The organism is Oceanibaculum sp. (assembly GCF_022449305.1).
Lineage (GTDB): Bacteria > Pseudomonadota > Alphaproteobacteria > Oceanibaculales > Oceanibaculaceae > Oceanibaculum > Oceanibaculum indicum.
In genome coordinates, this window is the sequence record NZ_JAKUSO010000002.1 from 179794 (window position 1) to 226075 (window position 46282).

Sequence of the window (46282 nt, forward strand, 5' to 3'; positions counted from 1 at the left end):
CAGGGAGAGCATCTGCGAGCCATATTCGGCGGTCGTCACATGGCCCACCGCCTCGCCCTCATGGCGCACGGCGGCCTGTTCCGGCCCCAGATAGCGGTCGGTATCGATCTTCAGCTTCACGCCGCAATAGCTGAAGATGCCCTCGGTCACCACGGTCACCGTATCGACGCCGCGATGCTGCGTGGAGACGATGAAGGGGGCCGGCTTGTAGTCAGGATAGGTGGTGCCGGAGCCGATGCCGGTCAGGAAGGTCGGCGCGCCGGCGACCAGCGATCCGTCCCAATCCTCCTTCAGGAAGGGCACGACAGCCCCCTGGCTTGCCGCCACCTGCTGGGTGACCACCAGCGGGTCGAGCCGCACCAGCTCGCCATCGACATTGCCATAGCGGTCGCAGGCACCACTGCGCCCCTTGCGGATGCGGCAGATCACCGGGCAGGCGTCGCAGCGGACGATCTCGCCCTCATCCTGTTCCGGCGTCTTCGGCGTGGCGTCGTTCATCGCGCGGCCTCCGCTTCCCGGATTGCCTTCAGCACCCGGTGCGGCAGTGCCGGCACCTTGGCGACCACCGCCCCCGTGGCGTCGCGGATCGCCCCCAGGATGGCCGGCGCGGTCGGCACCAGCGCCGGCTCGCCGATGCCCTTGGCGCCATAGGGGCCGAGCGGCTCGGCATCCTCGATCAGGTGCATCTCGATATCCGGCACATCGCCGAAGGTGGGGATCAGGTAATCGTGCAGATTCTCGGTGCGGCCGGGGATGAACTCCTCCATCAGCGCGAGGCCGAGGCCCTGCGCGATGCCACCCTGGATCTGCCCTTCCACCAGCATCGGGTTAATCGACCGGCCGACATCATGCGCGGCGGCGATCAGCAGCGGCTTCACCGTGCCCAGCTCGATATCCACCTCGACCTCGGCGATCTGCGCGGCGAAGGCATAGGTGGCGTAGGGCACGCCCTGGCCATTCTCGTCCAGCGGGCTGGTCGGCGGATCGAAAGTGCCCTCGCCGGTCAGCACATCGCCTTCCAGCCCTTCCACCGGGATTTCCCGCAGGTCGATGCGGCGCACCACGACCCCTTCCGCCACCGTCAGGATCGGACCGTCCAGCGACAGCACCGATTCAGGACCGGCATTGGCGAGGCGCAATATGGTCGCGCGCAGGTCGAGGCCCGCCAGCTCCGCCGCCTTGCCGGACACGAAGGTCTGGCGCGAGGCCGAGGTCTTGCCGGCATCCGCCGTGCGGTCGGTATCGGCATGCACCTGCTCCACCAGACCGACCGGCAGGCCCAGCGCATCGGCGGCGATCTGCGCCATGATGGTGTAGCTGCCCTGGCCGATATCATGCGCGCCGTTATAGAGCGTCAGCCGCCCGTCGGCTTTCAGGCCGATGCGCATGGTGGACGGGTTCGACATCGAGGTGTTGCCGCAGCCATACCACATGCACCCCACGCCGACGCCACGCCGCAGCGGCCCGCCTTCCGCCTTCTGGCTCGCGTTGAACGCCATGTTTTGACCGACCAACTCACGCCAGCGCGGACGCAGCGCCTCCAGGCAGGCGGCCATGCCGACCGACTGTTCGATAACCTGCCCGCAATGCGTCGCCTCGCCGGCGCGCAGCGCGTTCAGATGGCGGAATTCCAGCCGGTCGATGCCCAGCGCCAGCGCCAGATCATCCATCGCCGCCTCATGCGCGATGGCGGCCTGCGGCACACCAAAGCCCCGGAAGGCACCGGACGGGGTGCCGTTGGTATAGACAGCCCGGCTGGTGCACAAAGCCGCACCGACCTTGTAGGGGCCGGTGGCATGGACCGGCACGCGGTTCGCCACAGTCGGCCCCCAGGAGGCATAGGCGCCGGTGTCGAAATCGCCATGGAAGCGGAAGGCGGTGATCTTTCCTTCAGCATCCGCCGCCGCCTCCACCGCGATGGTCGCCGGGTGGCGCTTGGTGGTGGAGGCCATGGATTCCGGCCGGTGGTAGATCATGCGGACGGGCCGCTCCAGCAGCCAGGCCGCCGTCGCCAGCAGCGGCTGCACCGACATGTCCAGCTTGCCGCCGAAGCCACCGCCGGTCGCCGTCGGGATGATCCGCACATCGGCCTTCGCGATGCCCAGCACATGCGCGACCTCGTCGCGGTCCATGTAGGGCGTCTGGGTGCAGGCCGTGATCTCCATGCGGCTGCCGACGCGCCGGGCGAAGCCGGCCTCCGGCTCGATATAGGCATGCTCGACATAGCTGGTCTCGAAGCGCCGTGCCGTGCGCGCCACAGCACTGGCGAAGCCGGCCTCCAGATCGCCGCGCGCGACATGGCCCCGGATCAGCACATTGCCGGCACTGGCGGCGTGCAGCTGCGGGGCACCCTCGGCCAAAGCGGCTTCAGTACCGATCAACGCCGGCAGTTCCTGCCAGTCGATGGGGATATCCGCCTCGGCCACCGCCTCCAGCGCCGCGCGCTCGCCGACCAGCGCCAGCACCGCCTCGCCCCGGAAGCGCACATAACCATCGGCCAGCACCGGCTGGTCCTTCAGGTCGGGATAGATGCCGAAACTGTTGCTGCCCGGCACGTCAGCGGCGGTAAAGATGTGCTCGATGCCCGGATGGCTTTTCCGGAAGCCATCCAGATCGCCCAGCGTGAAGCGCGCATGGGCATGGGGCGAGCGGATCGCACGCAGCCACAGCGCATCGGCGGGCGCCTCGTCGGCGCCGAATTTCTCCTCGCCGGTCAGCTTCGGAATCCCGTCCTTGCGGGGAATGCGCGCGCCAACGGCGGCACCGCTCTTTGCCCCCACAAAAGCCCCGGACGCGCCGGCATCCAGTACGGCATCGACGATCTTGCGGTAGCCGGTGCAACGGCACAGCACGCCGCCCAGCGCATCCTCGACCTGCTGGCGGGTGGGCGCAGCGGTAACAGCCAGCAGCTCGCTCGCCGCCATCAGCATGCCCGGCGTACAGATGCCGCACTGCGCCGCGCCATGGCGATGGAAGGCCTGCTGCAGGCCGTTCAGCCGGCCCTCCTCTGCCAGCCCCTCTACCGTGACAATATCCGTCCCGTTCGCCTGTGCGGCCGGCACCAGGCAGGCACAGACCTGCCGCCCGTCCATCAGTACGGTGCAGGCGCCGCAATCCCCGGCATCGCAGCCCACCTTGGTGCCGGTCAGCCCCAGATTGTCGCGCAGCACCCGCGTCAGCCGCCGGCCCGGCGGCACGGAGAGCGTCACCGGCTGGCCATTCACCGTCAGGCGGATGCGGCTGTCACTCGCCTGTGACATGGCGATGGGCGCGTTCATGCTGTTGCTCCAAGCTCGGCAAGGCAGCGTTTCACCAGCACCAGCGCCGCCTCAAGACGGTAGCCGGCATCGGCGCGGATATCGTCGATCGGCGACAGCGCGGCCAGATGCTCCGCCTTCGCCATCGCGGCAAGGCCGGGGATGGCAGGCTGTCCGACCAGTGCGGCTTCCAGCGCCGGCAAGCGCTGCGCCACGGCGGAGCAGGCACCAACCGCGATACGCACGGCGGCGACCCTGCCCTCCTTCACTTCCAGCAGGCCAGCGACCATGGTGATGGAGATGACCAGATATTTGCGCGCACCCAGCTTCAGGAAGTTGGCGCGGGCGGACTCCGCCGGCTTCGGCACCAGGATGGCGGTCGCCAGCTCATCCGGCCGGCGCGCTGTCCTGCGATTGCCGAGAATGAAATCACCCAGCGGCAGCACGCGCACCCCGTTGGCCGAGGCCAGTTCGACCGAGGCGTCCAGCGTCAGCAGCGGCGGCACGCCATCGGCGGCGGGCGAGGCGTTGCAGAGATTGCCGGCGATAGTGGCGCGGTTCTGAATCTGCGCGCCGCCAACCTCCCGCGCCGCGCGGCGCAGCCCGTCGAAGCAGGGCGGCAGGTCGCCTTCGGCAATATCAGACCAGCGCGTCAGCGCGCCGATGCGGAAATAATCGCCGGCATCGGCAATGCCACGCAGGCCGACAAGGCCGGTAATGTCGAGAATATCCTCAGGGCGCTGCGCGGTGACGCGCGCCGGGTAATGGTCGGTGCCGCCGGCAAGCAGGGTCCAGCGTCCCTCGCGCAAGGCGGAAACCGCGTCCTCGAGCCGCTCCGGGCGCAGATATTGGCCGTCGCTCACCCGCATTCTCCCAATCTGCTGGCCGCCCACCACCCTTAACAGTGCCGGGACGCTTGCTGCCAGGAAACCCTGTACCCTGTTCGCCGCCGGGTTGGTCCCAGTCAGCTATTCATTTGTGTACATATGTTTTCTTGCATAGTGAGACCGCTTAGCCCGGCCCGTCAAGAGTGGAAAATCGGACTATCCTTATACCGGTATGCGGTATATAGTTTCCGCATGATTGCATCCTTCGGCGATAAGGCGACGGAGCGGCTTTTTGCCGACGAGCGCGTGCCGGCCTTCGAGGCGATTGCCCGACGCGCCAAGCTGAAGCTGACCGCCCTGCATGCCGCCGCGCGGCTGGAGGATATGGCGGTTCCGCCCTCGAATCGGCTGGAAAGGCTGAAAGGCGATCTGAAGGAGTTTCATTCGGTCCGGATCAACGACCAGTAGCGGCTGATCTTCCGCTGGTCGGAAGGCAAGGCCTTCGATGTCCGGATCGTGGATTATCATTGAGGACAGTGCCATGACCGAGAAAGCCAGGGACAGTTTCGCCATCGTCACCCCCGGGGATGTGCTGAAGGAGGAGTTTCTCTCCGAATACGGCCTGTCGCAGAACGCGCTCGCGCGGGCCATCGGCATCTCGCCCAACCGCATCGCCGAGATCGTGAATGACCGCCGGCGCATCACCGCCGATACGGCGCTGCGGCTCGGCCTGTATTTCGGCAACAGCCCGGAATTCTGGCTGAACCTGCAGTCCCAGTACGATCTGAAACTGGCGCAGCGCGCGCTGGGCGAGGCGGAGGCCACCCGCATCAGGGCGCATCGGGCTGCCTGATCACCCCTGCCTGCATGCGGCCTTGCATCAGCAGCATGTTGTGCAGCGCCGTAATGCCCGCCATCATACACTTATGCGCACACTTGAAACCGACATCGCGATCATCGGTGCGGGCGGGGCCGGGATGGCCGCCGCCATCGCCGCCTCGGAAGCGGGCAGCCGCTCCATCCTTATCGACCGCAGCCTGATCGGCCGCGGCGGCGCCACGGTGATGGCGCAGATGACGGTGGCCGCCGCCGTCGGCGAGCAGACCGAGGATCACTGGACACACCATCTGAAGGACACGCTGGCCGCCGGGCGCGGGCTGTGCGACGAGCGGCTCGCCCGGCTGCTCTGCGAGGAGGGCGTTACCGCCATCCGCCGCCTGCAGGACTGGAAGGTCGGCTGGGCCGCCGAGGACGGGCATCTGAAGCAGGTGCAGGCGCCGGGCCATGACCGGCCGCGCTGCGTCTATGTCGATTTCCTGAATACCGGCCCCGCCGTGTCCAAGACGCTGCGCACGCAGGTCATCCGGCACGAACCGGTACGCCGGGTCGGCGATCTCTATGCGGTGGACATCGTGCAGCGCGACGGCGCGGCGGTCGGCGTGCTGTGCCTGCATCTCCACACCGGCGAGCCGGTGCTGGTCTCCGCCCCTGCCACCATCATCGCCACCGGCGGGCTGACCCGGCTGTACCGGCGCAACAGCGCCTCGCTGAACATGGGCGGCGATGGCTACGCGCTGGCGCTGCGCGCCGGGGCCAGCCTGATCGATATGGAATTCGTGCAGTTCTTCCCGATCGGCCATCTGGCGCCGCGCCTGATCGGCATGGACCCGATCATGTGGGACCCGTTCCGCTACAAGCTGGGCGGGCGGCTGCTGAACGGCAACCGCGAGGAGTTCACGCAGAAGTACGGCGTCGCCGATGGCGGCCGCTACCAGATCACACGCGACCAGGCGACCTATGCCATCACCAAGGAGGTCGAGGCCGGGCGCGGCAGCCCGGCCGGCGGCGCCTATCTCAGCTTCGAGCATGTGCCGGAATCGGAGCTGCGCCAGGCCTTCGGCCCGATCATCGACAAGCTGGCGAAGAATGGCATCGACCTGACCAGGACCGCCATCGAGGTCGCCCCCATCGCCCATTACCATATGGGCGGGGTACAGGTCGGCCCCGACATGGAGACCGAGGTGCCGAACCTCTATTGCGCGGGCGAGGCGGTCGGCGGCGCGAACGGCGCCAACCGGCTGTCCGGCAACGCCATCACCGAGGCGCTGGCCTTCGGCTTCGTCGCCGGGCGCAACGCCGCCAGCCGCGCCAAGGCCGCTGGCCCGGTCGGCGACATAGCGCGGGATGCGGCGGAAGGGCTGGCCCTGCTGCAGGCCGATGGGCCGAAGCAGGCACCGAACAGCGCCGCGCTGATCGCGGAGTTGCAGGACCTGATGCAGGATTATGTCGGCCCGTTCCGCACGGCGGAGAAGCTGGCCCATGCGCTGGCCGAGCTGCGCCGGATGAAGGCCGGTCTCGGCGATGTGCCGTTCGGCAGCGGTGCCGCCTACGACCCCGAGCGGCTGGACTGGCTCGACCTGCGCACCATGCTGACCGTCGCCGAGGCGGTCACGCTGTCCGCCCAGGCCCGCACCGAAAGCCGCGGCGCGCACCAGCGCGAGGATCACCCTGGCCTCGACCCGGCCTGGGAGCTGAACCAGATCATCCGGCTGAAGCAGGGCGCCCTCTCGCTGGAACGCCGCGCCGTCATCCGCCAGGAAATGGAGGCCGCCTCGTGAGCCAGACCGCCCGCCTCATCCTCCAGCGCGGCCGGCCCGGGGAAGCGCCCCGCGCCGAGACGCATGACGTACCATTCGAGCCCGGCCAGTCGGTGCTGGATGGGTTGCGCTGGATACGCGCGCACCGCGACCCGGCGTTGGCCTTCCGCTTCTCCTGCATCAACGCCAATGCCTGCAAGGAATGCATGATGCATCTGGACGGCAAGGTGATCTATGCCTGCACCGAGCGGCTGCGCGAGGGCGACATGACTCTGGCGCCGCTGCCCAACAAGGCGCTGATCCGCGACCTCGTCACCGAGATCGCCCCGCCCGACGAACGGCTGGAGTAGGGCGCGATTCTCATTCTTCGCCTTTCCAACTCACCGTCCGTCACCCCCGGCCTTGTGCCGGGGGTCCAGGCCTCCGCCTTCTGGATACCTGCCCGAGTAAGCTGAATCCTGGATTCCCGCAACAAGTGCGGGAATGACGGTTGGGAAAGCGGCGGCGTCCCGAAGCATAAGGCGGCTTGCGCCACCCCCCTCACCCGGACGCTGCGCGTCCACCCTCTCCCGCAAGGGGAGAGGGTCATAGAGCCATTTTCTTTCCCTCTCCCCTGGAGGGAGAGGGTTGCGCAGCCTTATGAGCGAAGCGAATTAGGCGAGGCTGGGTGAGGGGGACATCTATGCCGCGCCCTACCCCGCCAGTTCCTTAAGCTTCGCGAGGCAGGCGGCGCGGTCCGGGCGGAAATCCGCTTCCATCCACCAGCCCTCGACCTGCTTCAGCAGTTTCCCGACCGCCGGGCCGGTGGGAATGCCGAGCGCCATCGCATCCTTGCCATCGACCGGCAGCTTCGGGCGCACCCAGCCATAGGCAGCGGCAAGCTGCACGCGGTAGCCCGCCTCCACCCAGGCCGGCACCGCGCCCGGCTGGTCGGCCAGCCGCCGCGCCCAGTCCAGCAACACCAGATCGCGGTAGGTTTCATTCCCGATGGCGTAGAGCAGGCGGCGGCGGTCCTGTGGCCCGGCGGCGGGGTCGATATCGGCCGCCGGCTTCAGCATGGCGACCAGCCGGTCGCGCTCCGCATTGGACAAGCGCAGCCGCGTAGCGACAGCCTTTCCCGCCTTCGCTTCGGGCAGGATGGCGGCCAGCCGGCGCAGCGGATCGGGGGCGGCTTCCTCCATCTCGCCGGTCAGCAGGGTCAGCGCCGCCAGCCGCCTGAGGTGCGTCGCCTCCGGCAAAGCGTGGGAAAGAACGCCGGCCTGCCGCATCAGATAGAAGGTCGGGGCCGGGTCGCGCGCCGCCAGCAGCTTCAGCAACTCGTCGCGGATACGCTCCCCGGCCAGGGTCGGCAGCAGCGGCGCAAAGCGCTTGCAGGCGGCCAGCCCGTCCTCGTCCGGCGCCATGCGGCCATAATGCGCGTGAAAGCGGAAGAAGCGCAGCAGCCGCAGCACATCTTCCTGGATGCGGCGTTCCGCCTCGCCGACGAAGCGCACCCGCCCCGTCTCGATATCGGCCAGACCGCCAACCGGGTCATAGAGCGTGCCATCGGGATCGAGGAACAGCGCGTTCATGGTGAGGTCGCGGCGCTTCGCATCCTCGGCCCAATCGTCGGTATAGGCGATGCGCGCGCGCCTGCCGTCCGTCTCCACATCGACGCGCAGGGTGGTGATCTCCACCTTCACATGCTCCTTCACCGCCGTGACCGTGCCATGGTCCAGCCCCGTCGGCACGGCGCGGATGCCGGCGGCCGCGATCCGGCGCATTACCTCTTCCGCCGGCACGTCGGTGGCGGCGTCGATATCGGCGACCGGCAGCCTCATCAGGCTGTTGCGCACGCAGCCGCCAACGAAGCGCACGCGCCCGCCGCCTGCCATGGCCGCCTGCATGATGGAAATGACCGCGGGATCGGATACCCAGTCGGGCAGGGGATCGAGACGCCGGACGGGCTGCATGGTCCGCGCCGCCGGTCAGCGGCTCGGCGCGGCAGGCGCGTCGCTGTGCCCCGGCGCGATCTGCCCGTCGATCAGCTTCGGCGGCGTATAGACATCGCCCGGATGCCCGCCTTCCTGGAAGAACAGCGCGCCGGCGCCCAGCACCAGCAGCATGAGGCCGACGCCGAAGGCCGCCAGATAGACCCAGGGCGCATCGCCCAGCTTCGGTGCTGAGTCCGGCGTGCCAGCCGCCATCGCCTTGCGGCGGGCATGGCTGAACCACAGGAAATACAGGATGGTCGGCGTCAGGATCGGCAGCAGCACCATAAGGGCGACGCGCAGCATGATCAGTCCTCGCCCGTACGGAGCACGATATTGGCCAGATTGACCAGCATCGCCGCCGTAGCGCCCCAGATATAGTAATCCATGTAGGGCAGCACATAGAAGGAGCGCTTCACACCATCGCCCTCGCGGCTGTGTACCTGATGGTTGGCCCGGTCCAGGATGAAGGACAGCGGCACCTCGAAAATCTCCGCAACCTCGAACGGGTCGGGCCGCGTCTCGAAGGGCGGGGTCAGCAGGCCGATGACCGGCACCACAGAAAAGCCGGTGCGGGTGCGGTAAGGCGACAGCCGGCCGATGACCTCCACCACATCGCGGGGGATGCCGGTCTCCTCCTCCGTCTCGCGCAGGGCGGCGGACACCGGATCGTCGAGGTCGTCCGCCTCGATCCGCCCGCCGGGAAAGCTGATCTGCCCCGGATGATGATAGAGATGGTCAGTGCGCCTGGTCAGCAGCACGGACATCTCGTCGGGACGCTGCACCAGCGGCACCAGCACGGCGGCGGGGCGGCCGGGGATAAAGCCTGGCGCGGTTTCGGGCAGGCCAGGGCTCATATCGCCATCGCCGGTCAGCAGCCCGCCATGCCGCGCCTCGCCGCCGAACAGCGTGCGCAGCCGGACCGCATCGACGGTCAGCCGTTCAGGCTGCCCAGCGTGAAGAATGTTCCCTTGCTCCATACGCCCAGTCGCGGTGTTCCGCCCTCTTCGGTTTCCTCGCCGATCTCGACAAGCTGGTAGAATATCGGCCGCAAGATCAAGGCCTCAAGCCTGTCCCTCACCAATATATAGGGGCTCGGCTCTCCCGTCGCCGCATTAGTCTCCACGCGGATGGGATGATCCGGCCCGGCCTCGACCCAATCGTCCAGATTGGTGCGGAAGCGCAAGCACTGGTCCCGCCCCGTGCCCTCGACAGTCAGTTCCACGGCGGTAAAGGGTGCGTCCTCGACCTCGATCAGGCCACGCTCCACCGGCGTCACCAGCCAGTAGCTGCCGTCATCTTCTCGCCGTAATACCGTCGAGAATAGCTTTACCAGTGGCTTCCGGCCGATTGGCGAGCCAAGATAGAACCAGGTGCCATCGCGGGCGATCCGAATGCCGAAATCTCCGCAGCTCTCCTCCGGTCCGTCGCCCTTCGGCGAGGCGCCGGGATTTGTGCTGCCAGATTCAATGGTGTTGTTTCCGGCTTTTTCGCGCCCCGGCACTGTGCGCGCCGCCCCCAGATGCCTAAGTATCTCTTCAGGAGCCTTGTCCCCGGATGGCCGACCCTCTTGCCGGTCCGGGGCAGCTTCTCGCGTCGGACGGTCAGGGTCGGGTTTCGCGCCAGTCATTTCCTGTCCTTCTATTTGGCCTTCTTGTCGGGTCGGCGCGCCGCGCCAACGGGTATCGCCAACGGCTAACGATGGTTTCGGCGCCAACAGCTTAGGGAGAATATTGGCATGAGCGTGACCGATCCCACCCCTTTTTCCGGCAGCGCCGGCACCGCCGACGACAAGCTGGTGGCCGAGATCGAGACCCTGGCCGAACGGCTGCGCCTGGTGCGCGAGCGTGTCGGGCGGGTGATCTTCGGCCAGGAGCATGTGGTCGATCAGGCCGTCATCACCCTGCTGGGCGGCGGCCATTGCCTGCTGATCGGCGTGCCGGGCCTCGCCAAGACCAAGCTGGTGGAAACGCTGGGCACGGTGTTCGGGCTGGGCGAGAAGCGCATCCAGTGTACCCCCGACCTGATGCCCGCCGACATCCTGGGCTCAGAGGTGCTGGAGGAGGGCGAGGGCGGCAAGCGCGCCTTCCGCTTCATCCAGGGGCCGATCTTCGCGCAGCTGCTGATGGCCGACGAAATCAACCGCGCCAGCCCACGCACCCAGTCCGCCCTGCTGCAGGCGATGCAGGAGCGCCGCGTCTCGGTCGCCGGCCAGTATCACGAGTTGCCCGCCCCCTTCCATGTGCTGGCGACGCAGAACCCGATCGAGCAGGAGGGCACCTACCCACTGCCCGAAGCACAGCTTGACCGCTTCCTGCTGCAGATCGATGTCGGCTATCCCGGCCGCGATGCCGAACGCCAGATGCTGATCGCCACCACCGGCGCGGAGGAAGAACGCCCGGTGCAGGTGATGAGCGCTGCCGACCTGCTGCAGGCCCAGCGCCTGCTGCGCCGCATCCCGGTCGGCGACAGCGTGATCGATGCCATCCTGACGCTGGTGCGCAATGGCCGACCCGAGGAAAGCCCCATCGCCGCCGTGCGCGAGCATGTCGCCTGGGGGCCGGGGCCGCGTGCCAGCCAGGCGCTGATGCTGGCGATCCGTGCTCGCGCGCTGATGGATGGGCGGTTCGCGCCGTCCATCGACGATGTGCTGGCGATGGCGAAGCCGGTGCTGCGCCACCGCATGGCGCTGAATTTCGCCGCCCGCGCCGAGGGCGTTACGCTGGACGCGGTGCTGGACAGCATCGCCGCCCCGCTGGGCTGAGACGGCGGACCCGGACTGCATGCTGCGCCAGCGCGCCGAACAGCTCGCCTCAACCCTGCCCCCGCTATTGGTCGCGGCGGAGCGGGTGGCCTCGACCGTGGCGCAGGGCGTCCACGGCAGGCGCCGCGTCGGCCAGGGCGACAGTTTCTGGCAGTTCCGCCATTACACCTTCGGCGATTCGGTGCGCAGCGTCGATTGGCGGCAATCCGCCAAGGGCGACCATGTCTATGTCCGCGAGACCGAGTGGGAAGCAGCGCAGAGCGTGTGGCTGTGGCGTGACGCCTCGCCCTCCATGCGCTACCGCTCCGACCGCAAGCTGCCGGAGAAGCTGGAGCGTGCAGAGCTGCTGCTGGCGGCGCTGGCAGCCTTGCTGGCCGGCAGCGGCGAGCAGGTGGCGCTGCTGGGCGGCGTGCATGCCCCCTTGCGCGGCCAGAGCGCCCTGCCCCGGCTGATCGGCGAACTGGAACGCACGCGGGAATCGATGGATGTCGCGGCCAGCCTGCCGCCGGCCATTCCGCTGCCGCGCCACGGCGCTGCTGTCTGGATCGGCGATTTCCTGTCTCCGGTCGCGGAGATCGAGGCGCGGATTGCCCGCGATGTCGGGCGCGGCGTGCGCGGCTTCCTGCTGCAGGTGGTGGACCCGGCGGAGGCCGGCCTGCCCTTCCGCGGCCGGGTGCGCTTCGACGGGCTGGAGGGCGAGGCCTCCACCCTCATCAGCCGGGTGGACAATGTCCGCGACGATTATCACCGGCGCTTCGCCGAACATCAGGCGGCACTCCGTCACCTGGCCCGTACCGCCGGCTGGCATTTCGCCCAGCACCAGACCGACCAGCCGCCAGAGAAGGCGCTGCTCGACCTCTATATCGGGCTGTCGCAGCCGGCCGGTGCCGGCGGCAACCGCGACCGGATGAGGGGCTGACATGCTGACGCTCGGCCCGCTTGCCTTCGCTACGCCCTGGATCCTAGTGGCCCTCGCCGCGCTCCCGGTGCTGATCTGGCTGCTGCGCGTGGTGCCGCCGGCCCCGCGCCGTGTCGCTTTCCCGGCGATCCGGCTGCTCTACGGGCTGAAGCCGCGCGACGAGACCTCCGCCACCACGCCCTGGTGGCTGATCCTGCTGCGCGTGCTGCTGGCCGCCCTCATCATCCTGGCGCTGGCGCATCCGCTGCTGAACCCGCGCGCGCCGCTGGTCGGCGGCGGGCCGCTGGTGCTGGCCATCGACGATGGCTGGGCGGCGGCACGCGACTGGCCGCAGCGCCAGCAGACCGCCGAGGAGCTGCTGGACCAGGCCGAACGCGCCGGCCGGCCGGTGCTGCTGCTGACCACTGCCCCCTCCTCCGCTGGCCTGCCGGACCGGCTGTCGCCGCTGCGCGCGGGTGAGGCCCGCAGCCTCGTGCAGGCGCTGCAGCCGAAGCCCTGGGCCACGGACCGCGCGGCGCTGGCGACCTGGCTGCGCAGCCAGGAATTGCCGGCCAGCGCGGAGAGCTTCTGGCTGTCCGACGGGCTGGGCGGTGAAGGCACGGCGGCGCTGGCCGAAACCCTGCAGCGGCTGGGCGCGCTGACGGTGATGACCACCCCGCCCTCCACCGTGCCGCAGCTGGCCTTCCCGCCGGAAAGCGAGATCGACGGGCTGATCGCCAGCCTGGCACGCGCCGATGACCGGGGCGCGCTGGACAGTGCCGTGCGGGCGGTGGCCGCCGATGGCCGCATCCTGGCGCGCGAGGCGATCCGCTTCGAGGATGGCGAGACACGCGCCGAGGCGCGCATCGTGCTGCCCAGCGAGCTGCGCAACGAGATCGCCCGGCTGGAGATCGAGGATCAGGCGACCGCCGGCGGCGTGGCGCTGATCGACGAGCGCTGGCGCCGGCGCCCGGTCGGGCTGGTGTCGCAGACCAGCTTCAGCGCCTCGCAGCCGCTACTCTCCGAACTGCATTATCTGGATCAGGCGCTGAGCCCGTTCAGCGAGGTGCGGCGCGGCCCGCTGGAAACGCTGCTGGCGCGCGAGCTGGCGGTGATCCTGCTGCCCGACAGCGGCACGCTGAGCAGCGCCGAACAGGATGTGCTGCGCCGCTGGGTTGCCGATGGCGGCGTGCTGCTGCGCTTCGCCGGGCCGATCCTGGCCGCCGCCGAGCCGTCCGGGCAGGCGCTGATCCCGGTGCCGCTGCGCCAGGGCGGCCGCCTGCTGGGCGGTGCCCTGTCCTGGAGCCAGCCGGCCCGGCTTGCCGCCTTCCCGCCGGAGAGCCCGTTCGCCGGCCTTGCCATCCCGCCCGAAGTGACGGTGCAGCGCCAGGTGCTGGCCCAGCCCGCGCTCGACCTGGCGGAACGAAGCTGGGCAACGCTGGAGGATGGCACCCCGCTGGTGACAGCGGCGCGCGAGGGCGATGGCTGGGTCGTGCTGGTGCACACCACCGCCAACCCGGACTGGAGCAACCTGCCGCTGTCCGGCCTGTTCGTTCAGATGCTGCAGCGGATCGTCGCGCTGAGCCAGGGTATCAGGGGCGGACGCGGCGAACAACCGCTGCCGCCGGTCGAGACGCTGGACGGGTTTGGCCGGCTGGTCACGCCGCCGAACAGCGCGCAGGCGCTGCCGCCCAGTGCTGGACCGGGCGACACGACGATCCGCCCCGGCCCGTCCCTGCCGCCCGGCTTCTACGGCACCGATCAAGCGCGCGTCGCGGTGAACCTCGCCCCTGCCATCAACGAGTTCCAGCCGCTGGGCGCGCTGCCCTCCGGGGTGGCCGTGACCGGCTATCAGCAGGGCGAGGAGGTTGATCTGCGGCCCGCCCTGTTCACCGGCGCGCTGCTGCTGCTGCTGGCCGACCTGCTGATTTCCATGCTGCTGCGCGGGCTGGTCCCTAGCGCCAATCGTGCCACCGGCCGCGCCGCCATGCTGCTGCTGGCGTTCGGTCTGGCGGCGGCGGCGCCCGGCACAGTGCAGGCACAGCAGGGAGATGACAGCTTCGCCCGGGCGGCCAGCCTGAGCACGCGGTTGGCCTATGTGCGCACCGGCGACCGCCAGCTCGATACCGCCAGCGAGGCAGGGCTTGCCGGTCTGACGCGCATGCTGGAACGCCGCACGGCGGTCGAGCCGGGCCCGCCGATGGGGGTCGATCTGGAGCGCGACGAGCTGGCCTTCTTCCCGCTGCTCTACTGGCCGGTCGGCACCAGCCAGCAGCCGCTGAGCCCGGCCGCCATCGCCCGCGTGAACAGCTACATCAAGACCGGCGGTACCATCCTGTTCGATACCCGCGACCAGGGCGAGGTCGGCTTCGGCGGCGCCACGCCCGGCATCGAGCGGCTGCGCGTGCTGGCGCGCGGCCTCGACGTTCCGCCGCTGGAGCCGGTACCGCCGGAGCATGTGCTGACCAAGGCCTTCTACCTGATGGACAGCTTCCCCGGCCGCTGGACCGGCGGCACGGTCTGGGTGGAACGCGCCGATACTGCGCGCGACGACGAGGTATCCTCCATCATCATCGGCGGGCATGACTGGGCCGCCGCCTGGGCGATGGATGAGGGCGGACGACCGATGTTCCCGGTGGTGCCCGGCGGTGAGGTGCAGCGCGAATGGTCCTACCGTTTCGGCGTGAACCTCGTCATGTACGCGCTGACCGGCAACTACAAGGCCGACCAGGTGCACATCCCCTCCATCCTCGAACGGCTGGGGCAATAGAATGATTTCATCGGGCCTCGATATCGCTTTCGCGCCGATGCTGCCGCTCTGGGCGCTGGCGGCGCTGGCCGTCCTGTCCGTGCTGGTGCTGGCCGCTGGCCTGTGGCGGCGGGCGCGCGGCATCTGGCTGCGTGCGGCGGCGGTCGCCGTGCTGCTGCTGGCGCTGGCCAACCCGGCGATCATCGCCGAGCAGCGCGAGGACCAGAGTGACATCGCCCTGCTGCTGACCGACCGCTCGCCCAGCCAGCGCATCGGCGAACGCCCGCAGCAGACCGATGCGGCGCTGGAGGCCCTGCGTGCCGAGCTGGCTCGCCAGCCCAATCTGGAGGTCCGTGAGGTGACGGTGGAGCCGGCCGGCGCCAACCGCGAGGGCACTCAGCTGCTGGCGACGGCGCAGCAGGCCCTGTCCAACATTCCGCGCCGCCGGCTGGCCGGCATCGTCGCGCTGACCGACGGGCAGGCGCATGATGTCGACACGCTGTCCGAAACCCTGCCCGCCCCGTTCCATGCGCTGATCACCGGCGAGAAGGACGAGCAGGACCGCCGCCTCGTCATCCGCCAGGCGCCCAGCTTCGGCATGGTTGGCAAGGAAGTGACGATCCGGCTGTCGGTCGAGGATGCCGCCGCTGCCGAAGGCACGCCGGTCTCGCTCCGGCTGCGCCTGAATGGCGAGCGCGAGGAGGTGATCGCCGTCCCCGCCAACAGCGAGGAAGAGATTGCCTTCACGCTGGACCGCGGCGGCCAGAGCGTGCTGGAGATCGAGGCCGCCCCCGGCGAGCGCGAACTCACGCTGATCAACAACCGCGCGGTGCTGAGCATCAACGGCGTGCGCGACCGGCTGCGCGTGCTGCTGGTCTCCGGCGAGCCGCATGCGGGGGAACGCACCTGGCGCAACCTGCTGAAGGCCGACCCGTCGGTCGATCTGGTGCATTTCACCATCCTGCGCCCGCCGGAGAAGCAGGACGGCACGCCGATCCGCGAGCTGTCGCTGATCTCCTTCCCGATCCGCGAGCTGTTCGAGGTGAAGATCGACGAGTTCGACCTCATCATCTTCGACCGCTACAAAAGGCGCGGCGTGCTGCCCCGGCTCTATCTCGGCAATATTGCGGAATATGTGCGCAAGGGCGGCGCGCTGCTGATGGCGGTGGGGCCGGATTTCGCCTCGCCGGTCAGCCTGTTCCAAACCCCCATCGGCGATATATTGCCGGCCGAGCCCAGCGGCGACGTGCATGAGGAGGGCTACCGCCCGACCCTGACAGCGATGGGCCGCCGCCACCCCGTCACCGCCGATCTGGCCGGCGCCGGGCCCGAGGGCGGCGTGCCGGGCTGGGGCCGCTGGTTCCGGCTGGTCGATACCCAGCCGCGCAGTGGCACCGTGGTCATGCAGGACGAGCGCGCCCGCCCGCTGGTAGTTTTGGACCGCGTCGGCGAGGGCCGCGTGGCGCAGATCAACAGCGACCATATGTGGCTGTGGACGCGCGGCTTCGAGGGCGGCGGCCCGCAGGCCGAGCTGCTGCGCCGGGTCGCGCACTGGCTGATGAAGGAGCCGGACCTGGAGGAGAATGATCTGCGTGCCACGGTGCGCGGCGACCGCATGGAGATCGAGCGGCGCTCGCTGGAGCCGGCGGCGGAAACGGTGGAGGTCACCGGCCCGTCCGGCGAGACCATCACCGTGCCGCTGGCGGAATCCGGCGAGGGCCGCGCCACCGGCACGCTGACCGTGGAGGAACCCGGCCTCTACCGCCTGTCCGATGGGGAGCGCACCCGCCTGGTCACGGTGGGCGCGGTCAATCCGGTGGAATATGCCGATGTCCGCGCGACCGACACGGTGCTGTCCCCGGTCGCCGAAGCTTCGGGCGGGTCGGTCCACTGGCTGGCCGACGGCATGCCCGACCTGCGCCGCGTCGATGCCGACCGCCGCGCCACGGGCCGCAACTGGATCGGGCTGCGCGCCAACAACGACTATATCGTGACCGGTGTGCTGGAAGTGCCGCTGCTGCCCGCCCTGCTGACCCTGCTGCTGGCGCTGGGTGCGCTGATCGGCGGCTGGCTGCGCGAGGCGCGATGAGCGTGCAGGAGGATGCTCCCGGAAATCCGCCCCCTACGAAACAGCTGGAGTTCCACGAGGCCGGGCTGATCGAGAACCGGCTGCTGCGGGTCACGCTCTACGCGCTGGGCTGCATTTTCGCCGCGCTGGGGCTGATCGGCGCCTTCCTGCCGGTGATGCCGACCGTACCCTTCCTGCTGGTGGCAGTGTGGTGCTTCGCGCGCTCCTCACCGCGGTTCCACCACTGGCTCTATACCCATCCGACCTTTGGCCCGCCGATCCGCAACTGGTTCCAGCACGGCGTGGTACCCCTGAAGGGCAAGCTCTATGCTGTCGGCGGCATGGCATTCAGCTGGCTGATGACCGTCATTTTCGTGTTCGACGGCTGGCTGAAGCCGGCGCTGATGGGCGGGACGATGGTGCTGATCGGGATCTATGTCTGCACCCGCCCCAGCCGCGTGCGGGTGGAGTAGCTACCGCTTTCCGCTTGCGGGCCGGGCGCGAAGCCCGCATATCTCGGCCCCATGAAACGCAGCCAGCCACCCCATAAGCAAATGGGCAAGCCGCACCGCGCCGCCGGCACATCAGCCCGTCCGTTCGAGAAGCGGCCCGAGAAGCACCCTGGGCGGAAGCCGGCGCGCGCCGCCCGCAAGCTGCCGGCGAACACGCCACCGGTCGAGCTGACCGTCACGGCGCTGGGCGTGCGCGGCGACGGCCTCGCGGAGGCCGGTGGAAAGCGCTATTTCGTGCCGCTGACCGTGCCGGGCGACCGGCTGCTGGTCCGCCCGCTGGAGGAGACCGGCGACGGCATCCGCGCGGAAATACTGGAGCTGCTGGAGGCCGGGCCGGACCGGCGAGAGCCGCCCTGCCCCTATTTCGGGCGTTGCGGCGGCTGCACGCTGCAGCATCTGACGGACACGGCCTACCGCGCCTACAAGCAGGCGCTGCTGCTGGACGCGGTGGCGCGCGAAGGCATCGACCCGGAGCTGATCGCCGAACTGGTGACGGTGCCGCCGCACAGCCGGCGACGGGCCATCCTGGTGGCGCGCAAGCTGGCGCAGGGCACGGTGCTGGGCTTCCATGAACATCGCGGCCATTTCATTGTCGATATCGAGGAGTGCACCGTCCTCGCCCCGGCGCTGATGGCGGTGCTGCCGCCCTTGCGCGCCCTGCTGGACAGGCTGCTGCCGGCTGCCGGCAATGCACGCGCGACCATGCTAAGCCTCGATGGCGGCATCGATCTGCTGCTCGACCTGCCGGAAATGCCGGACCTTGCCGGACGCGAGGCGCTGGCCGGCTTCGCGGCGGAGGCTGACCTCGCGCGGCTGTCGATCACCATCGAAGGCGGCACACCGGAACTGCTGGCCGAGCGCCGCGCCGCCACCCTGTCCTTCGCCGGCATACCGGTCGCGGTGCCGCCGGGCGCCTTCCTGCAGGCCACGCCGGAGGCCGAGGCCGCGCTGCTGGAGGCCGTGCTGGCCGGCGTCGGCGAGGCGAAGAGCGTTGCCGATCTCTATGCCGGCTGCGGCACCTTCAGCCTGCCGCTGGCGGCAAAGGGTGCGGCGGTGCATGCGGTGGAAGGCCACGCCCCGGCGCTTGAGGCGCTGGCGACGGCGTCCCGCAAGGCCGGCTCGTCCGTGAAGCTCACCGTCGAGAAGCGCGACCTCGCCGGTGACCCGCTGGCGGAGGATGAGCTGAACCGGTTCGATGCGGTGGTGTTCGACCCGCCGCGCACCGGCGCCCGCTCACAGGCGGCGGCACTGGCGAAGAGCCAGGTGCCGGTGGTCGTGGCCGTCTCCTGCAACCCGGCCACCTTCGCGCGCGACATGCGGCTGCTGCTGGAGGGCGGCTACCAGCTGGAGCGGATCACGCCCATCGACCAGTTCCTGTGGTCTGCCCATCTGGAGCTGGTGGCGGTGTTCCGGCACGCATAAGAAAAACCCCCTCGCTGCCGCCAGCAAGGGGGTTTTCCGTTCAGACGCCTCAGATGTAGTAGGAGGCCAGCGGCTTGAAACCGTTGAAGGCCACCGCCGAGTAGGTGGTGGTGTAGGCGCCGGTGGAGCCGATGCGCACCCGGTCGCCGATGGCGAGGTCGAGCGGCAGCTTGTACTCCTCCTTCTCGTACAGCACGTCGGCGCTGTCGCAGGTCGGGCCGGCCAGCACCACCGAGTCGCCCTCGCCGGTCAGCTCGCGGTCGAAGGTCAGCGGGTACTTGATCGCCTCGTCCATGGTCTCCGCCAGACCGCCGAACTTGCCGATGTCGAGATAGACCCAGCGCTTCGTCTCGGCCGCCGACTTGCGCGAGATCAGCACCACCTCGGATTCGATGACGCCGGCATTGCCGACCATGCCGCGGCCCGGTTCCACGATGGTCTCCGGAATGCGGTTGCCGAAATGGCGGCGCAGCGACTCGTCGATGGCCTGGCCGTAATCGGCCGGGGTCGGCATGTCCTTCATGTAGCGGGTCGGGAAGCCGCCGCCCAGATTGACCATGCGCAGCAGGATGCCGCGATGCTCCAGGTCCTGGAACAGCCTGGCGCAGCTGGCAATGGCCGCATCCCACTGCTGCGGATCGCGCTGCTGCGAGCCGACATGGAACGAGATGCCATAAGGGATAACGCCCTTCTCCGCCGCCTTCAGGAGAAGATCGAACGCCATCTCCGGCTCGCAGCCGAACTTGCGCGACAGCGGCCAGTCAGCACCCTCGCCCGAGGTCAGGATGCGGCAGAACACGCGCGCCCCCGGCGCGGCGCGGGCGATCTTGTCCAGCTCCGCCTCGCTGTCGAAGGCGAAGAGACGGACACCCAGCGCATGGGCGCGCGCGATGTCCGTCTCCTTCTTGATGGTGTTGCCGTAGGAGATGCGCGACGGCGTGGCGCCGGCCGCCAGGGCGTCCTCGATCTCCGCCACGCTCGCCGTGTCGAAATTCGACCCCACTCCGGTCAGCCGCTTCAGGATCTCCGGCGCCGGATTGGCCTTTACCGCATAGAAAATCTTGGCGTTCGGCAGGGCCGAGGCCAGGGCGCGGTAATTTTCCTCCACGACGTCCAGATCGACGACCAGGAACGGGGTCTCGACTCGTCGCTCGGCGAGGAAGCGGGCAATCTTTTCGTTCATCTCTCTACTCTCCCAAACCGCTGATTAGGCGGCATTAAAGTACGGTTCAGGTACGCAACACTCGTATCGGTGCCGGACTAGACGACCAGCACGTTCTTGAACTGCCAGGGATCGTCGTAATCGACGTCCTCGGCAAACAGCACCCCCCGGCTTTCCAGCGGCGTCCAGTCGCTGTAGGCCCCGACCACCGGGCCGAGATAGGGCATGCAGACCTCGAGCACCCGCTGGAAGTCCATCTCGTCGGGTTCGACGATGCCTTCCTCCGGGTTCTCCATCGCCCAGACCAGGCCGCCGAGCACGGCGACGGTGACCTGCAGCGAGGTGGCGTTGTTGTGCGGGCACAGCTTGCGCGCTTCCTCGATGGAGAGCTGCGAGCCATACCAGTAGGCGTTCTTCTTGTGGCCGGCGAGCAGCACACCCAGCTCGTCGATACCGCTGACGACCTCGTCAACGATCAGCCGCTGGTTCTTCTGCTGCACCCAGTTCTTGCCCGCCAGCTCGTGCACCGACATGACCGCGTCATCGCACGGGTGGTAGGCGTAATGCACGGTCGGCCGGTAGGTCACCGCCTTGGCCGCGCCGGTCTCCTCGGTCACCGTGAAATAGTCGGCGATGGAGATCGCCTCGCTATGGGTGATGAGGAAGCCGTGGAAATGGCCCTCGGTCGGCGTCCAGGTGCGCACCCGCGTGCTCGCCCCCGGCCGGTTCAGGAAGATCGCCGCGTCGCAGCCGAAGGCATGCCGGCTGGCATTGTACGGCCAGTGCTTCTCGTGCGTGCCCCAGCCCAGCTCGGTCGGCTGCGAGCCTTCCGAGACGAAGCCGTCGATCGACCAGGTGTTCACGAACTCGCCGACCTTCTTCGGATTGTTCGTCACCTGGGTGTCGCGCTCGGCGATGTGAATGACCTTGACGCCGAGGGTCTTGGCCAGATTGCCCCAGCCCGCGCGGTCCGCCGGCACATCCGCCTTCACGCCGGTATCCTTGGCGATGTTCAGCAGCGCCTGCTTCACGAAGTGCGATACCAGACCCGGATTGGCGCCATGGGTGATGACCGCCGTCGGGTCCTTCTTGCCGGGCCGGCGCTGCGCCAGGAATTCCTCCCGCAGCGCATAGTTGGAACGCAGCGAGGGCGGCAGCGAGGTATCGGTATAACCGCCGACCCAGGGCTCGATGCAGGTGTCGAGATAGAGCGCACCCTTGTCGCGCGCCAGCTCGGCCAGCGCGATCGAGGACACATCGACCGACAGGTTCAGCAGGAAGTCGCCCTTGCCGATCTCCTTGCCCACCAGATCCTTGTAGTTCTCGCGCGTTACCGGGGCGACCCGGAATTCCACGCCATACGCGTCGGCAACGTCCTTGCCCTTCTCCTCGGCGGTGATGATGACGATCTTGTCCTTCGGCATGTCGATATGCCGCAGGATCAGCGGCAGCACGCCCTGGCCGATGCTGCCGAAGCCGATCATCACGATACGTCCGCCGAAGGCGGTATGGCGCTTATAGTCCGTCATTCTTTGTCACACTCCGTTCAGTTTCGATGCGGGCCGGCTCCTGTTCCCGGCCCCGCCGCACATAAGCGCTGACTTTTATTGTTTCCTCAAGCCACGGCACGCAGCTTCGCGCGCCGCCGCACCGGATGGCTGACCTGCGCCGGTGCTTCCTGACCCGCGCCCGACCCCGGGTGGCCGGCGGTCGCCAGCAGCGGCCCGTCGGAGACGGCAACCGTGCCGATCCGGTCGAAGCCGTTGAACTGGGTGCGCAGGCAGGCACCATAGGCGCCCAGCTGGCCGATCTCGATCCAGTCGCCCTCGCGCAGGTCGGCCGGCAGCCAGAACGGGCCTTCCATCCGGTCCGCGCTGTCGCAGGTCGGGCCGAAGAAGACGTAGGGCAGCATCTCGGTCGAAGCGGCCTCCCCTTCGGTACGGATCACCCGCACCGGGAAGCGGAAGGCCGGCACGCCGGCATCCGACAGCGTGCCGTACACGCCGTCATTGATGAACAGCTCCTGCCCGCGGCGATGGTTCACCTGCACGACCAGCGAGGTGCCGGCGGCGACCAGCGCGCGACCCGGCTCGCACCACAGCTCGCAGTTCGCGAGGTCCAGCCGGCGGAAGGCGCGGTTGATGGCCGCCATGTAGAGCCACAGCGCCGGCGGGTTCACGTCCGGGTAGGCAACCGGGAAGCCGCCGCCGACATCCAGCACGTCGGGCGTCACGCCGGACAGGCGGATGACCTCGCCGGCGATCTCCATGGCGCGCTCATAGGCGGACGGGTCCAGGCACTGCGAGCCGACATGGAAGCACAGGCCGACGCGGCGGCCGGCATCGCGCGCGGCACGCAGCAGGGTAACCGCCTGCTCCACCGGGGCGCCAAACTTGCCGGACAGGTCATAGACCGCACTGCCCTTCGGCAGCTTCAGGCGGATGAACAGGCCCAGATCGTCGGCATGGCCGGTCTCGGTCACGATCTTCGCCAGCTCCTCCATCGAATCCAGCGAGAAGTCGCGCACGCCATGCTGCATATAGGCGGCGCGGATCGAGGCCCGCGGCTTCACCGGATGCATGTAGGCAAGGCGCGCGTCCGGCAGCAGCCGGCGCACGGTCTCGATCTCAGTCAGCGAGGCGACGTCGAAATTGGCGACACCGCCAGCCGACAGGGCGCGCAGCACCGCCACATCGGGGTTGCACTTCACGGCATAGAAGACACGGCCCGGAAACAGCGACACAAAGGTGCGCGCGGTCGCCTCCATGAGGGCCGGACGCACGCACAGCACGGGCTCTTCCGGACGGGAGGCGGCAATCACGCCATCGACCGTCAGGCCGGCAATCTCGCGTTTTGCATCGAAACCAAGGAACATCGCACCAACTCCCAAAAACTGACCGCGCCCTTACCGGACACGCCAAGAACACGCGCGGATGCCGACGCACCGGTTGAGGTGCAGGAACCCGCTGGCCTGCCCGAAAACCGGGACAGGTCACGACGAAAGCTTGCCCGCCCCCGGCCCGCAAAAGAGCTGGCGGCGATATCGAAAGCCTATGAGGTGAGACGTGCTTGGCGGGTTCAGCGGCCTTCCCTCTGCGGGAGGCCTGTGGGACCGCTCAAGGTTCGTTTTTCAGGGGGGTGTCTCAGCCCCCGGTGGTACAGGACGCAATCATAACAGGACCCCTTCGGACCAGAGCGGCAGCGCCGCCAGATGAGCCAAAAGAGACGCGTTACGTCGTTACTTAACCACGGTGGGCCATTGGTACGTGCGAATACGCTCTGGGGGGTCATATATGCCCAACAATCCCCCCACGCAAGCCCGAATTTTCCCTGTAAGGCCCGACACTTAGCGGCAGGGCAGCAGATTGTCGGCCGACTGTTCGAACGCTCAGCGAAATTAAACGCCAAGTATCTGATTAGAAGCCTTTTTTGTGATATTTTTTCGCAGAATTTTTTATCGCCGCCGGAATTATGAAATTTTTCGGGCGTCTCCCGGCGCGCCTGTAACAATCGGCATGACAAGCGGCAACGCCCCGGCATCCAACGCCCCCATCGCCAAGACAATGGAATTCGCGCATGATAGGCGCGGTTGCAGCAACGGGACGCAAGAGCCTTGGAACCATGACGATCATCCGCCGACTAACGCTGCTGAGCTTTATCGGGCTGTCCGGCCTGGCCGCGCCCCTCCTCACCCCTGTCCTCGCCGCCGAGACCATCCGCATCGGCGGCTACCCCTTCCCGCCCTTCGTCGAGGTGATCGATGGCCAGCCGGGCGGGCTGACGCTGGATCTGATCGCCGCCGCCAACAAGGCGCAGACGCGTTACCGGCTGGAGTTCGTGCCCACGGCCGCGGAGCAGCGCTATGCCGATCTTGAGAAGGGAAGTTTCGACCTGATCCTGTTCGAGAGCGCCGACTGGGGCTGGCCGCGCGGAAAGATCGCCTCCGCCGCCACCCTGCATGAGGGCAGCGAGATCTATGTCGCTCTGGCGGAACCCGGCCGCGACCAGAGCTTCTTCAGCCCGCTGTCGGAGCGCCGCATCGCCATCGTCAGCGGCTTCCATTACGGCTTCGCCGGCATGGAGACGGACAGTGCTGCGCTGGCCAGGCGCTTCGACATTCTGGAAACACCGGAGCCGGGCGACAGCCTGCAGGCGGTGCTGGATGGCGAGGCCGAGGTCGCGGTGCTGAACGATGTCTTCCTGAAACGGCTGCTGGCCGAAGTACCGGAGATGAAGGAGACGCTGCTGATCGGCGATACGCCGGACCAGCGCTACAGCCAGGCCGTGATCGGCAGCGCGCGGCGGGCGGAGATGGCGACCGCCATCGGCCGGCTGCTGCTCGACACCATGCGCGCGCCCGCGTTCCAGGAGGTGCTGCGCGGCTACGGGCTGGGCACACCGTAGGCAAAAGAAAAGGGCAGGCCCGATGGCCTGCCCTTTCCGGTGCACTCATTGTTCCCGACGTCAGGCCAGGGTGAGGGAACCCGCCGACATCTTGCCGTTGCGGCCCTGCTGCAGGTCGTAGCTCAGGCGCTGCCCCTCGGCCAGATCGGCCAGCCCGGCCTGCTCAACCGCGCTGATGTGCACGAACACATCGGCCCCGCCCTCATCCGGCTGGATGAAGCCGTAGCCCTTGGTGCGGTTGAACCATTTCACGATGCCAGTACTCATAATCTTTCTCCTTCATCGCCACGCGTCCGCGGCGACACACCTTCGCAAGTGCATGCGGACTCGTCGGGAACGAAGGGAAATCTGCGTCACTCAACGGCGGCCAAACGTCTTTGCCGCTCCACACAACGCATTATCCTATGCGCAAAGCCTATTGGCGCGCAATCGACGCCGCGCGCCGGAATTGCCCACCGGTTTACTTCGTCAGGATCAGCTTGCCCTTGCGCGTCAGGCGCAACCGGTAGAATTCCTCGGCGTGCTGGATCAGCACCTCGCGCCCGGCGGTGAACAGATCGCCGCTGTCGAGGATGCGTTGGGCCGCCGGCACCGGCTGGACCGGGCGGTAGCCATCGAGGCCGGGATGGGCCGGACCCGGCATGGAAGGTTGGCGCATGACGCTCATAGCCTGTCTCCTTTGTGCGTGTCAGGTGTAGGCGCGCTTCAAACTAAGTTGCGAATAACTCGCAATAGCAAGACTGAAGGCTAAATCCGGGCTTGTCAACGCCGATCCGTCATCCCGATAGGGCATAAGAAAAACCCTCCCGGCCAGGGCCGGGAGGGTTATGTAGAACCATAGCAGTGCGGCGGGCGGTCAGCCGGTCCGCACCTGCGTCAGGAACTGGTCGACCTGGTTGCGCAGGCGCTCGGTCTGCGACATCAAATCGTTGGCGGAGTTCAGCACCTCGTGCGCCGTGGTGCCGCTCAGCTCCGCCGCCGTGCTGACGCCGACGATGTTGGAGCTGACCTCCTGCGTGCCCGAGGCCGCCTGCTGCACATTGCGGGCGATTTCCTGGGTGGCGGCATTCTGCTCCTCCACCGCCGAGGCGATCACCGTGGCGATCTCGTTGATCTCGCCGATAATGCTGGCGATCTCGGTGATCGCGCCCACCGCCTCTTCCGTGGTGCCCTGCATGACCTCGATCTGGCCGGACACATCCTCGGTCGCCTTGCCGGTCTGGTTGGCAAGGTTCTTCACCTCCGAGGCCACGACGGCGAAGCCCTTGCCCGCCTCGCCGGCCCGCGCCGCCTCGATGGTCGCGTTCAGCGCCAGCAGGTTGGTCTGCTCGGCGATGCCACGGATCAGCTGCACCACTTCGCCGACCTGCTGGGCGGCCTTCATCAGCTCCTGCACCGTGCCGTTGGTGCGCTGCGCCGCACTGACCGCGCGCTGGGCGATGGTCGCGGATTCGCTGACCTGGCGCCCGATCTCGCTGATCGAGCTGGACAGCTCCTCCGCCGCCACGCCGACGGTCTGCACATTGCTGGAGGCCTGTTCCGAGGCCGCCGCGACGGTGGTGGCCTGGGTACGGGTCTCCTCCGCCGTGTGCGCCATGCTCTCCGCCGAAGTCTTCAGGCCGGAGGCCGCCGTGGCCACCGCCTTCACGACATCGCCGATCTTCGCCTCGAAATCGTCGGCCAGCTGATACATCATCTTCCGGCGTTCCTCGGCCGCCTGCCGGCGTTCCTGATCGGCGGCAGCGCGGCTTTCCTCCAGCGCCACCGCATTGTCGCGGAACACCGCCAGCGCATCGGCCATGCGGACGATCTCGTCACGGCCGCTGTTCGGAATCTCAGCGGTCAGGTCGCCCTGGCTGATCGATTCCATCGCCGTGGTCAGGCGCATCAGCCTGCCGACGACGGCGCGCCCGACATAGAGCCAGCCCAGCAACACCGCACCGATGATGCTGGCGCCGACAATGACGAGCATTGCCGTGGTGCTGGCCATGATGACGTCGTTGGTAGCGGCCTTCGCGTCCTCGATCTTGCCGGAGGCTTCATCGACAAGCGCATCGACGGCGAACTGCAATGCGGTCGCCTGCACCTTGCCGGCGGCAAGCGCCTCGCTCGCCTTTTCGCCCAGCGCCAGCTCCTGCCGGCGCAGGTCGAACAGATTGCCGTCGGCAGTGCCATATTCGATCAGCATGTTGACCGTGCTGGCCAGCATGGCGACGTCCTGCCCGCCGTTCTGCAGCTCCTCCAGATAGGCGTTCACGCGCGAGGCGGCACCGGCGAAGCGGCCGGACAGGGCGTCGATCTCGGCCGTGCGGCTTTCATTTGACGCCGCCGCCAGAACGCCGGCCAGCAGATTGGCCTCGCCCTGGATGGACAGCAGCGCGCGCAGCATGCTGACGTCCTTCTCCATCAGCCGGGTGATGATGAAGCTGTTGTCGGCGATGGTGACCTCGGAACTCAGCACCAGGTCGAAGCCGGTATCGTCCACCAGCGTGACCAGCGCCAGGGTCAGGTTCTCGTACAGCGCCAGCAGCTCGCGCATCAGCTCGACACGGCGGCTGCGCATCGCCTCCAGCTTCTGGAAGTCGGAGCCGGTCAGCTCATCCATGCGGGTGGCGAACAGCCCGTTGGCATCGCGCCCCTTGGCAACCATCTCCTCGACCAGCATCACCACATTGGCGCCGCTGCCTAGATCCCACAGCTTTTCCAGATTGGGGGCGATCCGCCGCGCCGTGGCGTCGAACTGGTCGCGCAGCGGACGCAGATGCGTGGCATCCTGCGCCGAGGCAACCTGGGTATAGATGCCGAGCAGCGAGTTGACCTCGGCCTTCACCTCCAGCGCCGCGCGCAGCGCGCCGACCTGGTTTTCCAGCAAATCGGTGATTGTGCGCCCGCTGTTCGCCGTCGCCTCCTCGGCGGCGGAGACAAGGCCGGTACGCGCGCTTTCCACCTTGGGGTCGATATCGGCCAGGATCGCGCCATGCGCCAGATTGGCCTCGTCCACCATGTCCTGGCGCTTGCGCTTGATTGCCAGCGACTCCTTCACGATCTGGTCGATGCTCTGCAGCCGGCTGGCCAGCGTCTCGACGCTGGTGCGCAGCCCCTGCACCTGCTGCTCGCCAGCCTCACCCAGCACCCGGGCCAGGTCGATGATGTCGCTGTTCAGCAGGTTGGTGCGCTCGTCCAGCGCCGCACGGGCATCCTCGCGCTCCTTTGGCGTCGTCGCGGCCTGCAGCGCCGGGGCCACTGCCAGGAAGCCGTTCACGTCGGCGGCGATCTTCAACGCCGCTTCCGACATCGGCACGGCCTCGTCGGTGATCGTCGCCAGGCTGTCCTTCACCCGCTCGAAGGAGAACCAGGCGACACCGCCGGCCAGCACCGTCATGATGGCCGCGCCACCGAACGCCATCAGCAGCTTCTCGCGGATGCCGAGGCCGCGCCCGCGCCGCTTCGCCTGCCGGGCCGTGTTTTCCGGGTCGTTTCCGGCTTCGGTATCGACCTCAGCCTCGATCGCTTCGTTATTCTCTGTCATGACTTGCCCCCGTCCCTTCCTGGACACAGCTTCAGCCGCCAGCGGCGGCCAGGCTTTCTACCTTCTTCACTGTTCCGTCATCCTGGATCACGGTCAGTGTCACCGTGTCCGACCCCTGATTGTCGCCCTTCCCGAAGGTCAGCGTGAAGCCGCCCAGATCGAAGCTGCCGACCTTGTACAGCGTGTCGATGAAGGCGCGCTGCGTCGGCTCGCCCTCGATCTTGCGCAGCACCTCCAGGAACAGCCGCCCGGCGACATAGCCTTCCAGCGATACCGTGTCGGGGCGCGCCTTGTCGCTCACCGCCATCATGGCTGCCTGATATTGCTGCACCAGCGGCAGCGACTCATCCTGCGGCAGCGGCATGACCTGCGTGACGGCCACGCCAGTGCGCTGCGCCGCCAGCGCCTGCGAGAACACCTCGCCGCCGACGAAGGAGGTGGTCACAAAGCGCGGGTCCATGCCCAGGCTGCGCGACAGCTTGATGAATTCCGCCGCCGGACGGTAGGCGCCGACGATCAGCACCGCCTCCGGGTTGGCCTTGCGGATGGTCAGCAGCGCGGTCTTCACCGCCGTGGTGTTGCGATAGTAGCTGCCTTCCGCGACCAGCGTCAGACCGTGCTTCTCCAGCGCCTTCTTCACCGCGCGCACGCCCGAAATGCCAAAGGCGTCATCCTGATACAGGATCGCGATGCGCTTGGCCTGGAGATCGGCGGTCAGCCGTTCGATCCACAGCTCGGCCTCCTGATCGTAGGAGGCGCGGATATTGATCACATAGTCGAGTTCCGGCTGGCGCAGGGCCGGCGCGCCGGTGAAGGCGCCGATGAAGGGGATGCCCATATCATTGGCCAGCTGCATGGCCGACATCGACGGCGCGGTACCGACCGAGCCGATCATCGCGAAGACGCCTTCGGTCAGGATCAGCTCCTCCGCATTCGCCAGCGCGCGGTCGGCGCGGTACTCGTCGTCCTTTGTCATCAGCTCGATCTTGCGGCCCTTCACGCCGCCGGCATCGTTCGCCTCCTTGAAGGCGGCGAGCAGCCCTTCGCGCATCGCCATCCCCAGCTCGGCGACCGAGCCATTCAGCGCGGCACTCTGCCCGACCACGATGCGGTCGGCATAGACGCCGGAGGCGGCAGCCAGGGCTGGCGCCGCGCTGGCGGCGATGATTCCCAACCCCAGGACCGCGCCCAGGACAGTACCCCGAACAGTGGCGGCGGCTTTCGGTACGAAGCGCATGGACCCCTCCTTAATATCCTTCGTTTTTAACCTTACTCCCGCTCCTTTAAAAAGAGGTTACTCTTTGCTTCCATTTGGGGAAATTAACCCTCAATTTTTATCTTATTATTCATGCACATATACTAATCACCCACATGGCCTTCAGCTGGCCCGCTCCACCGCGCCGGAAACGGCCTTGCCGGATGGCCCCTGACCAGACACGGCCGGGCGCATCCGGAACACCAGCCCCAGCACGATGACCAGATTGACCAGGTTGAAGCCGACCCCAGTCAGGAAGGCGATGCGGTAGCTGCCGGCCAGGTCGAAGACCAGCCCGCCCAGATAGCCGCCGCCGGCCATGCCCAGCGTGCCGCACAGCAGGATCACGCCGATCCGCCAGCCGACCTCGCCCAGCGGGAACACCTCGCGTGCGACCAGCGAATAGGTCGTCACCAGCCCGCCAAAGGCGAGGCCGAAGGCGAGTGCCGAGAGATAAAGACCGGTCAGCCCGTCCACCCAGACGAACAGCGACAGGGTGGCGGCCTGCCCGATGGAGCCGATCAGGATGGTGCGCAGCCCGCCGATGCGGTCTGCCAGCAGGCCGAATCCGAGGCGGCTGACAAAGCCGCCGGCCAGCAGCAGCGACAGCATTTCCGCCCCGCGCGCGGCGGAGAAGCCAAGGTCGATGGCGTGCGACATCAGATGCACGATGGGCATCGCCATCGCCACGCAGCAGCCGATGATCGCCAGGCACAGCAGCGCATGCAGGAGATGGAGCGACGGCACCGCGCGCCGCACGAACGCGACCGCGTCATCGCCCGGCAGGGTAATGGGCAGAGGCGTGGGCTGAGGTTCAGATGCGGATACCGACACTGGTGCGGGCCGGCGCAGCAGCAGCGACAGCGGCAGGATGACGGCAAGGCAGGCGATGCCATAGCCGATCATCACGCTGCGCCAGCCGGCCTCGTCCATGGCGTATCGGAACAGTGGCGGCAGCAGCATGCCGGCAATCGACTGGCCGCTGCCGACCACCGCCAGCGCAAAGCCGCGGTTGCGGTCGAACCAGCGTGTCGCATTGCTGAGCAGCGGCACCATCAAGGCCCCCTTGCCGAAGATGCCAAGCAACAGCAGGTGCGAGGCATAGAGCGACCATTCCCCCTGCATGCTGCCGGCCAGCACGCAGCCGGCGGCCAGCGAAAGGGCGCCGATGATCGCGCTGCGGCCCGCGCCATAGCGGTCGGCGAACCAGCCCATCAGCACCCCGCCGATGCCGGCGCCGGCCCAGTTCAGCCCGTTCGCCAGCGAGGGTACGCTGCGCGGCCAGCCCATTTCCTGGCTGACCGGCACCATGCCGACGACGATCAGATACATGGCGCCGAACGCCATCGAGACCATCGCCATCGAGGCGATGACGACGAGCCAGCCATAGGGGCGCTCTATGCTGGTTTCCGCAGCCTTGTCGGCCATGCCGGACGTTCCTCCCGCTTCTTCTTTTGTCTCGACGCTAGCATGCGCCTGTCCGTAAAGACAAAGTGGCCGTAAAGACAAAGCGGCCGTAAAGACAAAGCGGCAAGACCCTGTCTGCGTGTCGATATGAAGTGCGACTTGATTAGTGCCTTATACTCAAACCGCACCCGACACTCAGACCGTCACCCCCGGTCTTGTACCGGGGGTCCAGGGTTCAGCCCACTCGGGCGATGCCGAAGCGAGCCGAGGCCTGGATTCCCGCAACAAGTGCGGGAATGACGGACAGAGGAAACCGAAATTCAGCATGACGCCCCCCTCTCCACCGCCAGTTAAAGCCGTTATCGTCCGCACGCTGGACGAGGCGCTGGCCGCGCTCGATGCGGCGCGGGAGGCCGGCGTCGCCGTCACGCTGCTGAGCCCGCCGGGCGCCGCCGGCACGATGGGGGCGGGATTCTGGCAGGCGCTGATTGAGGCTGCTGCCGAAGAACGCCCGGATGCCCGCTTCACGGCATTGCTGGATTGCGGCCCCTGGCCCGGCTTCGCGATGGCCGCCCTGCGCCAGGGCGTTAAGGGACTGGTCTTCACTGGTGACGCCGAAACCCTGACGCGCCTGCGCGGCATCGCCGAAGCCTGCGGTGCCACGATCCTGGACCGCGCGCCCGCCGCCCTCGACCCCGCCGCCCTTGACCCCGACACCGGCCGGAACCAGCCCGCCGCCCTGCGCGTTTGGCTGGCAGGAGAGAGGCGCGATGGTTAAGGCGATCTGATGACATCGACAACCTCTCCGCCCGTCACCCCCGGGCTTGATCCGGGGGTCCAGGGGCCACATGCCGAAACGATGCAGGCAGAGCACCGCCCCTGGATTGCCGGGTCAAGCCCGGCAATGACAAAAGAGTGTGGCCCAGGTCAGAACTCAAACTGGCCATCCCGTCAGCGCGCCGCCCCAGATTGCAAAAGCGGGGCGTATCGGCTATTTCGTGGGCGCGATGAACGCCGTCGCGCCGAAACTGGCCGCGATGCGCCCCAGGAAACCGCACCCCGAAAGGATTTCGCCCGATGAAGATGACCCAGCGCGTCAAGAAGATCCTCGACAATTACGAATCCGATTCGCCGGGCGTGAAGGCCAACCTCGCGCGCATCCTGATGCAGGGCAAGCTGGGCGGCACCGGCCGTCTGGTCATCCTGCCGGTCGATCAGGGCTTCGAGCATGGCCCCGCGCGCAGCTTCGCGCCGAACCCCGAGGCCTATGACCCGCATTATCACTTCAAGCTGGCCATCGATGCCGGCCTGTCGGCCTATGCCGCCCCGCTCGGCATGCTGGAAGCCGGCGCCGATACCTTCGCCGGCCAGATCCCGACCATCCTGAAGGTCAATTCCTCCAACTCGCTGTCGCGCGAGAAGGAAGCCGCCAACCAGGCCGTCACCGGCTCCATCGGCGATGCGCTGAAGCTCGGCTGCTCGGCCATTGGCCTGACCATCTATCCGGGCTCCGACGCCGCCTTCGACATGATGGAAGAGGCCCGCGAGCTGGCCGAGGAGGCGAAGTCGGTCGGCCTTGCCGTCGTCATGTGGTCCTATCCGCGCGGCGGCGACCTGTCGAAGCCGGGCGAGACGGCGGTCGACATCTGCGCCTATGCCGCGCATATGGCAGCGCTGCTCGGCGCCCACATCATCAAGGTGAAGCCGCCGACGGCCGCCCTGGAACTGGACGCCGCCAAGAAGGTGTATGAGAGCAAGAAGATCCCGATCGGCACCATGACCGAGCGTATTTCCCACGTCGTGCAGTCCTCCTTCAACGGCCGCCGTCTGGTCGTCTTCTCCGGCGGCGAGGCGAAGGATCTGGACGGTCTGTACAACGAGATCCGCGAAATCCGCGATGGCGGCGGCACCGGCTCGATCATCGGCCGCAACACCTTCCAGCGCCCGCGCGCCGATGCGCTGGCGATGCTGGACACCATCGTGAAGATCTATCAGGGGAAGGCCTGACCATTCGCACCAGGCTCTACCTCGTGACGCCGCCGGAGATCGATCTGGCGGCGTTTCCCGACCGGCTCAGCCAGGCGCTGGAAGCGGGCGATGTCGCCTGCCTCCAGCTGCGGCTGAAGACCGGCGACGGCCCGGCTGACGAGGCGGTCATCCGCAAGGCGGTCGAGCGGCTGCGGCCGATCTGCCACAACCATGATGTGGCGCTGATCCTGAACGACGACCCCGTCCTCGCCGCCGAGCTGGACTGCGACGGCGTGCATGTCGGCCAGGAAGACACGCCCTATGACGAGGCCCGGCAGATCGTCGGGCCGGACGCCATCGTCGGCGTCACCTGCCACAATTCCCGGCACCTCGCCATGAGTGCCGCCGAGCAGGGCGCCGACTATGTCGCCTTCGGCGCCTTCTTCCCGACCCACACCAAGCAGGCCAAGACCCAGGCCGATATCGAGCTGCTGTCCTGGTGGGCCGAGCTGATGGAGGTGCCTGTCGTCGCCATCGGCGGCATCACGGTCGAGAATTGCCGGCCGCTGGTCGAGGCCGGGGCCGATTTCCTGGCCGTGGTCGGCGGGGTGTGGAATCACAAGGACGGTCCCGCCGCCGCGGTCGCCGCCTTCAACCGCATCTTCGACGAAGTCGAGGCGGCGAAGAAGGGCGGCAAGACGCGGAAATAACCGCCCAGCCGCCCCCTACCCGGCCCCTCTATTCCGCAAGCTCGCGCATGACCTTGATGAGGTCGGACTTGCCCTCGAAGCCGATGCCCGGCAGGTCCGGCATCACGATATGGCCGTCCTCGACCCTCACCCCGTCCGGGAATCCGCCATAGGGCTGGAACAGGTCGGGATAGCTCTCATTGCCGCCGAGGCCGAGGCCCGCCGCGATGTTGAGCGACATCTGGTGGCCGCCATGGGGAATACAGCGCGACGGCGACCAGCCGAACTGGCGCAGCACATCGAGCGTGCGCAGATACTCGACCAGCCCGTAGGCCAGCGCGCAGTCGAACTGCAGCCAGTCGCGGTCGGGGCGCATGCCGCCATAGCGCAGCAGGTTGCGGGCATCCTGATGCGAGAACAGATTCTCGCCCGTCGCCATCGGCGCGTCATAGAATTCGGAGATCGCGGCCTGCAGGGCATAATCCAGCGGATCGCCGATCTCTTCGTACCAGAACAGCGGATAGTCGCGCAGCATCTTGGCGTAGGCGATGGCGGTCTCCAGGTCGAACCGGCCATTGGCATCCACGGCGAGCTGCGCCTGCGAGCCGATCTCCTTGAGGACGGATTCGATGCGACCACGATCCTCATCGAGCGAGGCGCCGCCGATCTTCATCTTCACGACATTGTAGCCCCGGTCGAGATAGCTGCGCATCTCCGCGCACAGGGCCGAATTGTCCTTGCCCGGATAATAATAGCCGCCGGCGGCATAGACGAAGACCTTCGGGTCAGCCTCGCGCCCCTTCATCTCAGCCAGCAGGCGGAACAGCGGCTTGCCCTCGATCTTGGCGACGGCATCCCAGACCGCCATGTCGATGGTGCCGACCGCGACCGACCGCTCGCCATGCCCGCCGGGCTTCTCGTTGGTCATCATCCTGGCCCAGATCCTGTGCGGGTCGAGATTGGTGCCCGCCTCATTCAGCAGGCTTTCCGGCGATGCTTCGAGGATACGGTCGCGGAAGCGTTCGCGGATCAGCCCGCCCTGCCCGTAACGCCCGTTCGAGTTGAAGCCGTAGCCGACCACGCGGCGGCCGTCGCGCACCACATCGGTAACGACCGCGACCAGGCTGGCCGTCATCTTCGAGAAATCGATATAGGCGTTGCGAATGGGCGAGGCGATCGGCTTGGTCACCTCGACGATATCGACGATCCGCATGGGGGGCGCTCCTGTGCTTGCTTTTGCCGGCAATTGCGATTGGGCGCGACACTAGCGCCGCTCCCCGCCGCCGTCCAATGCGCATGACGGATCAATCCATGCGGGAACGGGATGGCTTATCGGTGGCGAGGGGGACGAAGGGTGATGACGTTTCACGCCACCCCATTGACCGCCTTGCTGCCGTCAACCCCCAAAAAAATTTGCCTGCCATTTCTCTCTAGCTCGCCGCCAAAGAAGGCGCGAAAAATGACTGTTTGCCGCTTGGGTTTACCAAAACATAATTTGCTATAGACTTTTCTCTAAGGTCCTAGCATATTCTCTCCAGAGAAACCCAAAAGGAGTCTACGAAAATGACAAATGTCTACGCAACGCTCGAAAAGCTTCAGTATGCTAAGCGTCTGTTTGAAATCGGAATCGAGTACCTTGAGGGACAAGGCTACGAAGTCTCGCGCGTGCCGCGCTCAGGCAAGAAGAGCCTGCGGCGCGTGAAGAAGGGCAAGGAAGAGTTTAACGTTGCGATCCGCACGTCTCAGGATCAGTGGTTTGCTTTTCCGCGCGACCATGACGGAAACTGGCTTGGCATGGATGATGTTAATGTGAAGCGGGTTATTGTCGTGGCGCTCAACACCCGCGACAAAGACAAGGAAAAATTCGGACTTGTCCACGACTTCGCTGCCGACGAAGTGCGCAAGCGTCTCAATAAGAACTATGAAGCTCGTTATGCCGTGAACCCTAACTTCGATGTCTCGCACGGTAATTGGATCTCGCTCTACAACGAAGAGGCGAAGGAGCCAACATCCTTTGTCGGTGCAGGTATCGGTATTAAGTTTCCTCCTGTTGCCCGCGTGCCGTTGCTCGGAAAGACAGCGGATGATGCGGGGGAAGTCGATGTGACTGAGGCTAGCGAATTCTCGAATGTTCCGGCGACCGTGCGGCAGCGCGAAGATAACGATAGCCCACTCACCATTGCCGAAGCCAAGCGCAGGCTAGCTCTTACGTTCGGCGTGGAGCCGAATGCGATCAAAATCACTATTGAGGCCTAACCAAACAAAGGGACAAAAGCGGACTGACGGCAAACCAAATCCCCCGAATCACCCCCTCCCGCCCGCACGCTTGCCCTTATCTGGCCAAGCTGATAGCTTCCGCGCGCCCGGCACCGGGTGAAACCCGAACATCTAATGGAATCGAAGCGATGAAAATCGACGGCAACGCCATCCGCCCCGGCTACGTCATCGAATATAACAACCGCCTGTGGGTGGCGGTGAAGACGCAGCATGTGAAGCCGGGCAAGGGCGGCGCCTACATGCAGGTCGAGCTGAAGGACATCCGCGACGGCACCAAACTGAACGAGCGCTTCCGCTCCGCCGACACGGTGGAACGCGTGCGGCTCGACCAGAAAGACATGCAGTACATCTTCGGCGACGACACCACCCTGACCTTCATGGACATGGAAACCTACGAGCAGGTCTCCATCGCCCGCGAGCTGGCCGGCGACCCCGCCGTGTTCCTGCAGGACGGCATGAAGTGCGTGGTCGAGTTCTATGAGGAAGAGGCGCTGTCGGTGCAGCTGCCGGAAACCGTCATCATGACCATCGTCGAGGCCGACCCGGTGGTGAAGGGGCAGACTGCCGCCTCCTCCTACAAGCCGGCGATCCTGGAGAATGGCGTGCGCGTCATGGTGCCGCCGCATGTCGAAAGCGGCACCCGCATCGTGGTGCGCACCGAAGACCAGACCTATGTGGAGCGCGCGAAGGGCTGACCGCCTTTCGCCGCCCTTTCCCTACGTTTCAAGACTTTCAGGACATCATGGCCGTTCGTTCCCCCCTCATCAATGTCATGGTCAACGCTGCCTACAAGGCGGCGCGCGGCCTGGTCCGCGATTTCGGGGAGGTCGAGCAGCTCCAGGTCTCCAGGAAGGGCGTGGCAGACTTCGTCTCCACCGCCGACCTGAAGGCCGAGAAGGTGCTGAAGCAGGAGCTGGGCAAGGCCCGGCCGCGCTTCTCCTTCCTGATGGAGGAAAGCGGCGCCACAGCGGCTGCCGCCGGTGGCGACCAGGAGCCGGAGGGGCGCTGGATCGTCGATCCGCTGGACGGCACCACCAACTTCCTGCACGGCATCCCGCATTTCTGCATCTCCATCGGCGTGGAGAAGGCCGGCGAGATCGTGGCCGGCGTGATCTACGAGCCGGTCCGCGACGAGCTGTTCTGGGCCGAAAAGGGCGCGGGCGCCTTCCTGAATGACCGCCGCCTGCGGGTTTCCGGCCGGCGCAACCTGAACGAGGCGCTGTTCGCCACCGGCATTCCCTTCGCCGGCCGGCCGGGCCACGAGAAGCTGCTGACCGAGATGGCCGCCGTGATGAAGGTGTCCTCGGGCATCCGCCGCTTCGGCGCGGCAGCCCTTGACCTCGCCTATGTCGCCGCCGGGCGCTATGACGGCTACTGGGAAACCGGCCTGAACCCCTGGGACATCGCCGCCGGCATTGTCATCGTGAAGGAGGCGGGCGGCTTCGTCACCACCATCTCCGGCACCGGCGACCCGCTGGACAGCGGCGACATCCTTGCCGCCAACCGCGAGCTGCACGCCCCGCTCGGCAAGATCGTGCGCGAGGCCTGAGGCCGCTTATCCCGCTACCGTTTTCCCGCCGCATCCGGCGGGCAAGCGAGTTGTTCTCCCCCGTGCCATGCGATATGGTCGCAGCAGCCGGCAGCGGACCGCTTGCAGGAAGCGGTCGCATAAACGCGTGCATGGTCAAAGGGCTATAAGCCAAAGGGCTATGGGCCACGGCAGAGGGGGACACTGACGCATGGACCTACGCAAACACGGTTTGAAACCTGCGCTCATGGCGGCGACGGCAGTGTTCGCGCTGTTGCTCGTGACGCCAGCGACCGCGCAGATCGTCATCGGCGGCGACGGCAATTCCTCCGTGACCGTGAACATGGATGTGCTTGATGGCGGCACGCGCGGACGCCTCACCGCGCCGGGCAGTGACGGCCGCATCCTGCTGATGCCGAACGCGCCGCGCGAAGGCCAGGAGCGTATCGTCCTGAAGCCGCCGGCCTCGATGCGCGGCGCGGCGCAGCCCGCCACCCCCGCCTCCAATACACCCGCCCTGGCGGCAGCCCCGCAGCTGACCCCGCCGGCTGCGATGCGGAGCACGGCACGGCCAGCAGCGGCACCCGCAGCGCCGACCGTAACGCCACCCACCGCCCCGGCAGTGCGCGCGCCGACCGCGCTGCAGCCCCAGAAGCCGGAAGCCCCGAAGGTCGCCACACCGCAGATTGCGGCACCCCAAATAGCGGCACCCAGGCCCGCCGAGACACCGAAGCCGGCGGCCCCCGCCGCCAGCACCGAAAAGCCACAGCGCACCGCTGCCCTGCCCTCGGCCAAGCCGGAACCGGTGACGCCGCCCGCGCCAAAAGTGGAAGCGAAGCCGGAGCCCCAGGCTGCGCCCCAGACCACGACAAGGCCCGCCGAGCAGCGCGTCGCCGCACTGCCGCCGCAGAGCAGCGCCCCCAGCCAGCCGGCACCGGCCGGCATCACCCGGCTGGCCTTCGGCTTCAACCAGGCGGAGATGGACGAGGCGGCGCGCACCCAGCTGCAGGCCGTCGCCAAGCGCCTGCAGGACAATGAGTCGCTGCGCGTGCAGCTGCTGGCCTATGCCGGCGGCGAGGGCGTATCCTCCAGCCAGGCGCGGCGGCTGTCGCTGTCGCGCGCGCTGGCCGTGCGCTCGCAGCTGATCGAGCAGGGCATCCGCAGCACCCGCATGGATGTCCGCGCGCTCGGCGATACCGACAAGGACGGCCCGGCCGACCGCGTCGATATCCGCATCGTTGACCGCTAGGGGGAATGACGGCGCGCCCTGCCGCCTCACCGCACCGGGCACGCCGCCATGACCCCGCCAAATTCCGGCTGTTAGCTGCCCTTCCCCGGCGCTGCACCACCCCATCATCAGGCCGCCGACGCCGCGGCGCGAAAGGCTGTAAACGATGAGTACGCCCAAACGCTTCCTCACCCGCATGGCGCTGTTCCTCGTCGCGGTGCTGGTCGCGGTGGCGCTGCTGTTCCCGGCCCTGCAGGTCGCCTTCCTGGCGGCACCGATTCTGAACGGCATGATCATCGCGGTGCTGCTGATCGGCATCGTGTACAGCTTCCGCCAGGTGCTGATGCTGGGGCCGGAAGCGGCCTGGATCGACTCCTTCCGGCGCGGCGGCGCCAGCACCACCGTGCAGCGCCAGCCCCGGCTGCTGGGGCCGATCGCCAATCTGCTGACCGAACGCCAGGGCCGCGTCAGCCTGTCGGCGATGACGCTGCGCTCGCTGCTTGACGGCGTGTCCTCACGGCTCGACGAATCGCGCGACCTGTCACGCTACATGGTCGGACTGCTGATCTTCCTGGGCCTGCTTGGCACTTTCTGGGGGCTGATCCAGACCATCGATTCGGTCGGCAGGGTGATCTCCGGCCTGTCCTTCGCCAGCGGCGATCTGGCCACCGTGTTTCAGGAACTGCAGGCCGGGCTGGAAGCGCCCTTGAGCGGCATGGGCACGGCCTTCAGCTCCTCGCTGTTCGGCCTGTCGGGCTCGCTGATCCTGGGCTTCCTCGATCTGCAGGCGGGCCAGGCGCAGAACCGCTTCTACAACGAGCTGGAGGACTGGCTGTCCAGCCTGACACGCCTCGGCTCCGCCGGCCCGGTCAGCGAGGGCGACGCCTCGGTGCCGGCTTATGTGCAGGCGCTGCTGGAACAGAGCGCCGACACGCTGGACCGGCTGCAGCGCACCATCGAGCGCGGCGAGGAAAGCCGGCGCGGCGCCAATACCAACCTGATCGCGCTGACCGAGAAGCTGAGCATGCTGACCGACCAGATGCGCGTCGAGCAGTCGCTGATGCAGAAGATCGCCGAAGGGCAGGTTGAGCTGCGCAGCGTGCTGGCGCGGCTGGCCGATGGCGGTATCGGCGCTGACGAGCAGACCCGCTCGCACATCCGCAATATGGAGCTGTATCTGGCCCGCCTGCTGGAAGACAGCGCCAGCGGCCGCAACCAGGCCATCGAGGAGGTCCGCAGCGAGATCCGCCTGCTGGCCCGCACCATCGCCGCCATCGCCGAAGAAAGCCAGCGATGAGCATGGCCCGCCGCCAGCGCCGGCATCTGGATATCTGGCCGGGCTTCGTCGATGCGCTGGGCGCGCTGCTGGCCGTCATCCTGTTCCTGCTGATGGTGTTCATCGTCGCGCAGTTCTACCTGACGCAGGCGCTGTCCGGGCGCGAGCAGGCCTTGCAGCGGCTGGAACGGCAGATCGTCGAGCTGACCGACATGCTGGCGCTGGAACGCGAGACCAATGCCGACCTGAAGCTGAACATCGCCCAGCTCTCGGCAGACCTGCAGGGCTCGGTATCGGCGCGCGATGACCTGACCGCGCGCATCAGCCAGCTGACCGAACAGCGCGACACGATGGAAAGCCGGCTGGCCACGGCGTTGGCCGACCTGTCCGGCGCGCGCACCAGCCTCGATGCCGCCGAGGCCGAGCGCGGCCGCGCGATGGCCGGGCTGGAAGAAGCCTACAAGACCATCCGCGCCGACAAGGAAACCATCGAGGCGCAACTGCGCGATCTCGAACGGCTGAACCGCGACATCGCCTCGCTGCGCAAGACGCGCGAGCAGCTGGAAGCCCGCGTGACGGAGCTGGCCGGCGCGCTGAAGGTCGCCGAGGACAAGGCCATCGATCTGACGAAGCAGGCGGAGGTGAGCGCGGCCGAGAAGGAAGCCCGCATCCAGGCGCTGATCGCCGACCTGACGGTGGCGCGCGACCGCACGCGGGAGCTGGAAGCCCGGCTCAGCACCTCGGAGGAGCGCACCGCCCTGGCGCAGAAGGAGATCGACGAGCGCGACACGCGGCTCTCCGCGTTGCGCGGCGAGCTGGACAGCGAAAAGCAAATCTCCACCGAAGCCCAGCGTCAGGTGGAGTTGCTGAACCGGCAGCTGCTGGCCCTGCGCCAGCAGCTGGCCCAGATCAGCGCCGCGCTCGACGCCTCGGAGGCCAAATCGGCCGAACAGCAGGCGCAGATTGTCGATCTCGGCCGCCGCCTGAATCTGGCGCTGGCCAGCAAGGTGGAGGAGCTGGCGCGCTACCGCTCGGAATTCTTCGGCAAGCTGCGCGAGGTGCTGGCCGACCGGCAGAACATCCGCATCGTCGGCGACCGCTTCATCTTCCAGTCGGAAGTGTTCTTCGATTCCGGCTCCGCCACGCTGGGGCTGGAAGGCCAGACCCAGCTGACCCAGCTGGCCAGCGTGCTGCTGGATATCTCCAAGCAGATTCCCGACAATATCGACTGGGTGCTGCAGGTCGAGGGCCATACCGACAATGTGCCCATTGCCACCGCGCAATTTCCGTCGAACTGGGAGCTGTCGGCGGCGCGCGCCATCCAGGTGGTCCGCCAGCTGATGGCTGCCGGCATTCCGGCCCGGCGGCTGGCCGCTGCCGGCTATGCCGACAATTACCCGATCGCCAGCAACGCGACCGATTCAGGCCGCCGTCAGAACCGCCGGATCGAGCTGAAGCTGACCCAGCGGTAGAAGGGACTAAGCGCCTGCTTTTGGCGTCGGCGTCTGCTTCCTCTCCTTGTCATTGCCGGGCTTGACCCGGCAATCCAGAGCGGCTGGCTGAAGCGCCTCAGGCAAGGCGCCGCCCCTGGACCCCCGGGTCAAGCCCGGGGGTGACAACAGAGGGCATCATCCCGAAGCATCAGGCCGCTGAGCGCTCAGCCCCACAGCTCCCGGCTGGGCGGGTGCACGAGGCTGCCCTCGTAGGTGAGGCCGCCCGGACGGTCGGCGGCCAGCAGCAGCGGCGCGTCGAGATCGACCACCTTTGCCCCCTGGCCGGCGACGATTCCCGGCGCCATGGACAGCGAGGTGCCGATCATGCAGCCAACCATGACGCCGAGGCCGGCCTGCTCCGCCGCCTGTTTCAGCCGCAGCGCCTCGGTCAGGCCGCCGGTCTTGTCGAGCTTGATGTTGATCATCTCGTACTTGCCGACCATGTGCTCCAGCGAGCGCAGGTCGTGGCAGCTCTCGTCGGCACAGACCGGCAGCGGGTGCTCGGCCCCGGCCAGCGGCGCATCGTCGGCCGCCTTCAGCGGCTGCTCGATCATCTCCACGCCCAGCGCCACCAGCGCCGGGGCATAGCGCAGGTAATGCTCCAGGCTCCAGCCCTCATTGGCATCGACGATCAGCCGGGCCTTCGGCGCGTTGCGGTGGATCGCCTCGACCCGCTCCAGATCGCCGTCGCCCGTCAGCTTCAGCTTCAGCAGCGGCCGGTCGGCGTTCTCCGCCGCGTTGCGGCCCATCGCCTCCGGCTCGTCCAGGCTGATCGTATAGGCGGTGATCAGCGGCTTCGGTTCTGGCAGACCGGCCAGTTCCCAGACCCGCTTGCCGGCCTGCTTCGCCTCCAGGTCCCACAGCGCGCAATCGACCGCGTTGCGGGCCGCCCCGTTCTTCATGACGGTCAGCAGCTCTTCCCGCCCGATGCCGGATTCGATCAGCGGGCGCACCGCCTCGATCTCGGCGATGACGCTGTCGATGGTCTCGTCATAGCGCGCATAGGGCACGCATTCGCCACGGCCCGCCACGCCGTCCTCGGTCAGCGTGACGGTGACGACGTGGGCCTCGGTGCGTGCCCCGCGCGAGATGCGGAACACGCCCCGGATCGGGAAACTCTCCCGCTGGATGGCAAGCTGGCGCATTACAGCCTGGCGACGAAATCGACGATCTTGCCGACGCCGAACCGCACCGGATCGGTGGCCGGCAGGCCGGTCTCGTCCTCGGCGCGCTTCAGGAAGTCCTGCGCCTCGGCCTCCGACAGCATGGAGGTGTTGGCGGTGATGCCGCCGGCCTTGATCGCCGGGTTGGTCAGGCTGCCGCAGCGCAGATTCAGCTCGATGGTCTCCTTCAGGCTGGGCAGCTTGTAGGTCGGCAGGCCGCGCATGTGCGGGCGGTTCGCCTCGGTGCCGATGACGATGACGTCGGCCTGCGCGCCATGCAGCAGGCCCAGCGACACGCCGGCATAGGAGGCGTGGTAGAGCGAGCCCTGGCCCTCGATCAGGTCCCAGTGGTCCGGATCATGCGCCGGGGCCAGCCATTCGACCGCGCCGGAGATGAAGTCGGCGATCACCGCATCGACCGACACACCGTCGCCGGCGATGAAGATGCCGGTCTGGCCGGTGGCGCGGAAATCGGCCTTCATGCCGCGCTTCTTCATTTCCGCCTCAAGGGCGAGCGAGGTGAACATCTTGCCGACCGAGCAGTCGGTGCCGACGGTCAGCAGGCGCTTGCCCGGGCGCTTCACGCCGCTGGCGACATCGAAGTCGCGGGTCGGGTGGCGCACATCGGTGATCTTGCGGCCATTGGCGGCGGCGGCTTCCTTCAGCGCCGGCACGTCGGCGACCTTCTTGTGCAGGCCGGACGAAATGTCCATGCCCAGCTCCAGGCCCTTCTTCAGCGGGTCGATCCAGCTCTGCCCCATCACGCCACCGCGGTTGGCGACGCCGACGATGATGGTCTTCACCCCGGCCTTGGCCGCTTCCTCGATGGTCATGTCGGGCAGGCCCAGATCGGCCTTGCAGCCCGGCAGGCGGAACTGGCCCAGGCACTTTTCCGGGCGCCAGAACTTCACGCCGAAGGCCGTCTTGGCGGCCAGCTGGTCGGGCGCATCGCCCAGGAACATGAGATACGGCGCTTCGATGGCGGACACGGGCCTGATCCTTCTTGCAGAAAAGGTGGATGGTCACGGCACCGCGCCGCGACCCGCTTGTAAGCGGATGAAACAACTACCGCAGGATAACGGACTCTTCAATCGGCTGCTTCAGGGGCGAGTGTCCCTGGTCAGCCTAAGGAAGTTTCTTTTTTATTGTCACCCCGGGCTTGACCCGGGGGTCCAGGGGCGGTGCCCAGCCTGCATCGCCTCAGAACGCGGCCCCTGGATTGCCGGGTCAAGCCCGGCAATGACAAGGAAAGAGACGACAGATGCCCCCTACTCCAGCGCGATGGCGGCGAGCGCGCGGCCGTAATCCTTCTCGCCGGTCAGGCAGGCGCGGCGGTAGCTGAAGAAATTCACCCGGTCGGCGCAGGTGTCGCGGTCCAGCCGCAGCACCTCGCCCAACGCCAGCCGCGACAACCGGCGCGCGACATAGCCGCCAAGGTCGAACATGAACTTTCCTTCCGCCTTGCCGGCGGAGAAGAACAAGGCGTTGGAGCGGTCCTCCTCCAGGAAGGGCGTGGGGAATTCCGGGCCGACCTCGTAGGATTCCACGCCGATGCACGGGCCGATGGCAGCGATGATGTTGGACGGTCGGGCGCCAAGCTCCACCATCGCGCGCACGGTCGATTCCAGCACGCCACCCTTCGCCCCCTTCCAGCCGGCATGGGCGGCGCCGATCACCTTCGCATCGGGATCGACCAGCAGCACCGGCGCGCAATCGGCGGTCAGCACGCCAAGGGCAATGCCCGGCACGGAGGTCACCATGGCGTCCGCCTTCGGCCCCTCGCCCGGCGCCCAGGGCTCGTTCACCGTCACCGCCTCGGCGCTGTGGATCTGGTGGCAGGTGATCAGCGCTTCCAGCGGCAAATCGAGCGCGGCCATCGCCCGCAGGCGGTTGGATGTCACGTCCTTTGGCTTGTCACCGGAGCCGAGGCCGCAATTCAGCGAACTGTACATGCCGCCGGAAACGCCGCCGCGCCGCGTGAAGAAGGCATGGCGGATACCGGGGATTTCCAGCTCGTCCAGAATGATCAAGGGGCGGCCTTTCGCCTGTACAGCTTGCGCGCCGCCGCCCGATCAGCCCCCGAAACCCGGCAATGGGCCGTCAAGGGTCGGGCCGGTCAACGCCAATATCTTGAACAGACTGCCCATTTCCCGGGCATCGATCAAGCGGCGCAACGCGGCATCCACATCCGCTGCGCCTGATTGCCTTAAGGTTTCGGCACGCGCCTCGATCCCCAGCGCCGTCAGGAAGGTGCCCTGTTCGACCGGGCCCTGCGCCACGGCACCGGCCTCCACAGCGGCGCGGGACAGCGCCTGGAAATCGACATGGGCGGTCAGGTCCGCCGTGCCGGGATCGGTCAGCGGATCGTGGAAGCGATGCGCCTTCAGCGCCTGGAAACTGTCGCCGGGCGCACTGCGCGCGGTGCCGTAATCGATCAGCAGCGACGCCCCGCCTTCCGCCTTCAGCCGCGCGCCGATGGCGGCGGAGATCGCAAGGCCGGCCGGGCAGATTTCCGCAATGGCGCCGGCAGGCGCCGTCTCCCGCACGCCGGGATCGAGCAGCGCCGCCCCGGTCGAGAGGCCGGGCGAGACCACGAAGCGGAAGCCCGTGCCAGCCTCATCCAGATCGACCAGCCTTTCGTGCCAGCCACCCGGCAGCCGTTGCAGCTGGCGGATCGGCAGCGCGTCGAAGAATTCGTTGGCGACTAGGATCATCGGCCCGTCCGGCACGGAGGCGATATCGTCATGCCAGTCGACTGCCACGCCGGAGGCGGCCAGCGCTTGCTTCTGCCGCTTGCGCAGCGGGCGGCTGGTTTCCACCAGATGCAGGCGGATCGATTCGCGGAAGCCCGGCACACGGCGGGCGGCGCGCAGGAAATCCGCCATCAGCGTACCGCGCCCCGGCCCCAGTTCAACCAGCCGGACCGGGTCAGGACTGCCCATCTGCTGCCAGATTACGGCGGCCCACAGGCCGATAAGCTCGCCGAACATCTGGCTGATTTCCGGCGCGGTGGTGAAGTCGCCCGCCGCCCCCAGCGGATCGCGGCTGCGGTAATAGCCATGCACCGGGTGGCCCAGCGCCTCCGCCATGTAATCCGCCACCGTGATCGGCCCGTTGGCCGCGATGCGCCGCGCCAGCAGGGCCGCTACAGGCGTCATGCCCGATTCGGCGTATCGTCGGACGGTTCAGTGGTCAGCGCATGGCGGACGAGCAGCAGCCCCAGCAGGATCATCGGCAGGGAGAGCAGCTGCCCCATGGTGGCGCCAAACCACAGGAAGCCGAGGAAACTGTCCGGCTCCCGGAAGAACTCGCCGATGCAGCGCGCCACGCCATAGCCCGCGAAGAAGCTGCCGGCCAGCAGGCCCGGCCGCTTCTTGGCATTGAAGCCGAAGATCAGCACCGCCATCAGCACGAACAGCGCCAGCCCTTCGAGGCCGGCCTGATAAAGCTGGCTGGGATGGCGCGGCAGCGGCCCGCCATGCGGGAACACCATGCCCAGCGCGGCGTCGGTGACGCGGCCATACAGCTCGCCATTGATGAAGTTGGCGATGCGCCCGAAGAACAGCCCGATGGGGGCGGCGGCGCAGATGATGTCCGCCAGCGACAACAGCGGCAGCTTGTTGCGGCGCGCGAACAGGAAGGTGGCGGCGACAACGCCCAGCAGCCCGCCATGGAAGGCCATGCCGCCCCGCCAGACCATCAGGATCTGCAACGGCTCGGCGAGGTAATAATCGGGACGGTAGAACAGCACATAGCCCAGCCGCCCGCCGATCACCACGCCCAGCGTCGCCCAGACGATGAAATCATCCAGCAGGCGCGGCTCGAAATGCACCGGCTCG

The 46282-nt window shown here is 67.5% G+C and carries 41 protein-coding genes (1 of these 41 cut by a window edge); 20 read left to right on the top strand and 21 right to left on the bottom strand.

From position 1 onward, the window contains the following. The 3 genes in view from MK313_RS01305 to MK313_RS01315 are tightly spaced (each overlapping or abutting the next) and all read right to left on the bottom strand, a layout consistent with a single transcriptional unit that may run on beyond the window. Positions 1–498, bottom strand: partial view of a 6-hydroxynicotinate reductase gene (locus MK313_RS01305; protein ID WP_287779749.1) — the 5' portion only. Its footprint begins 990 nt before the window's first position; 498 of the gene's 1488 nt are visible here — the first part of the coding sequence; its start codon is at positions 496–498; the stop codon falls past the left edge of the window. Continuing rightward, complete coding sequence (locus MK313_RS01310; RefSeq protein ID WP_287779751.1) at positions 495–3278, bottom strand: molybdopterin-dependent oxidoreductase; 2784 nt, start codon at positions 3276–3278, stop codon at positions 495–497. Before MK313_RS01310 ends, MK313_RS01305 begins: the two co-directional genes overlap by 4 nt. Continuing rightward, the gene (locus MK313_RS01315; RefSeq protein ID WP_287779754.1) at positions 3275–4120 is read right to left on the bottom strand and encodes an FAD binding domain-containing protein; all 846 of its coding nucleotides are present in this window, start codon (positions 4118–4120) and stop codon (positions 3275–3277) included. The genes MK313_RS01310 and MK313_RS01315 overlap by 4 nt, the downstream gene beginning before the upstream one ends. 216 nt (positions 4121–4336) lie before the next feature. Here MK313_RS01315 and MK313_RS01320 point away from each other — a divergent pair, with 216 nt between their 5' ends. The 4 genes from MK313_RS01320 (at position 4337) to MK313_RS01335 (ending at position 7031) form a co-directional block, all read left to right on the top strand. After that, positions 4337–4552, top strand: coding sequence for a type II toxin-antitoxin system RelE/ParE family toxin (locus MK313_RS01320; RefSeq protein WP_287779756.1), 216 nt, complete (start codon positions 4337–4339; stop codon positions 4550–4552). A 73-nt stretch (positions 4553–4625) separates the two neighbouring features. Next, entirely contained in the window at positions 4626–4937 is a 312-nt protein-coding gene (locus tag MK313_RS01325; protein ID WP_121220004.1) for a HigA family addiction module antitoxin, read from the top strand. Between the two features lie 73 nt (positions 4938–5010). Further along, the gene (locus MK313_RS01330; protein WP_287779758.1) at positions 5011–6702 is read left to right on the top strand and encodes an FAD-binding protein; all 1692 of its coding nucleotides are present in this window, start codon (positions 5011–5013) and stop codon (positions 6700–6702) included. Next, positions 6699–7031 carry a 2Fe-2S iron-sulfur cluster-binding protein gene (locus tag MK313_RS01335; protein ID WP_121220001.1) on the top strand — a complete coding sequence of 111 codons (333 nt, stop codon included), beginning with the start codon at positions 6699–6701 and terminating at the stop codon, positions 7029–7031. The genes MK313_RS01330 and MK313_RS01335 overlap by 4 nt, the downstream gene beginning before the upstream one ends. A gap of 342 nt (positions 7032–7373) precedes the next feature. On the opposite strand, the gene MK313_RS01340 is transcribed toward MK313_RS01335, so the two are convergent. Genes MK313_RS01340 through MK313_RS01355 form a run of 4 tightly spaced genes read right to left on the bottom strand, consistent with a single transcriptional unit; the run spans position 7374 to position 10155 of the window. Beyond that, entirely contained in the window at positions 7374–8633 is a 1260-nt protein-coding gene (locus MK313_RS01340) for a CCA tRNA nucleotidyltransferase (RefSeq protein WP_287779761.1), read from the bottom strand. Positions 8634–8648: 15 nt separating this feature from the next. Then, a complete protein-coding gene (locus MK313_RS01345; protein WP_008944919.1) occupies positions 8649–8957 on the bottom strand; it encodes a hypothetical protein in 309 nt (102 codons plus the stop codon). A 2-nt stretch (positions 8958–8959) separates the two neighbouring features. Further along, complete coding sequence (locus MK313_RS01350; RefSeq protein WP_287779765.1) at positions 8960–9631, bottom strand: CoA pyrophosphatase; 672 nt, start codon at positions 9629–9631, stop codon at positions 8960–8962. Next, positions 9586–10155: a DUF1285 domain-containing protein gene (locus MK313_RS01355; RefSeq protein ID WP_287779767.1), complete on the bottom strand. Its 570-nt coding sequence runs from the start codon at positions 10153–10155 to the stop codon at positions 9586–9588. The genes MK313_RS01350 and MK313_RS01355 overlap by 46 nt, the downstream gene beginning before the upstream one ends. Before the next feature lie 234 nt (positions 10156–10389). Here MK313_RS01355 and MK313_RS01360 point away from each other — a divergent pair, with 234 nt between their 5' ends. Genes MK313_RS01360 through MK313_RS01385 form a run of 6 tightly spaced genes read left to right on the top strand, consistent with a single transcriptional unit; the run spans position 10390 to position 19064 of the window. After that, positions 10390–11415, top strand: coding sequence for an AAA family ATPase (locus MK313_RS01360; protein WP_121219995.1), 1026 nt, complete (start codon positions 10390–10392; stop codon positions 11413–11415). A gap of 19 nt (positions 11416–11434) precedes the next feature. Beyond that, positions 11435–12334, top strand: a complete 900-nt coding sequence (locus tag MK313_RS01365) for a DUF58 domain-containing protein (protein WP_287779771.1) — start codon at positions 11435–11437, stop codon at positions 12332–12334. 1 nt (position 12335) lies between these two features. Next, the gene (locus tag MK313_RS01370) at positions 12336–15083 is read left to right on the top strand and encodes a DUF4159 domain-containing protein (RefSeq protein ID WP_287779774.1); all 2748 of its coding nucleotides are present in this window, start codon (positions 12336–12338) and stop codon (positions 15081–15083) included. 1 nt (position 15084) lies between these two features. After that, positions 15085–17151 (top strand): hypothetical protein, encoded by a 2067-nt coding sequence (locus MK313_RS01375; protein ID WP_287779776.1) that lies wholly within the window; start codon positions 15085–15087, stop codon positions 17149–17151. Next, entirely contained in the window at positions 17148–17603 is a 456-nt protein-coding gene (locus tag MK313_RS01380; RefSeq protein ID WP_287779779.1) for a YbaN family protein, read from the top strand. Before MK313_RS01375 ends, MK313_RS01380 begins: the two co-directional genes overlap by 4 nt. 51 nt (positions 17604–17654) lie before the next feature. Then, the gene (locus MK313_RS01385) at positions 17655–19064 is read left to right on the top strand and encodes a class I SAM-dependent RNA methyltransferase (protein ID WP_287779781.1); all 1410 of its coding nucleotides are present in this window, start codon (positions 17655–17657) and stop codon (positions 19062–19064) included. 49 nt (positions 19065–19113) lie between these two features. Here MK313_RS01385 and MK313_RS01390 read toward each other — a convergent pair whose 3' ends face one another. From MK313_RS01390 to MK313_RS01400, 3 genes are all read right to left on the bottom strand, one after another. Further along, complete coding sequence (locus MK313_RS01390) at positions 19114–20247, bottom strand: type III PLP-dependent enzyme (protein ID WP_287779784.1); 1134 nt, start codon at positions 20245–20247, stop codon at positions 19114–19116. Between the two features lie 77 nt (positions 20248–20324). After that, complete coding sequence (locus tag MK313_RS01395; protein WP_287779787.1) at positions 20325–21755, bottom strand: homospermidine synthase; 1431 nt, start codon at positions 21753–21755, stop codon at positions 20325–20327. Positions 21756–21841: 86 nt separating this feature from the next. Then, on the bottom strand, positions 21842–23101 hold the full coding sequence (locus MK313_RS01400; RefSeq protein ID WP_287779791.1) for a type III PLP-dependent enzyme: 1260 nt from the start codon (positions 23099–23101) through the stop codon (positions 21842–21844). 746 nt (positions 23102–23847) lie between these two features. Here MK313_RS01400 and MK313_RS01405 point away from each other — a divergent pair. Next, positions 23848–24630, top strand: a complete 783-nt coding sequence (locus tag MK313_RS01405) for a transporter substrate-binding domain-containing protein (protein WP_287779794.1) — start codon at positions 23848–23850, stop codon at positions 24628–24630. 60 nt (positions 24631–24690) lie between these two features. Here the strand turns inward: MK313_RS01405 and MK313_RS01410 are convergent, their stop codons facing one another. The 5 genes from MK313_RS01410 to MK313_RS01430 all read right to left on the bottom strand — a co-directional run bounded on the left by MK313_RS01410 (position 24691) and on the right by MK313_RS01430 (position 30842). Continuing rightward, a complete protein-coding gene (locus MK313_RS01410) occupies positions 24691–24897 on the bottom strand; it encodes a cold-shock protein (protein WP_008944932.1) in 207 nt (68 codons plus the stop codon). Positions 24898–25090: 193 nt separating this feature from the next. Further along, on the bottom strand, positions 25091–25297 hold the full coding sequence (gene hemP / locus MK313_RS01415; protein ID WP_008944933.1) for a hemin uptake protein HemP: 207 nt from the start codon (positions 25295–25297) through the stop codon (positions 25091–25093). Positions 25298–25486: 189 nt separating this feature from the next. After that, entirely contained in the window at positions 25487–28159 is a 2673-nt protein-coding gene (locus MK313_RS01420) for a methyl-accepting chemotaxis protein (RefSeq protein ID WP_287779798.1), read from the bottom strand. 31 nt (positions 28160–28190) lie between these two features. Beyond that, positions 28191–29396, bottom strand: coding sequence for an ABC transporter substrate-binding protein (locus tag MK313_RS01425; RefSeq protein ID WP_287779799.1), 1206 nt, complete (start codon positions 29394–29396; stop codon positions 28191–28193). 141 nt (positions 29397–29537) lie between these two features. Beyond that, positions 29538–30842: an MFS transporter gene (locus MK313_RS01430; protein WP_287779800.1), complete on the bottom strand. Its 1305-nt coding sequence runs from the start codon at positions 30840–30842 to the stop codon at positions 29538–29540. 304 nt (positions 30843–31146) lie between these two features. On the opposite strand from MK313_RS01430, the gene MK313_RS01435 reads away from it, so the two are divergent. The 3 genes from MK313_RS01435 to thiE all read left to right on the top strand — a co-directional run bounded on the left by MK313_RS01435 (position 31147) and on the right by thiE (position 33499). After that, positions 31147–31599, top strand: coding sequence for a hypothetical protein (locus MK313_RS01435; RefSeq protein WP_287779802.1), 453 nt, complete (start codon positions 31147–31149; stop codon positions 31597–31599). Positions 31600–31898: 299 nt separating this feature from the next. Further along, positions 31899–32828 carry a class I fructose-bisphosphate aldolase gene (locus tag MK313_RS01440; protein WP_008944938.1) on the top strand — a complete coding sequence of 310 codons (930 nt, stop codon included), beginning with the start codon at positions 31899–31901 and terminating at the stop codon, positions 32826–32828. Then, on the top strand, positions 32825–33499 hold the full coding sequence (gene thiE / locus MK313_RS01445; RefSeq protein ID WP_287779825.1) for a thiamine phosphate synthase: 675 nt from the start codon (positions 32825–32827) through the stop codon (positions 33497–33499). Before MK313_RS01440 ends, thiE begins: the two co-directional genes overlap by 4 nt. 28 nt (positions 33500–33527) lie before the next feature. Here the strand turns inward: thiE and MK313_RS01450 are convergent, their stop codons facing one another. After that, positions 33528–34691 carry a mandelate racemase/muconate lactonizing enzyme family protein gene (locus tag MK313_RS01450; protein WP_287779803.1) on the bottom strand — a complete coding sequence of 388 codons (1164 nt, stop codon included), beginning with the start codon at positions 34689–34691 and terminating at the stop codon, positions 33528–33530. Between the two features lie 350 nt (positions 34692–35041). Between MK313_RS01450 and MK313_RS01455 the strand changes: the two genes are divergently transcribed. From MK313_RS01455 to MK313_RS01480, 6 genes are all read left to right on the top strand, one after another. After that, on the top strand, positions 35042–35734 hold the full coding sequence (locus MK313_RS01455) for a hypothetical protein (protein ID WP_287779805.1): 693 nt from the start codon (positions 35042–35044) through the stop codon (positions 35732–35734). Positions 35735–35883: 149 nt separating this feature from the next. Further along, positions 35884–36450 carry an elongation factor P gene (efp, locus tag MK313_RS01460; RefSeq protein WP_008944943.1) on the top strand — a complete coding sequence of 189 codons (567 nt, stop codon included), beginning with the start codon at positions 35884–35886 and terminating at the stop codon, positions 36448–36450. A gap of 47 nt (positions 36451–36497) precedes the next feature. After that, a complete protein-coding gene (locus tag MK313_RS01465) occupies positions 36498–37304 on the top strand; it encodes an inositol monophosphatase family protein (RefSeq protein ID WP_008944944.1) in 807 nt (268 codons plus the stop codon). Positions 37305–37530: 226 nt separating this feature from the next. Continuing rightward, positions 37531–38532 (top strand): OmpA family protein, encoded by a 1002-nt coding sequence (locus MK313_RS01470; RefSeq protein WP_287779808.1) that lies wholly within the window; start codon positions 37531–37533, stop codon positions 38530–38532. A 145-nt stretch (positions 38533–38677) separates the two neighbouring features. Next, a complete protein-coding gene (locus MK313_RS01475) occupies positions 38678–39808 on the top strand; it encodes a flagellar motor protein MotA (RefSeq protein WP_287779810.1) in 1131 nt (376 codons plus the stop codon). After that, positions 39805–41259: a peptidoglycan -binding protein gene (locus MK313_RS01480; RefSeq protein ID WP_287779812.1), complete on the top strand. Its 1455-nt coding sequence runs from the start codon at positions 39805–39807 to the stop codon at positions 41257–41259. The genes MK313_RS01475 and MK313_RS01480 overlap by 4 nt, the downstream gene beginning before the upstream one ends. 185 nt (positions 41260–41444) lie before the next feature. On the opposite strand, the gene dgcA is transcribed toward MK313_RS01480, so the two are convergent. The 5 genes from dgcA to lgt all read right to left on the bottom strand — a co-directional run. Beyond that, positions 41445–42425, bottom strand: a complete 981-nt coding sequence (gene dgcA / locus MK313_RS01485; RefSeq protein ID WP_287779815.1) for an N-acetyl-D-Glu racemase DgcA — start codon at positions 42423–42425, stop codon at positions 41445–41447. Then, positions 42425–43432 carry an N-acetyltransferase DgcN gene (gene dgcN, locus MK313_RS01490; RefSeq protein ID WP_008944949.1) on the bottom strand — a complete coding sequence of 336 codons (1008 nt, stop codon included), beginning with the start codon at positions 43430–43432 and terminating at the stop codon, positions 42425–42427. Before dgcN ends, dgcA begins: the two co-directional genes overlap by 1 nt. Before the next feature lie 279 nt (positions 43433–43711). Then, complete coding sequence (gene pgeF / locus MK313_RS01495) at positions 43712–44473, bottom strand: peptidoglycan editing factor PgeF (protein ID WP_008944950.1); 762 nt, start codon at positions 44471–44473, stop codon at positions 43712–43714. A gap of 42 nt (positions 44474–44515) precedes the next feature. Then, positions 44516–45601, bottom strand: a complete 1086-nt coding sequence (locus MK313_RS01500; protein ID WP_287779818.1) for a class I SAM-dependent methyltransferase — start codon at positions 45599–45601, stop codon at positions 44516–44518. After that, the coding region (gene lgt / locus MK313_RS01505) for a prolipoprotein diacylglyceryl transferase (protein ID WP_287779820.1) at positions 45598–46282 on the bottom strand (685 nt) is incomplete at its 5' end. The genes MK313_RS01500 and lgt, both read right to left, overlap by 4 nt.

Coding starts and splice junctions, on each gene's coding strand:
- MK313_RS01430 (WP_287779800.1), bottom strand. CDS start 30,842: ATGGCCGACAAGGCTGCGGAAACCAGCATAGAGCGCCCCTATGGCTGG.
- MK313_RS01420 (WP_287779798.1), bottom strand. CDS start 28,159: ATGACAGAGAATAACGAAGCGATCGAGGCTGAGGTCGATACCGAAGCC.
- MK313_RS01330 (WP_287779758.1), top strand. CDS start 5,011: ATGCGCACACTTGAAACCGACATCGCGATCATCGGTGCGGGCGGGGCC.
- efp (WP_008944943.1), top strand. CDS start 35,884: ATGAAAATCGACGGCAACGCCATCCGCCCCGGCTACGTCATCGAATAT.
- MK313_RS01380 (WP_287779779.1), top strand. CDS start 17,148: ATGAGCGTGCAGGAGGATGCTCCCGGAAATCCGCCCCCTACGAAACAG.
- MK313_RS01435 (WP_287779802.1), top strand. CDS start 31,147: ATGACGCCCCCCTCTCCACCGCCAGTTAAAGCCGTTATCGTCCGCACG.
- MK313_RS01370 (WP_287779774.1), top strand. CDS start 12,336: ATGCTGACGCTCGGCCCGCTTGCCTTCGCTACGCCCTGGATCCTAGTG.
- MK313_RS01500 (WP_287779818.1), bottom strand. CDS start 45,601: ATGACGCCTGTAGCGGCCCTGCTGGCGCGGCGCATCGCGGCCAACGGG.
- MK313_RS01345 (WP_008944919.1), bottom strand. CDS start 8,957: ATGCTGCGCGTCGCCCTTATGGTGCTGCTGCCGATCCTGACGCCGACC.
- MK313_RS01375 (WP_287779776.1), top strand. CDS start 15,085: ATGATTTCATCGGGCCTCGATATCGCTTTCGCGCCGATGCTGCCGCTC.
- hemP (WP_008944933.1), bottom strand. CDS start 25,297: ATGAGCGTCATGCGCCAACCTTCCATGCCGGGTCCGGCCCATCCCGGC.
- MK313_RS01350 (WP_287779765.1), bottom strand. CDS start 9,631: ATGGAGCAAGGGAACATTCTTCACGCTGGGCAGCCTGAACGGCTGACC.
- MK313_RS01480 (WP_287779812.1), top strand. CDS start 39,805: ATGAGCATGGCCCGCCGCCAGCGCCGGCATCTGGATATCTGGCCGGGC.
- MK313_RS01425 (WP_287779799.1), bottom strand. CDS start 29,396: ATGCGCTTCGTACCGAAAGCCGCCGCCACTGTTCGGGGTACTGTCCTG.
- MK313_RS01320 (WP_287779756.1), top strand. CDS start 4,337: ATGATTGCATCCTTCGGCGATAAGGCGACGGAGCGGCTTTTTGCCGAC.
- MK313_RS01395 (WP_287779787.1), bottom strand. CDS start 21,755: ATGACGGACTATAAGCGCCATACCGCCTTCGGCGGACGTATCGTGATG.
- MK313_RS01410 (WP_008944932.1), bottom strand. CDS start 24,897: ATGAGTACTGGCATCGTGAAATGGTTCAACCGCACCAAGGGCTACGGC.
- MK313_RS01310 (WP_287779751.1), bottom strand. CDS start 3,278: ATGAACGCGCCCATCGCCATGTCACAGGCGAGTGACAGCCGCATCCGC.
- MK313_RS01450 (WP_287779803.1), bottom strand. CDS start 34,691: ATGCGGATCGTCGATATCGTCGAGGTGACCAAGCCGATCGCCTCGCCC.
- dgcA (WP_287779815.1), bottom strand. CDS start 42,425: ATGCGCCAGCTTGCCATCCAGCGGGAGAGTTTCCCGATCCGGGGCGTG.
- MK313_RS01385 (WP_287779781.1), top strand. CDS start 17,655: ATGAAACGCAGCCAGCCACCCCATAAGCAAATGGGCAAGCCGCACCGC.
- MK313_RS01465 (WP_008944944.1), top strand. CDS start 36,498: ATGGCCGTTCGTTCCCCCCTCATCAATGTCATGGTCAACGCTGCCTAC.
- MK313_RS01475 (WP_287779810.1), top strand. CDS start 38,678: ATGAGTACGCCCAAACGCTTCCTCACCCGCATGGCGCTGTTCCTCGTC.
- MK313_RS01325 (WP_121220004.1), top strand. CDS start 4,626: ATGACCGAGAAAGCCAGGGACAGTTTCGCCATCGTCACCCCCGGGGAT.
- MK313_RS01400 (WP_287779791.1), bottom strand. CDS start 23,101: ATGTTCCTTGGTTTCGATGCAAAACGCGAGATTGCCGGCCTGACGGTC.
- MK313_RS01390 (WP_287779784.1), bottom strand. CDS start 20,247: ATGAACGAAAAGATTGCCCGCTTCCTCGCCGAGCGACGAGTCGAGACC.
- MK313_RS01405 (WP_287779794.1), top strand. CDS start 23,848: ATGACGATCATCCGCCGACTAACGCTGCTGAGCTTTATCGGGCTGTCC.
- MK313_RS01440 (WP_008944938.1), top strand. CDS start 31,899: ATGAAGATGACCCAGCGCGTCAAGAAGATCCTCGACAATTACGAATCC.
- MK313_RS01365 (WP_287779771.1), top strand. CDS start 11,435: ATGCTGCGCCAGCGCGCCGAACAGCTCGCCTCAACCCTGCCCCCGCTA.
- MK313_RS01470 (WP_287779808.1), top strand. CDS start 37,531: ATGGCGGCGACGGCAGTGTTCGCGCTGTTGCTCGTGACGCCAGCGACC.
- MK313_RS01455 (WP_287779805.1), top strand. CDS start 35,042: ATGACAAATGTCTACGCAACGCTCGAAAAGCTTCAGTATGCTAAGCGT.
- MK313_RS01340 (WP_287779761.1), bottom strand. CDS start 8,633: ATGCAGCCCGTCCGGCGTCTCGATCCCCTGCCCGACTGGGTATCCGAT.
- MK313_RS01360 (WP_121219995.1), top strand. CDS start 10,390: ATGAGCGTGACCGATCCCACCCCTTTTTCCGGCAGCGCCGGCACCGCC.